Origin of the sequence: Galbibacter orientalis DSM 19592 (genome assembly GCF_000260115.1) — a bacterium.
Classification (GTDB): Bacteria; Bacteroidota; Bacteroidia; order Flavobacteriales; family Flavobacteriaceae; genus Galbibacter; species Galbibacter orientalis.
In genome coordinates, this window is sequence record NZ_JH651379.1 from 860,543 (window position 1) to 918,213 (window position 57,671).

Annotated in this window: 40 protein-coding genes (2 of these 40 running past the window's edge); 21 read left to right on the forward strand and 19 right to left on the reverse strand. The window is 31.8% G+C overall.

Annotation, left to right across the window (positions count from 1 at the left end):
• On the reverse strand, nucleotides 1-273 hold the beginning of the coding sequence (locus tag JOOMADRAFT_RS03930; protein ID WP_008611470.1) for an ArnT family glycosyltransferase. It extends 1,410 nt beyond the left edge of the window; the window shows 273 of its 1,683 coding nt (coding positions 1-273); it begins with the start codon at nucleotides 271-273; the stop codon falls past the left edge of the window.
• A gap of 229 nt (nucleotides 274-502) precedes the next feature.
• On the opposite strand from JOOMADRAFT_RS03930, the gene JOOMADRAFT_RS03935 reads away from it, so the two are divergent.
• From JOOMADRAFT_RS03935 to JOOMADRAFT_RS03945, 3 genes are all read left to right on the forward strand, one after another.
• Nucleotides 503-1,234, forward strand: coding sequence for a polyprenol monophosphomannose synthase (locus tag JOOMADRAFT_RS03935; RefSeq protein WP_008611471.1), 732 nt, complete (start codon nucleotides 503-505; stop codon nucleotides 1,232-1,234).
• Nucleotides 1,235-1,416: 182 nt separating this feature from the next.
• Nucleotides 1,417-2,754: a dihydroorotase gene (locus tag JOOMADRAFT_RS03940; protein WP_008611472.1), complete on the forward strand. Its 1,338-nt coding sequence runs from the start codon at nucleotides 1,417-1,419 to the stop codon at nucleotides 2,752-2,754.
• Between the two features lie 9 nt (nucleotides 2,755-2,763).
• Nucleotides 2,764-3,180 (forward strand): DUF4296 domain-containing protein, encoded by a 417-nt coding sequence (locus JOOMADRAFT_RS03945; protein ID WP_008611473.1) that lies wholly within the window; start codon nucleotides 2,764-2,766, stop codon nucleotides 3,178-3,180.
• Nucleotides 3,181-3,182: 2 nt separating this feature from the next.
• Here the strand turns inward: JOOMADRAFT_RS03945 and JOOMADRAFT_RS03950 are convergent, their stop codons facing one another.
• The 4 genes from JOOMADRAFT_RS03950 to JOOMADRAFT_RS03965 all read right to left on the reverse strand — a co-directional run bounded on the left by JOOMADRAFT_RS03950 (nucleotide 3,183) and on the right by JOOMADRAFT_RS03965 (nucleotide 7,740).
• Nucleotides 3,183-4,178: an NAD-dependent epimerase/dehydratase family protein gene (locus JOOMADRAFT_RS03950; protein WP_008611474.1), complete on the reverse strand. Its 996-nt coding sequence runs from the start codon at nucleotides 4,176-4,178 to the stop codon at nucleotides 3,183-3,185.
• A 925-nt stretch (nucleotides 4,179-5,103) separates the two neighbouring features.
• Nucleotides 5,104-5,535, reverse strand: coding sequence for a LexA family protein (locus JOOMADRAFT_RS03955; protein WP_008611475.1), 432 nt, complete (start codon nucleotides 5,533-5,535; stop codon nucleotides 5,104-5,106).
• A gap of 232 nt (nucleotides 5,536-5,767) precedes the next feature.
• Entirely contained in the window at nucleotides 5,768-7,030 is a 1,263-nt protein-coding gene (locus tag JOOMADRAFT_RS03960) for a Y-family DNA polymerase (protein WP_008611476.1), read from the reverse strand.
• A 206-nt stretch (nucleotides 7,031-7,236) separates the two neighbouring features.
• Nucleotides 7,237-7,740 carry a DUF456 domain-containing protein gene (locus JOOMADRAFT_RS03965; protein ID WP_008611477.1) on the reverse strand — a complete coding sequence of 168 codons (504 nt, stop codon included), beginning with the start codon at nucleotides 7,738-7,740 and terminating at the stop codon, nucleotides 7,237-7,239.
• Between the two features lie 383 nt (nucleotides 7,741-8,123).
• Here JOOMADRAFT_RS03965 and JOOMADRAFT_RS03970 point away from each other — a divergent pair, with 383 nt between their 5' ends.
• From JOOMADRAFT_RS03970 to JOOMADRAFT_RS04005, 8 genes are all read left to right on the forward strand, one after another.
• The gene (locus JOOMADRAFT_RS03970; RefSeq protein WP_008611478.1) at nucleotides 8,124-8,486 is read left to right on the forward strand and encodes a BlaI/MecI/CopY family transcriptional regulator; all 363 of its coding nucleotides are present in this window, start codon (nucleotides 8,124-8,126) and stop codon (nucleotides 8,484-8,486) included.
• 2 nt (nucleotides 8,487-8,488) lie between these two features.
• Nucleotides 8,489-9,886, forward strand: a complete 1,398-nt coding sequence (locus tag JOOMADRAFT_RS03975) for a M56 family metallopeptidase (RefSeq protein WP_008611479.1) — start codon at nucleotides 8,489-8,491, stop codon at nucleotides 9,884-9,886.
• Between the two features lie 2 nt (nucleotides 9,887-9,888).
• The gene (locus tag JOOMADRAFT_RS03980) at nucleotides 9,889-10,224 is read left to right on the forward strand and encodes a tetratricopeptide repeat protein (RefSeq protein WP_008611480.1); all 336 of its coding nucleotides are present in this window, start codon (nucleotides 9,889-9,891) and stop codon (nucleotides 10,222-10,224) included.
• Between the two features lie 58 nt (nucleotides 10,225-10,282).
• Nucleotides 10,283-11,161, forward strand: a complete 879-nt coding sequence (locus JOOMADRAFT_RS03985) for an IS982 family transposase (RefSeq protein ID WP_008610872.1) — start codon at nucleotides 10,283-10,285, stop codon at nucleotides 11,159-11,161.
• A 56-nt stretch (nucleotides 11,162-11,217) separates the two neighbouring features.
• On the forward strand, nucleotides 11,218-12,000 hold the full coding sequence (locus JOOMADRAFT_RS03990; RefSeq protein ID WP_008611481.1) for a tetratricopeptide repeat protein: 783 nt from the start codon (nucleotides 11,218-11,220) through the stop codon (nucleotides 11,998-12,000).
• A gap of 410 nt (nucleotides 12,001-12,410) precedes the next feature.
• On the forward strand, nucleotides 12,411-12,887 hold the full coding sequence (locus tag JOOMADRAFT_RS03995; protein ID WP_008611482.1) for an energy transducer TonB: 477 nt from the start codon (nucleotides 12,411-12,413) through the stop codon (nucleotides 12,885-12,887).
• Between the two features lie 82 nt (nucleotides 12,888-12,969).
• Nucleotides 12,970-13,527, forward strand: a complete 558-nt coding sequence (ruvC, locus tag JOOMADRAFT_RS04000) for a crossover junction endodeoxyribonuclease RuvC (RefSeq protein WP_008611483.1) — start codon at nucleotides 12,970-12,972, stop codon at nucleotides 13,525-13,527.
• A gap of 2 nt (nucleotides 13,528-13,529) precedes the next feature.
• Entirely contained in the window at nucleotides 13,530-13,883 is a 354-nt protein-coding gene (locus JOOMADRAFT_RS04005) for a hypothetical protein (protein WP_008611484.1), read from the forward strand.
• 726 nt (nucleotides 13,884-14,609) lie between these two features.
• On the opposite strand, the gene JOOMADRAFT_RS04010 is transcribed toward JOOMADRAFT_RS04005, so the two are convergent.
• The 4 genes from JOOMADRAFT_RS04010 to JOOMADRAFT_RS04025 form a co-directional block, all read right to left on the reverse strand.
• On the reverse strand, nucleotides 14,610-15,581 hold the full coding sequence (locus tag JOOMADRAFT_RS04010; RefSeq protein WP_040879520.1) for a Fic family protein: 972 nt from the start codon (nucleotides 15,579-15,581) through the stop codon (nucleotides 14,610-14,612).
• A gap of 644 nt (nucleotides 15,582-16,225) precedes the next feature.
• The gene (locus JOOMADRAFT_RS04015; RefSeq protein ID WP_008611486.1) at nucleotides 16,226-17,131 is read right to left on the reverse strand and encodes a cation diffusion facilitator family transporter; all 906 of its coding nucleotides are present in this window, start codon (nucleotides 17,129-17,131) and stop codon (nucleotides 16,226-16,228) included.
• Nucleotide 17,132: 1 nt separating this feature from the next.
• Entirely contained in the window at nucleotides 17,133-17,567 is a 435-nt protein-coding gene (gene rpiB / locus JOOMADRAFT_RS04020; protein WP_008611487.1) for a ribose 5-phosphate isomerase B, read from the reverse strand.
• Nucleotides 17,568-18,418: 851 nt separating this feature from the next.
• Entirely contained in the window at nucleotides 18,419-18,661 is a 243-nt protein-coding gene (locus JOOMADRAFT_RS04025) for a hypothetical protein (protein WP_008611489.1), read from the reverse strand.
• A gap of 354 nt (nucleotides 18,662-19,015) precedes the next feature.
• Between JOOMADRAFT_RS04025 and rnr the strand changes: the two genes are divergently transcribed.
• The 4 genes from rnr to JOOMADRAFT_RS04045 all read left to right on the forward strand — a co-directional run bounded on the left by rnr (nucleotide 19,016) and on the right by JOOMADRAFT_RS04045 (nucleotide 23,621).
• The gene (rnr, locus tag JOOMADRAFT_RS04030; protein ID WP_008611490.1) at nucleotides 19,016-21,205 is read left to right on the forward strand and encodes a ribonuclease R; all 2,190 of its coding nucleotides are present in this window, start codon (nucleotides 19,016-19,018) and stop codon (nucleotides 21,203-21,205) included.
• A gap of 490 nt (nucleotides 21,206-21,695) precedes the next feature.
• Nucleotides 21,696-22,370: a head GIN domain-containing protein gene (locus tag JOOMADRAFT_RS04035; protein WP_008611492.1), complete on the forward strand. Its 675-nt coding sequence runs from the start codon at nucleotides 21,696-21,698 to the stop codon at nucleotides 22,368-22,370.
• Between the two features lie 170 nt (nucleotides 22,371-22,540).
• A complete protein-coding gene (locus tag JOOMADRAFT_RS04040) occupies nucleotides 22,541-23,224 on the forward strand; it encodes a LysE family translocator (RefSeq protein ID WP_008611493.1) in 684 nt (227 codons plus the stop codon).
• A 1-nt stretch (nucleotide 23,225) separates the two neighbouring features.
• Complete coding sequence (locus JOOMADRAFT_RS04045; RefSeq protein WP_008611494.1) at nucleotides 23,226-23,621, forward strand: hypothetical protein; 396 nt, start codon at nucleotides 23,226-23,228, stop codon at nucleotides 23,619-23,621.
• Between the two features lie 116 nt (nucleotides 23,622-23,737).
• Here JOOMADRAFT_RS04045 and JOOMADRAFT_RS04050 read toward each other — a convergent pair whose 3' ends face one another.
• From JOOMADRAFT_RS04050 to JOOMADRAFT_RS04075, 6 genes are all read right to left on the reverse strand, one after another.
• On the reverse strand, nucleotides 23,738-25,216 hold the full coding sequence (locus JOOMADRAFT_RS04050; protein WP_008611495.1) for an AsmA family protein: 1,479 nt from the start codon (nucleotides 25,214-25,216) through the stop codon (nucleotides 23,738-23,740).
• A 98-nt stretch (nucleotides 25,217-25,314) separates the two neighbouring features.
• Entirely contained in the window at nucleotides 25,315-25,827 is a 513-nt protein-coding gene (locus JOOMADRAFT_RS04055) for an OmpH family outer membrane protein (RefSeq protein WP_008611496.1), read from the reverse strand.
• Nucleotides 25,828-26,058: 231 nt separating this feature from the next.
• Nucleotides 26,059-26,895 (reverse strand): class I SAM-dependent methyltransferase, encoded by an 837-nt coding sequence (locus JOOMADRAFT_RS04060; protein WP_245547648.1) that lies wholly within the window; start codon nucleotides 26,893-26,895, stop codon nucleotides 26,059-26,061.
• Nucleotides 26,896-27,029: 134 nt separating this feature from the next.
• Nucleotides 27,030-28,901, reverse strand: a complete 1,872-nt coding sequence (gene mnmG / locus JOOMADRAFT_RS04065; protein WP_008611498.1) for a tRNA uridine-5-carboxymethylaminomethyl(34) synthesis enzyme MnmG — start codon at nucleotides 28,899-28,901, stop codon at nucleotides 27,030-27,032.
• A gap of 161 nt (nucleotides 28,902-29,062) precedes the next feature.
• On the reverse strand, nucleotides 29,063-29,473 hold the full coding sequence (gene ybeY, locus JOOMADRAFT_RS04070; protein ID WP_008611499.1) for an rRNA maturation RNase YbeY: 411 nt from the start codon (nucleotides 29,471-29,473) through the stop codon (nucleotides 29,063-29,065).
• Complete coding sequence (locus JOOMADRAFT_RS04075; RefSeq protein WP_008611500.1) at nucleotides 29,466-32,801, reverse strand: DUF4175 family protein; 3,336 nt, start codon at nucleotides 32,799-32,801, stop codon at nucleotides 29,466-29,468. The genes ybeY and JOOMADRAFT_RS04075 overlap by 8 nt, the downstream gene beginning before the upstream one ends.
• A 370-nt stretch (nucleotides 32,802-33,171) precedes the next feature.
• On the opposite strand from JOOMADRAFT_RS04075, the gene JOOMADRAFT_RS04080 reads away from it, so the two are divergent.
• From JOOMADRAFT_RS04080 to JOOMADRAFT_RS04090, 3 genes are all read left to right on the forward strand, one after another.
• Nucleotides 33,172-34,044 (forward strand): DUF808 domain-containing protein, encoded by an 873-nt coding sequence (locus JOOMADRAFT_RS04080; RefSeq protein WP_008611501.1) that lies wholly within the window; start codon nucleotides 33,172-33,174, stop codon nucleotides 34,042-34,044.
• Between the two features lie 173 nt (nucleotides 34,045-34,217).
• On the forward strand, nucleotides 34,218-35,747 hold the full coding sequence (gene gltX, locus JOOMADRAFT_RS04085) for a glutamate--tRNA ligase (RefSeq protein ID WP_040879522.1): 1,530 nt from the start codon (nucleotides 34,218-34,220) through the stop codon (nucleotides 35,745-35,747).
• 171 nt (nucleotides 35,748-35,918) lie between these two features.
• On the forward strand, nucleotides 35,919-36,851 hold the full coding sequence (locus JOOMADRAFT_RS04090; protein WP_008611503.1) for an SPFH domain-containing protein: 933 nt from the start codon (nucleotides 35,919-35,921) through the stop codon (nucleotides 36,849-36,851).
• A 315-nt stretch (nucleotides 36,852-37,166) separates the two neighbouring features.
• Here JOOMADRAFT_RS04090 and JOOMADRAFT_RS04100 read toward each other — a convergent pair whose 3' ends face one another.
• From JOOMADRAFT_RS04100 to JOOMADRAFT_RS04115, 4 genes are all read right to left on the reverse strand, one after another.
• Complete coding sequence (locus JOOMADRAFT_RS04100; RefSeq protein WP_008611505.1) at nucleotides 37,167-37,370, reverse strand: DUF6327 family protein; 204 nt, start codon at nucleotides 37,368-37,370, stop codon at nucleotides 37,167-37,169.
• A 67-nt stretch (nucleotides 37,371-37,437) separates the two neighbouring features.
• Nucleotides 37,438-37,791 carry a phage holin family protein gene (locus JOOMADRAFT_RS04105; protein WP_008611506.1) on the reverse strand — a complete coding sequence of 118 codons (354 nt, stop codon included), beginning with the start codon at nucleotides 37,789-37,791 and terminating at the stop codon, nucleotides 37,438-37,440.
• A gap of 9 nt (nucleotides 37,792-37,800) precedes the next feature.
• Nucleotides 37,801-38,178, reverse strand: coding sequence for a YtxH domain-containing protein (locus JOOMADRAFT_RS04110; RefSeq protein ID WP_008611507.1), 378 nt, complete (start codon nucleotides 38,176-38,178; stop codon nucleotides 37,801-37,803).
• A 179-nt stretch (nucleotides 38,179-38,357) separates the two neighbouring features.
• Nucleotides 38,358-40,040, reverse strand: coding sequence for a glutamine--tRNA ligase/YqeY domain fusion protein (locus JOOMADRAFT_RS04115; protein ID WP_008611508.1), 1,683 nt, complete (start codon nucleotides 40,038-40,040; stop codon nucleotides 38,358-38,360).
• A 457-nt stretch (nucleotides 40,041-40,497) separates the two neighbouring features.
• Between JOOMADRAFT_RS04115 and JOOMADRAFT_RS04120 the strand changes: the two genes are divergently transcribed.
• From JOOMADRAFT_RS04120 to JOOMADRAFT_RS04130, 3 genes are all read left to right on the forward strand, one after another.
• Entirely contained in the window at nucleotides 40,498-42,687 is a 2,190-nt protein-coding gene (locus tag JOOMADRAFT_RS04120; RefSeq protein ID WP_008611511.1) for a T9SS type B sorting domain-containing protein, read from the forward strand.
• Nucleotides 42,688-42,690: 3 nt separating this feature from the next.
• Nucleotides 42,691-44,799 (forward strand): PorP/SprF family type IX secretion system membrane protein, encoded by a 2,109-nt coding sequence (locus JOOMADRAFT_RS04125; RefSeq protein WP_008611512.1) that lies wholly within the window; start codon nucleotides 42,691-42,693, stop codon nucleotides 44,797-44,799.
• A 62-nt stretch (nucleotides 44,800-44,861) separates the two neighbouring features.
• A protein-coding gene (locus JOOMADRAFT_RS04130; protein WP_008611513.1) for a T9SS type B sorting domain-containing protein crosses the window boundary here: on the forward strand, nucleotides 44,862-57,671 show its 5' portion. It continues 1,023 nt past the right edge of the window; only the first 12,810 of its 13,833 coding nucleotides appear in the window; its start codon is at nucleotides 44,862-44,864; its stop codon lies beyond the right edge, outside the window.

The following is a 57,671-nucleotide window of genomic DNA, read 5'->3' on the forward strand; positions in this document are numbered from 1 at the left end:
AAGTTTCCATAATAAAAAAACATTTGCAGCATATAAAAAAGGAGATGCTAGTCTAACTCCCAATTCTCCATCAAAAATATTAATACCTAAATTCACCAAAAAGGCAACCATTGGTGGGTGGTCAAAATACCCCCAACTTAGATTTTGGGCAAAATACCAATAGTAAGCTTCATCAAAAATTAATCCTGTAAAAGCACTTTGAATAAGGTTTACAACCGTTACTATTATTAAAAATGAAAGGATTATTTTGTTAGAAAGGTTTTTATCAATCATAATTATTTTCTAAATATTGGTAAAAGTACTCAATAATTGAAGTGCAAAATTCCTTAAAATCGGTTTAAAAAACTAAAAGATATTACAAATATTTTTTAATCAACTCCCATTATGAGTATCTATAAAGTATAAATTGAACAAAATTTAGCAGATTTTAGCTTAAAACGATGTGAAATTAAACCATCAATGATAGATTAAATGTTATTTTTGTGGCTTCAAGAAAAATAGCATGCAGTCAGATAGCTTAGTAATTATCCCTACATATAACGAAATTGAAAATGTAGAAGCCATAATTCAAGCTGTTTTTGAACTTAAAAAAGCTTTTCATGTGCTTATTGTGGATGATAATTCTCCCGATGGTACTGCTCAAAAAGTAACTTCTCTGCAGGAAAAATTTCCGCAGCAATTACATTTAGAAGTACGAAAAGAAAAGTCGGGTTTAGGAACAGCCTACATTCATGGTTTTAAATGGGCATTAAAACACCATTACGAATACATTTTTGAAATGGATGCCGATTTTTCTCACAATCCAAGAGACCTCATCCGTATTTATAATGCTTGTGTAAGCGAAAATGCTAGTGTTGCCATTGGTTCACGCTATGTAAACGGTGTAAATGTTGTGAATTGGCCATTACGAAGAATCCTACTTTCTTATGGAGCGTCGGTATATGTAAAAATAATTACTGGAATGAAAGTGCACGATCCTACAGCTGGATTTATGTGTTATAAAAGAGAAGTTATTGAAACCATTAATTTAGATGCCATTAAATTTATTGGATATGCCTTTCAAATAGAAATGAAATTTAAAGCGCATCTTCATAAATTTAAAATTATTGAAGTTCCAATTATTTTTAAAGATAGAGAGCTTGGAAAATCTAAAATGAGTGGTAAAATTATAAATGAAGCAGTTTTTGGTGTGCTCTCCCTAAAATGGAATAGCTTATTTAGAAAAACTGTCTAAATAAAACTTTGTATTGAAATTAGAATCAGAAGAAATGAAACCCTCATAGAGGGATTTATTATAGACAAAACAAACGCCTCCACAAAAAGGGGTGAATAAAATAAAGGCTTTTAAGAAGTAGCGATTTTTTTCTTAATTACATAATAGTCTTAAAATCAATTGTTTAACCTAAATTTATTCGTGTGAAGAAAACTATTATAAAAAACGCCACTATTGTAAACGAATTTCAACTATTTGAAGGGGATGTGCTAATTGAAGGGGAGTTTATAAAAAAAATAGGGAAAAACCTTTCTGCTGAAAATGCAACGATTATAGATGCTGAAGGAAAACTTTTAATGCCTGGAATTATAGACGACCAAGTTCATTTTAGAGAACCAGGACTTACCCATAAAGGAACTATTGCTACAGAAAGTAGAGCTGCTATTGCTGGTGGGGTAACTACTTTTGTGGAGCAGCCAAATACCAATCCGCAAACGGTTACTATTGAAAAACTAGAAGAGAAAATGGAGATTGGAAAGCAAACTTCTTTTGCTAATTATTCTTTTATGTTTGGCGGTACTAACGATAATTTAGAAGAATTAAAAAGGCTTGATAAAAATGCCTGTGCGGGTGTAAAGCTCTTTTTAGGATCTTCTACTGGGAATATGTTAGTAGATAATGAGGAGGTTATTGAAAAGATTTTTTCGAATACCGAACTTGTAATTTCTGCACATTGTGAAGATGAAACTACTATAAAAAACAATTTAGAAAAATATAAAGCGGAGTTTGGTGATGCTATTCCGATAAAATACCATCCTATAATTAGAAGTGAAGAAGCTTGTTATTTATCATCTTCAAGAGCTATAGAATTAGCTAAAAAAACGAATGCTCGCCTACATGTATTCCATGTATCTACTGCAAAAGAAACCAATCTTTTTAGAAATGACATTCCGTTAGAAGAAAAAAGAATTACTGCAGAAGTTTGTACGCATCACCTTTGGTTTTCGGATGCCGATTATGATGAAAAAGGGACCTTTATAAAATGGAATCCTGCCGTAAAAACTGCCGCAGATAGAGACGGACTTTGGGAGGCTTTACTAGACGATCGTATAGATGTTTTAGCAACCGACCATGCCCCACATACATTAGCAGAAAAACAAAATATTTATACCAATGCTCCTTCTGGTGGTCCGCTGGTACAACACACCTTATCGGCACTTTTAGAAAAGGTAAAAGAAGGAAAAATCTCTTTAGAAAAATTGGTACAAAAAATGTGTCATAATCCTGCAATTCTTTTCAATATTGAAAAAAGAGGCTATATTAAAGAAGGTTATTTTGCAGATTTAGTATTGGTTGATAGAAATAGTAGTTGGACGGTTACTAAAAACAACATTCTTTACAAATGTGGTTGGTCTCCTTTTGAAGGAACTTCTTTTAGCGCACAAGTAACACATACATTTGTAAACGGAAATTTAGCATACCAAAACGGAAAAATATCTGAAGAAAGAAATGTAAAAAGACTTACTTTTAACAGAGATTAAATTAAAGAAATGAAGCAAGTAGGGTTATTTTTATTACTTTTTATTGCATTTTTAGGATGTAAGGAACCTATTGTGGATAAGCCAGAAAAGCTTATCGATAAAGATGTTATGATTGATATTTATTATGACATTTCCATTCTTAATGCCTCAAAAGCTACTGCTGCCAATAAATTAGAAGAATACAATTTTGATCCTGAGGAATATATTTATAGAAAGTACAATGTAGATAGCGCACAACTATCTCAAAATAGTATTTACTATACTTCCAATCCTAATGTGCAGTTAGAAATGTTTACAGAGGTTGAAAAAAGACTTCAGAAGTTGAAAGATTCTATTGATAGCAAATTAAAGAAAACTCAAAATATAAAAGTTAAAAAAGCTGAAGAGAAAGCTGTAGAAACTCCTACTAAAGCTCCTGAAAAATAATTCTAATATGCGTTTTTAGCTACTATTCTTTTTATAGTTTCCTCTAAAGGGATAAACTTTACATGAAGTTTATCCTGAATTTTAGCATTGCTATACATAGTTTTGGTTATTAAAGAATGAGCTGCGTTTTTTGTTAATTTTCTTTTTCGCCACGGAAACAATGCTAATAGCCAATCTAAGCGCCATAACAGGCTTAATTGCCATTTTGTAAGGGCTCGGCTAGGTTGCTTCTTATTTAATGCTTCAGCAATTGTATGAAGCGTTTTTTTATAACTCATATTTGCCCCAATAACAATAAAACGTTCATTTACAATATTAGCTTGCATTCCTTGTACTAAAGCTTCCACCACGTTTTTAACATCTACAAAAGCTGTACTTCCTGGTGGGTAATGAGATAATCCGTTTTCTATCATTTTAAAAAAAGCAAGGCTTGGAGCTTCTTTAAAACCTTCGCCTAAAACAACTCCTGGATTTAAAATAATAACAGGTAATCCTTCTTGTGTACCTCTCCAAACCTCCATTTCCGCACCAAACTTGGTAATTGCATACACATTATTCTCTGCTTCTGGATTCCAATAGGTAGTTTCGTCAATAGTATCCAAGGTAACCTTGTCTCCTAATGTTGCAATAGAGCTTAGATAACACAATTTTTTAACCGCATTGGCAATACATAAGTTAACAATATTAGCTGTGCCTTCAATATTAGTTTTTCGTAACTGGCGGTATTCTGAGGGGTCAAAAGAAATAAGTCCTGCGCAATGATATACATGTGTTACATTTTCAAAAGCTATTTCTAGCGCAGGAATATCGGTAATATCGGCAGGAATCCATTCTATTTTATCATATTGAATAGCTTTTCCTTCTGAAGAAAAGAAATCTTTTACAAAGCTAAGTTTAGCTTCATTTCTATAAATAGCCCTTATCTTTTCTTCTGAATGAGATAGCTTTAAAAGCAAATGTGCACCTATGAGTCCTGTTCCCCCAGTTACTAATATCATGCGACTAAAATACAACTCTTGTTTGATAAGTAAAGTAGATAAAGAGAAATTGTGAATAAAAGAAGTAGGCTTTAGGCTTTAGGCTTTAGGCTTTAGGCTTTAGGCTTTAGGCTTTAGGCTTTAGGCAAAAAAAAGTTTTTCTGAAATATCACAACAATATAACTCAATAACTTATTAACTTTTTGACTCAAAGATGCAAAGTGGCAAAGGTTCAAAGTTGTAAATGCCTCAATTTGAGGATTTGAAGATTTGGAAATGAAATGAAGACGGAAGACAGAAGTCGGGAGTTGGGAGTCTTGTATTCAGTAGGATTTAGGAAGTTTTTTTCTTTGTAACAACGTAACTTTTTACTTCGGGCTTCGGACTCCTGACTTTTTCAATCCTTCAATCTTTAAATTTTTCAATAAAAAAAGTGTTCAGTATGCAGTTTTTTCATTGTAACATCGTAACTCCATAACAGCGTAACTTTTACTTCAGGCTTCCGACTTCTCTCTTTTTCAATCAAGAGTCAGGAGTCAAGAAAAATCTATATTCTCTTCTCTTTATTCTTGTTTCCTTATAACAGCGTAACTTTTTAACTCAAAGATGCAAAGTGGCAGAGGGACAGAGTTATAAATTTGCTAATTTGGAAATGAGGAAATGAAATGAAGACGGGAGTGTTCAGTTGACAGTTACAGTATGCAGTTTTTTCATTGTAACATCGTAACTCCATAACAGCGTAACTTTTTGACTCAAAGATGCAAAGTCGCAAAGGTTCAAAGTTGTAAATGCCTCAATTTGAGGATTTGGAAATGAAAAAAAGTCAGAAGACAGAAGTCGGGAGACAGAATGCAGAAGGAAAAAACTTTCCTAAAACATCGTAACAACATAACAACATAACAGCGTAACTTTTTACTTTTTTACTTTACAAACTTTCAACTATAAACTATAAACTTTTAATTACATAAGTAACAATACCCCAGATGATAAGTTCGTCGTTTTCTTCGACTTTTATAGGTTTGTAACGCTTATTTTCGGGCATTAAGAAGAGTTCTCCTTTTTCAATTTTAAGTCGCTTTACCGTAAATTCCCCTTCAATAAAACACACTGCTATTTTTCCATTTACTGGTTCTATGCTTTTATCTATTATTAATAAATCGCCATCGTCTAAACCAGCACCTGTCATAGATTGTCCGCTAACACGTGCATAAAAAGTAGCTTCTTTATTTTTTATTAAAGCCTTATTGAGATCTATTGTTGTTTCTTTAAAATCTTCTGCAGGAGATGGAAATCCTGCTGAAATTCCGCCTTCCACTACTTGTAATTCTAAAGAAGCATCGGCATCGGGTTTAAAAAAAATCAATTTATCGTCTTTCATGTGCTTATTTTTGGTTGTATGGAATCTACAAATAATCATTCCATTGTGTGTCTAAAAATCAACTACCTCGGGGCAAGCCCACGAGGTATTCAAAGGAAACAAATTTAACTCATTTCGACGCAGAGCCCTTCGGTAAACTCAGCACAGGCTCTGGGGAATTAGACCCTCTATGAGGGATTAAACATGGATATTTATCTGTCTATAATATTACCATCAAAGGTTTTGTGAAATTTCAACGCACCTTTATAATATCGTCTAGATTTGTAGTATAGCGAGGAGAAAGGTGTTCTTGTTTCATTTTCCATGTTCGCTTTAAATCCTGATTTGCAATACGTATTTTTAAATTTCCATATTTATTATTAATTCCATCAATAGTTTTCATCAATTCATGATGTTTTGGATTTTCCTCTAAAAACAAATCTAATTGTCGGGCATTTGTTGGTACCAAACCAGAAACTACCACGCCTGCTTTTTTGTATTTTATTCCTTTTTCATACATACTTTCTACTGCTTGCGTTGCATATTTTACAAGTGTAAGTGTAGAATCTGTAGGATAGGGCAAGGTTATTAATAAACCTGGGCGGTGTTGTTGTTCTTCTTTTTTATGACGATCGCTTCTTAAAAAAACATATATAAAATTACAGCTGCTATGTTGTTTTCTAAGCTTTTCGGCACAACTTCCGGCAAAGGTAGAAATACGTTCTTTTAAATTATCCAGATCCGAAAAAGTATATTCAAAGCTTCTTGTGGTTGCAATTGCTTTTTTGGGTGCAGTAACATCATTTTCGAGTGCTAGAGTAGGCTCTCCTTGTAAATCTTTCTTTAAACGAAGTCCAACAACCCCCAAATTACTCCGTACCCAAGTATCGTCTAAAAGTGTAAAATCTAAAGCGGTTTTAACCCCTCTAACTTCCAATCGGCGTGTATTACCACGGCCAATTCCCCAAACATCTTCAATTTTTGTCCAACGGAGCGCTTTAATTCGTTTCTCTTCCGTATCTATTACATAGACCCCATTAGTACGTTCTTTGTATTTTTTTGCAATTTTATTAGCAACTTTAGTAAGTGCCTTTGTTGGAGCAATACCAATGCTAATTGGCATCCCTGTCCATTTAAAAATACGCTCTTTAATAGCATTTCCTTCCAAAGAGAAATCAATTTTAGCATACATTTCAAACTTTAAAAAAGCCTCATCAATACTGTAGTGCTCCACCAGTGGGGTGAATTGTTTTAAAATATTCATCACCCTAGAACTCATATCGCCATATAAGGGATAATTAGACGAAAAAACATGGATGTGATGTTTCTTAAAAAAATCTTTGTATTTAAAAGCGGGTGCACCCATTGGTACGCCAATTTTTTTAGCTTCATCGCTACGCGAAATAACACAACCATCATTATTAGAAAGTATTACAATAGGCTTGTGGTTAAGCTGAGGCTGAAAAACCCGCTCACAAGAAGCATAAAAGTTATTACAATCTACAAGTGCGTACATACTGCAAAGTTAGGGAATATCCGTTTGCTTAATACGTATAAATTAGGCTTAAAATAACATTAATTATAAGAAGTAAAAAGGGAAAAAATAACTACCTCGAGGTAAGCCTAAGAGGTATTCAAAGCAAACAAATTAAACCCATTTCGATGCAGAGCCCTTTGGTAAACTCAGCACAGGATCTGGGGAATAAAACCCTTAATGAGAGATTAAAACAACAAACTTCTAAACTCCCATACTTTGGCTATATAAATTCCTAAAAAAACTATAGCCACTACAAACTTTAAAAAGGTTCCAGTTAAAAAACCGAGGAAAGAGCCAAAAGCAGCTTTGAGAGCGGTTTTATTATCAGCTTTATTAAGTAGCTCTCCAACAAAAGCACCTACAAAAGGCCAAATTACAATACCAAATAATCCTAAAATTGGGAAAATAATAGAAACAATTAACCCAACTGTTGTCCCTATCATTCCGTATTTACTACCGCCAAAACGCTTGGTACCAGCAACAGGAATAATATAATCTGCTATTACAACTCCTATAGCTACTGCTAAAGTAATTCCCAAAAGCCACCAATTGTTAGGAATGGCTTTGGTTAAATAGAGTAATAAAAGTCCTACCCAACTAATAGGCGCCCCAGGAAGTACTGGTAAAAAACTACCTAAAATACCTATAATTACAAATAAGAATCCGATTACAACAAGTAAAATGTCCATTTATCTTTTTATTTATCTGACTAATATACGGAGTATTTGTTACGCATTAAGAGCCTTTTTTATATAAAAATCATTACTATCCAAGTAAAATACAAGGCCGCTTTGCTATAAGAAAAAAGTACAAAGACTAAATCTTAACTATCATAAAATATGCAGTTTAAAGAAACAATATTACTAAAATCCTCTTTTTTATTCATTTTTATTAATAACATGGGTCTATTTAAAAAACCTCATTTAAAGCTTTATATAAGTGGAGTCTAATAAATTCCGTTAACTATTATTGGTCAACAATTTATAAAAATCAGATTTTTTAACTAAAAAAATAGTTTAAACTAAATATTTAGTTATATTTGTAATCACAATTCAACTAAAAACTTAGTTTAATGAAGCAACTTACAAAAGCAGAAGAAGAAGTAATGCACATATTATGGCAACTAGAGCGTGCCAATGTAGCAGCCATTATAAAAGAATTACCAGAACCAAAACCAGCTTATAATACAGTTTCTACCATTGTAAGAATTTTGGAAAGTAAAGGTTTTGTAGATCATGAACAGGAAGGGAAAGGCTATATTTATTTTCCGCTGACTAAGAAATCGGAGTACAGCAATCAATCTATTAACAAATTGGTAGATGGATACTTTCAAGGTTCTTTTAAGAGTATGGTATCCTTTTTTGTAAAGAAAAACGACATCAGCTTAAAAGAAATGGAGGCTATTTTAAAAGAAATGGAAAACGAAAAAGAATAATTATGACTTACATTATCCAAACCATTGCTTTTCAATTATTGTTTTTAGTTATTTATGATTTCTTCCTAAAAAAAGAAACCTTTTTTAACTGGAACAGAGCATATTTGCTGTTAACACCCCTATTATCGGTTATTCTACCGTTTGTAGAATTGGAAAGTTTTAAAACTACCGTACCTCAAAATTATATGTTTTTACTTCCCGAAATAGTATTAACTGCTAAGGATAATTCTGTTAATGTAGTTGAAACATCATTAATTCCGACATTGAGCATTTTGGAGTGGATTTTTATTATTGGAAGTGTAATTAGTTTACTATGGTTTTTATATAAACTACTTCAAATTCAGCATTTAAAAAAAGAAGGAAAAACACGCTATTTTGAAGGCTACAACCGCATAGAAGTTGCTAAAGAAGATGCTGCCTTTTCGTTCTTTAAAGATATTTTTATTGGAAAATCGCTCTTACAAAAAGAACACAAACATATAATTGAGCATGAGTTGGTACATATAAAAGAAAAACATTCGTTAGATCTTATCTTTTTTGAAATCTTACGAATTGTATTCTGGTTTAATCCGCTTATTTATATCTACCAAGCCCGAATTACCGAATTGCACGAGTTCATCGCCGATGCAAAAACCGTTAAAAACAACAAAAAGGAGCATTACCAACTGTTATTAGAAGAAGTTTTTAAAACAGACAGAATCTCCTTCATCAATCATTTTTTTAATCAATCATTAATCAAAAAACGAATCGTTATGTTACAAAAATCGAAATCTAAAAAAGTATGGCAACTCAAGTATTTAGTGCTTATTCCTATGGTTTTAAGTATGCTTTTTTATACTTCTTGTGAAAAAGAAGAAAGTATAATTACAGAAAAACAAATGTCTATTGAAGAGCAAGTAAGAGAGCTAGAAGCTGCTTTAGAAAGCTCCGATGAAGAATTATCTCCAGAATTAAGAAAACAAATATTTTCTTTAGCTGTAAAGACTTCCAATAAAAAATATAATACCGACAAGAAGTTTGATGCTAGTAAAATAGACCAAGGAGAAGACATTCCTTTTACAGTAATTCCAGTAAAACCAATGTTTAAAGATTGCGAAGGACTTGCTCAAGAACTCCAATTTGAATGTTTTAAAGAAAAAATAGACAACCACGTTAGAGCTACCTTTAAATATCCATTGGAGGCTCAAAACAATGGAATCCAAGGACGGGTGTATATTAATTTCAGAATTAATATTGATGGTTCGGTTACTATTTTAAATTCAAGAGCTCCAGCAGCTTCTTTAGATTTAGAAGCGAGAAGAATTATAGAAGCTTTGCCAACTTTTCTCCCGGGAAAAGACCAAAACGGAAATTTACATCCAGTAACTTTTGCATATCCTATTGTGTTTAAATTAAGCTAAATATGCAAAAAGCTATTGTTTACATTTTTTTAATTAGTTTGATGAAAGTCGGGGCGCAAGTTCCGACTTTAACCACTGCAGAAAACGAGTTTAAAAAAGGAAATTATACAAAAGCCATCAACTTATATTCCGAAATTCATACTGCAAAATCGCAATTACAAATTGCTAGAGCCTATAATGCACTAGGAAATTATGATAAAGCCGAAAAGCAATATCTAGAGGCTATAAAACTAGATACTACTTTATTTGTTGCTCAAAATGAATTAGGAAAGTTATATTTTAAAAATTCAGATTTTAAAAAGGCTAGAATGATTTATTATAACCCGTTGTGCATTTAGAAAAAGTTGTGCAAACTGCTAAAATGCAGTAAATTGTAGTAACCACACTATAATTTATATGCACAACTTTCAAGCAAATTACGACAAAATCCTCAAGGTTTTAAAAGAATTGGATTGTAAAATGGATTATTTACATCAAATCCGTAAACCTAAATTAAGAGATAAAGAGCTTATAGCTATTGATTTAACATCAGAATATATGAGTGTTGATAGTGAATGCCAGCTTTTTCGAATGTTACCTGCTGGTCTATCCAGCAAAATAGAGCGCAGTGTCTACAATAGAAGAAAGCGTAAGTTGTTTTCTTTTAGAGAATCACTTCGCAAGGCATTAGTGAGAAAGTTGAATAAATCTGAGCATTGTTATATTGTTGACAGTATGCCGTTAGAGGTCTGTAAATTATCAAGAAGCGCTAGAAGTAAGATATGTAAAGAACAAAACTACAGTCTGCCCGAAAAAGGATATTGTGCAAGTCAATCAAGCCATTATTATGGATATAAATTACATGCTGTCTGTTCTGCTCAGGGTGTTATCGAAAGTATGGATATTAGTCCAGCCTCTGTGCACGATATTAATTATTTAAAGGATATAAAGCATCAATTAAGTGATTGCATATTACTTGGTGATAAAGGGTATTTGTCGGCTGAATATCAATTGAATTTATTTGAATATCATAATATTAGACTTGAAACCCCTATGAGAACAAACCAGCATAACTATAGGGAGCAGCCGTACGTTTTTAAGAAATCCAGAAAGCGTATTGAAACATTGTTTTCTCAACTTTGCGACCAATTTATGATTCGAAGGAATTATGCTAAATCTTTTGAGGGATTCAAAAACAGAATATTATCTAAGATTACGGCTATGACGGTCATTCAATATATAAACATATTTGAATTCAACAGAAATATCAATAACCTAAAAATCAATATTGCCTAAATGCACAACGGGTTTATTATAGGTTATTTGCTACCGATGCCCCAAATCCTTTTTATATGTATCAACTTGGATTAATAGAGGATGCAGAAGGAAATCCTTTTCAAGCTATTGGTTTATATAAAAGGAGTTATAATTTGGATAGCACTAGTATTAAAAATATCTACCAAATAGGGAAGCATCATTTAATACAAAGGCAGTTAGATTCGGTACATAAATATGCCGATATCGGGTTAAAAATGGCTCCAAATTCTATAGATTTAAACAATTTAAAAGCCTTAGCTTATTTTAATAATGGCGAAAAAGAACCTGCTATTCCATATTTTGAAAAGCTTATTGAATTAAAACAACACAAAACATATATCTATAAAAATTTAGCCGAATGCTACCAATTTGTATGGAAATACGACGAAGCCTTTGAGTGTTACAAAAAAATAGTTGAAATAGATAATGGCGATCCAGAAGGATATCGTGGCTTAGGGAAGCTCTATTGGCGGGAGAAACAATATGATAGTGCTAAAACTAATTATAAAACAGCTATTGAAATTCAAAAAGTAAATTTTAATACTGAATATACAGCCTTGGCACAAATTGCTTTAGATGAAAAGGATATCAAACTCGCAATAGATTATTATAAAAAAGCATATGCTCAAGATGATACAAATTATTTTGCGCTGTATCATGTCTGTTTTTATTCTGATAAATATTATGAAGATTCTAATTACAGACTTCAATTATTTGAAGATTTTATCTATAAGTTTCCAAACATAAAAATCTATAGCGACTATGCTAAAAAACGGATTTCAGAATTAAAAGAAGAGATTCATCTTGCTGCCAATTAAGTAAAGTAAATTCATTTTAATAATTAATCCACTCAAAAATCAACTAGCTCGAGGCAAGCCTATGAGGTATTATTTAATCCTTTTCGACGTAGAACCCTTCAAGATACTCAGGACAAGCTCTAGGTAATAAAACCTTCAATGAGAGATTTAAAGGTAGTACTGTTTTTATAGTAGCCTGAAGATTTTTTACCACAGAATTACGGATATGTGGTTTTCATCCTCTGAAGAATTTCTTGAGAACGTAAAAATAGATTTGTGAATTTGTAGCTTAGATTTATAAAAAATAAAAGGACCTGAAATAAATTGTTAGGCTCTAAATTCAATCTAAGACCAATAAAAATTTCAGCTAAAACTTCATTTATTACTATTTACCCTAAAAAAATTGTAATTTTCGACTTTAAAGTATTTTCATGCAGAAGTTTGGGGTAATTCTTTTTTGCTTATTAATGGTTTCTTGTGAGCTTTTTACTTCAGAAAAAAAAGCTAAAGAAGAAATTATAAAAAGAGAACGGCAGAGTATAAATTGGAACGATGTTGACCAATATCCGCTGTTTGAAAATTGTGATGAAACTGCCCATAGAAATGAGCAGCGACAATGCTTTCAAGAAACTTTTACCCAACACTTTTTAGCTACATTAAGTGCAAGCCATTTGGTAACTCATAAAAATTTAAACGATACTATTAATGTGCAATTACTTATTGGAAAAGAGGGTAATGTTAGTATTCTTCAGATTAAAAAAAATAAAAAAGTAGCTAAAGAAATTCCAGAAATAGATACATTAATTGCCAGTAGTGTAGAAACTTTGCCACGCGTATATCCAGCACTTAAAAGAAACATTCCTGTAAATATAAAAATACAGCTTCCTATTATTTTAAAAGTAGAATAATATGATGTGTTTTGGTTAGCTTTGTTTTCTAACTTAAAAAAGTATCTTAGCTTATATATACTATAACTTTTAACTAAAAAATTTGTCTAAAAAAGAGCGCATTATATTAGGAATAGATCCAGGAACTACCATTATGGGATTCGGACTCATAAAATGTGTGGGACCTAAAATGGAATTGATACAATTGGATGAATTAATCTTAAAAAAATACACCGATCATTATTTAAAACTTCAGAAAATTTTTGAACATACTATTGGTATCATAGAAGCACATCACCCAGATGAAATTGCTATTGAAGCTCCTTTTTTTGGTAAAAATGTCCAATCAATGTTAAAATTAGGAAGGGCACAGGGTGTAGCAATGGCAGCCGGATTATCAAGACAAATAGCAATTACCGAATATTCCCCAAAAAAAATAAAAATGGCAATTACTGGTAGTGGAAATGCTAGTAAAGAACAAGTTGCTAAAATGCTTCAAAGCCTACTAAACTTGAAAACATTACCAAAAAATTTAGATGCCACCGATGGATTAGCAGCAGCTGTTTGTCATTTTTACAACAGCGGAAAAGTAACTTCTACAAAAAGTTATTCTGGATGGGATGCATTTGTAAAACAAAATGAAGCACGTATAAAAAAGTAGAAATGAAATTTGATTTTTTAAATAGCACCCAACTTTTACAAACAGCATCCGATGAAAAGCTGTATAAAAAACTAATTATTCAGTTAAATAAGGATTTAAAATTAGCTAATTTAGAAGAAGAATATAATAGTACTATTTCTCCTGAAAAATTAAAAAGAGATCTCCACGAACTAATTTTTTTATTGATTAACGACCGTTTTGCCGATTATTTAAACTTTCTATATATTATTGATGTTTCGGAAAATGAAGTAAAATTGCTAGACGGAAGTGATGTTGTTAAACTATCTGAAAATGTAACATTTTTAGTGCTCAAACGAGAATGGCAAAAGGTTTGGTTTAAGAATAAGTATAGCTAAATTTTAAAAAAAATAATCAACTCCCTCAAGGTAAACCTAAGAGGTATTGAAATAAAAATAATTTAATCCATTCCACGTAGAACCCTTGCTATTAATAAAAAGAGGATTTTTGAAATATTATTTATTTAAACTACTTATTTTGAGGTAGTTAAAATTTAGTCTTTGTTCTTATAGTGAAGCGGTCTTGTGTTTTTACTCGGACATTAATGATATCAAACCTGAAAATCTTGATTCTTGGTTCTTAATATCCAGCTAGCGAAAGCATCACGCTCGTACCGAATATAAAAACTATTTGCCACTAATTCACGAATGATTTATTCTGTGTGTTTTAATAGAAAGCTTTTTAAAGGAAGGGATAAGTTGTTGAATTGTTAAGCTGATAAACTGTTTATAATGCTAGAAAATTCTTAATATCAAATTATTGTTATGTTATAAACATTAACGTAATTTATTGAATTACAATTATATAAAGATATAAATGGGGTTTTCAAAATAGAACCCTTGCTATTAATAAAAACAGGATTTTAGAAAGGCTATTTCTTTAAACTACTTATTTTGTGGTAGTTAAAATTTAGTCTTTTTTCTTATAGCGAAGCGGTCTTATATTTTTACTCGGACATTAATGATATCAAACCTGAAAATCTTGATTCTTAATATCCAGCTAGCGAAAGCATCACGCTCGTACCGAATATAAAAACTTCCATTTTATGACCAATCCTCACTATCTTAGGGTACGATGCTGTTCCCTGTTATTTTATATTTGGTTTTATTTTTTTCTCCAATTTTTTTAAATAGATTTAACTCCAATCCTTTTTTTAAATCTCTACTTGCTGTTGAAGAAGAAATATCTTTAAAAATATTCATATAATCTTTTCTTGAAAACTCTTTTTTATTTAGTGATATAAAATATTCGAGTCGGTCACTCTCGGTCAACGTTCGATTATTAAAATCCAATAACTTATTAATTGACAGATTAATTACTGTTAGCATATACTCGATAAATTTAGTTGATTTTCCTGATTTATCACTTTGATTTAATGCTTTGTAATATTTATCTTGATTATTGCTAATCATAGATTCAAAAGGCAAAAACTCAAAGATTGGATATTTCTCCATTAAAATTAAAGTTTGCCATAATCTTCCCATTCTGCCGTTTCCATCTAAAAATGGATGAATAAATTCCATTTCATAGTGAAAAACACAGCTTTTAATTAATTCGATTTCTTGTGAATTTTTTAAGTATTTGAAAAGGTCTTTCATTAAAAATGATACGTTTTCAAAAGGTGGTGCTAAATGTTCGACTTTTGAATCTTTTATAATTCCAACACCTTGTTTTCTGTATTTTCCAGCATCTTCAATTAGGTTTTTCATTAAATTTTGATGCGCTTTTAAAAATGATTTTTCGTTGTTAGGATTATATTGGTTTAATTTTTCATAAATTTCTATTGCATTTAAAACTTCAAGTATGTCTTTTTTGGGTCCAATAACTCTTTTCTTTTCAAGAAGTGCTGTTATCTGCTCTTCTGTTAAACTATTTCCTTCTATTTTTAATGAAGAGTGAATAGTTTTTATCTTGTTCTTTTTTCTTAATTTAGGAGAAGGTCTATTTAGATAAGTTGCATTTATTTCTCCTATTTTTTCTGAAATAGAGGTTATTAATCTTAAAATTTCTGGAGTTATTTCGTAAGGAGGATTCATTTTAATACTATCATTTGATAGTATCAAAGATACAATCATTTATCCATGAATATTAATTCAAAACAGAATTTTTTAATAGGATAAATATAATGATAAACGTTCCTAAATAAGGAATAAGTTGTTGAATTGAAAAACTGATAAACTGTTTATAATACTTGAAAATTCTTAATATCAAATCTAAAATCTTGATTCTTGGTTCTTAATATCGCAGCTAGCGAAAGCATCACGCTCGTACCGAATATAAAATCTATTTGCCACTAATTCACGAATGATTTATTCTGTGTGTTTTAATAGAAAGCTTTTTAAAGGAAGAGGTAAGTTGTTGAATTGAAAAACTACTTACAATACTAGAAAATTCTTAATATCAAATTATTGCTGTGTTATAAAATTTAACGTAATTTATTGAATTACAATTATATAAATATTCAAATAAGGTTTTCAAAATAGAAGCCTTGCTATTAATAAAAATAAATAAAAACAGGATTTTAGAAAGGCTATTTCATCAAACTACTTATTTTGTGATAGTTAATATTTAGTCTTTTTTTTATAGTAAAGCGGTCTTGTATTTTTACTCGTACATTAATGATATCAAACCCTAAAATCTTGATTTTTAATACTTAGTACTAAATACTATTTTAAAAAAATCAATCTTGAACTATATAATCTTTAGGATCTTCTTTATTGTATTCTGGTTGAATATTTACATGGTTTATTCCAAATTTATCATGTAAAATAACTTCTATTTTTTCTAAAACTATATTAAATTCGGTTAAAGTAACATCTTCTTTAAAATCTAAATGAGCTTCTAAATGTAGTTCATCATCATTTAAACACCATACATGAATATGGTGTAATTTATTTACTTTAGCTACTTTATGAACTTCTTTTACAATTTCTTTAATATCAATATTTTCAGGAGTAAACAGCATAAGCATTTTTGTAGATGTTTTTAATAAATCAAAACCTACAAAAACCAAGTATACGGCAATTAAAAATGTAAGAACACTATCAACCCAAAACAACTGGAAATACTTCATTACCAAGCCTCCAATAAGTACTGCAACACTTGCTAACATATCTGTTAATAAGTGTATATAAGCAGATTTCATATTAATATTTCTAGCGGCATCTTTTTTTAATAATAACACACTTAAACCATTTGCCAAAATTCCAAAAGCAGAAAGCCATATAACCAATTCCGATTGTATAGTTTGAGGATCAAAAAAACGCTTTACAGCTTCTATTATTAATAAAACCGCAATTATAATTAAAGTAGAAGCATTTACAAAAGCGGCAATTATCTCTGCTCTTTTATATCCAAAAGTTCGGTTTGTAGATGCTTCTTTTCCTGTAAGCTTATTTGCTATATAACTAATTACTAAAGAAATAACATCGGTTAAATTATGAAGCGCATCAGAAAGTAATGCTAAACTTCCAGATACCAAACCTCCAACCACTTGAGATGCAGTAATTAATATATTTAAAACAATAGAAAATAAAAGATTTCTACCCTTTAAAGGCGTATGAGAATGATTATGATGTGTGTGCATGTTAACAATGAAGCGCTATTTTATCAATGCGATTTTGATGTCTTCCACCTTCAAATTCTGTATTTAAAAAGGTATCTACCATTTCTAAAACTTGTGGAATAGCCGTAAAACGTGCTGGAATACACAGTATGTTAGCATTGTTATGAGCTCTTATTAAAGCTACTATTTCTTTAGTCCAACATAAACCAGCTCTTACATTTGCATATTTATTGGCAGTCATTGCAACTCCATTTCCGCTACCACAAATAAGAATTCCAAAATCTACCGCTTTAGTATCTACCGCTTTTGCTACTGGATTTGCAAAATCTGGATAATCTACACTTGACGCTTCATCGGTTCCAAAATTTTCAACTTCAATATTTCGTTCTTTTAAAAAAGCTGCAACTGCAAATTTATAATCGGTTCCTGCGTGGTCATTTCCTATAGCTATTTTCATATATTTCTTTTATTTCATTTTAATGGTTATATGGAACATCCCAATAGTAATTCTTCTGTGTATCTAAAAATTTGACATGGATGTTTCATCTTTAAAATTGTTCATAACAAAGGTAGTAAATAGTGAATTACCTATATAGCAGGGCTTAAAGTATTGTTTATAAAATTTAAAAGTATTTTTATAAGTGTTTCTAAGGTATCTTATAAAGATACACTTCATAATTTTTATAATTATAAACACCATTGTTTATTTAATTTTACAAAAACTTAATTATCAGATAATTAACAAACCCCTCATTTTGTTGATATTTATATGATGAAATCTATTAAATAAATTTGCATTTGTAATAAGCAACTTCAATTTGTAAAATTAATTCAATTACGCAAGTGTAAAGTTTTCTTTTTAATCTACATTTCATTAACCACTTTTCAACAGTTATTAACATAAATAGATAACCTACTTATTAAAAATTTTATGTTAGTTGAGTTGTTGACAACTGTGAACTAAATTTTAAAATTAATTCTTTTTCAATCCTTTAGAAAAAAATAAGTTGTTAATAGCTTTTTATAAGTCGGTATAAATAAAGACAACAAACAAACTTCAAAAAAGTTTTGCTACATATAAACACACTATAATAACCACCATTTTTATTTTAAATTTTAAAAAAGAAAAAGATATATATGTTTATATAGTTAATAACTAAAACTAATTTTAGATTTTAATTTTTTTGGAATGATATTACTCCTAAGATATAGTCAGAAAATAAAACTACATTTGTAGAATCTTACCAAACAGAATTTTTATATAAAGAGTGGTTTAGTTTTAATACTTGAAGTTGATTGTTTAGAAATTTAAACAATCTTTAAATGATTTCCTGGATTATCAAATTGTTGAATTAATTCTTTTACGTAGTCAACATAATCTACATGCACACGAAGTTTAATACCTCCCAAAGCATTAGAATAAAAAGGAGAAATACCAATCATAGTTTCGTTCTCAAAAAAAAATGGAATTTCTTCTTCTGTAAGTATAAACTTAAGAATTAGATACTCATGCGGATAAGTATACGTAGCAACCAAAACAAAATTTTTCATTCTGTGCGGATTAATTCACTTAAAAATAAGGAAAATTTCCTTTTAAAAATAAGAAGTTTATCTTTATAAAACTTTATTGGTAGTAGTTGTATCTATGGAACGTGCAGTTTCTAAATGTTCTTTTTTATCTAAAGAATAATTTATATAGCTAGCAAACGACAAAATTCCTGCCAAGAAGACAAGAATAAAAAAGAGTATTATTTTATATAATTTTTTCAATGTATAAAAGTGATGTCTATTTAATAGACGATGCAAAAGTATTATTGTTACACAATATTTAATAAAACTTTAACTTTTAAAATTAATTAGATTGCTTCTATAATAATTAGTATTTTACTAGAAGAATAAAAATATATGACGAAAAGAAAAAAAAGAGCCCAAAAGCACAAAAAAAATGAGCTTACAAAAGGCATTTTTACTGTATTAGAGAGTAATAGAGAAAAGAGTTTTAATTATAAGCAAATTGCTGCTAAATTAGATATAACAGATACCAACGGTAGAAATTTAATTATAAAAAGATTGGGTCAATTAAAAGATAAACAACGAATAGAGGAGGTGGAGAGAGGAAAATATAAGGCAATTCCGTCGCAAAATTATTACGAAGGAATTGTAGATATGACAGGCAGAAATAATGCGTATGTAATATGTGAAGATTTAGATTCTGACGTTTTTGTTCCTTTTAATTTATTAAATAAAGCATTACACGGAGATTTAGTAGAAGTGTATGTTTTTCCGAGACGTAGAAAAGGAAAGAAAATAGAAGGGGAGATTACCAAAATTTTAGAACGTAAGAAAACTACTTTTGTAGGAATTGTTCAATTACAGAAAAACTTTGCGTTTGTAAATCCTACAGATTTTAAAATGTACAGTGATATTTTTGTTCCTAAAAATAAAATTGGGGATGCAGAGCATGGAGATAAAGTAATTGTAGAAATTATAGATTGGCCAAAGGATGCCGATTCTCCGAACGGTAAAATTGTACAAGTTCTAGGTAAACCAGGGGAACATGATACAGAGATTCATGCTATTTTAGCTGAATATGGTTTACCTTATAATTTTCCTGAAGAAGTAGAACACTATGCTAATAAATTAGATACTTCTATTACAAAAGAGGAAATTGCAAAGCGTAGAGATATGCGAGATGTTCCTACATTTACTATAGATCCAAAGGATGCAAAAGATTTTGATGATGCACTTTCCTTTCAAGTTTTAGAAGATGGTAATTTTGAAGTAGGTATTCACATTGCAGATGTTTCCCATTATATAGATTTGGATTCTGTTTTAGAAGAAGAAGCATACAATCGTGCTACATCGGTTTATTTAGTGGATAGAGTAGTGCCTATGCTACCAGAAATTCTGTCCAATAATGCTTGTTCCTTACGTCCTAATGAAGAAAAACTAACTTTTTCTGCGGTTTTTAAAATGAATAAAGATGCGCAGGTTTTAGATAAATGGTTTGGTAGAACTGTTACCTATTCTGATAGACGTTTTGCATATGAAGAAGCACAAGCCATGATTGAAAATCAGAATAATAGTGTTCCTGCTGATGTTTCTTTAACTGGCGAAAGCTACGAAGTTGAAAACCATATTGCAGAGGCTATTATTACATTAGATGAAATGGCAAAATTGATGCGCGGTAGACGCTTATCTGCAGGTGCTATTTCTTTTGATAAAGTAGAAGTTAAATTTGAACTCAATGATAAAAGTGAACCTATTGGTGTTTATTTTAAAACTACCAAAGATGCTAACAAACTTATTGAGGAATTTATGTTGTTAGCTAATAGAAAAGTAGCAGAATTTATAGGCAAGCAAAAGAAAACTTTTGTTTATAGAGTACACGATGAGCCAGATGACGAAAAATTAATGCTTTTACAAGGCGTTATTTCTAAGTTTGGATATAGTATAGATATGAAAAGTAAAAAAGCTGTAACAAGCTCTTTAAATGCTTTATTGGAAGAAGTTCAAGGTACTAAAGAACAAAATCTTGTAGATACGCTTACTATTCGTACTATGAGTAAAGCTGTTTATACTACAGATAACATAGGGCATTACGGACTTGCTTTTGACTATTATACACATTTTACATCGCCAATTCGTAGGTATCCAGATGTTATGGTGCATCGTTTATTACAACATTATCTTGATGGAGGTGCTTCTGTAGATGCCGAAAAGTATGAAGCTAAATGTAAACATTCATCGCAAATGGAATATTTGGCTACCAGTGCTGAGCGTGATTCTATAAAATATATGCAGATTAAATTTATGGAAGGACGTTATGACGAAGAGTTTATAGGTGTTATCTCTGGGGTTACAGAATGGGGAATTTATGTGGAACTTGTTGATAATAAATGTGAAGGTATGATTAGAACTAGAGATATTAAAGACGATTATTATGTTTTTGATGAAAAGCAATATGCGCTCGTTGGAGAATCTACTAAGAATATGTATCAGCTTGGAGACGAAGTGTTTGTAAAACTAAAAAGTACAGATTTAGTAAAACGTCATTTAGATTTTGAACTTACCGGAAAGAAAATTAATGGTTAATAGTTTGTAAAGTATAAAGTTTTAATGTGGAAAGTGTATAGTATTTAAAGTTAATAATCTAGATTTTAGAGAATAGAATAAAGAACATAGAATCAAGACTTTCGCTGATAGAAAAAGGAATAAAGAGAAAAGACCGCCGCAGGATACTTTTGGTTGCATCTTTGAGTTTAAATTTATAAAGTAAAAAGTTAAAGGAGATAGTGTCGAGATAAGAAAATTATTTTTTAACTTCAACTATCAACTATCAACTATCAACTATCAACTATCAACTATCAACTATCAACTATCAACTATCAACTGCATATAACTTACAGCATACTTTGCTAATCTTAACATTTTTTATCATTTTAAATTTCATATTCCACTTAATTGTAGATTATCTTTATCAAAGCTTTTATATACCTTTAATACGTTTAAAGTGTAATTGAAAGAATGATTAATGTAGATTTTTAAAATCGAAAAATAAAAACCACTAAGTGGTAAATGGATTATGAAAAATATAATTGTAGTAAGTATTTTATTTTTAACTTCTTTGGCATTTGGACAGGATAATATTACCAAAGAATTAGGAGAATTTCATGAAGTTAAAGCATACGATGGTTTATCTGTAAAAATTGTAAAAGGAGATAAAACAAAAGCAGTAATTTCTGGTAAGAGTCCCTCTGATGTTGTTTTTGTTAATAAAGGAGGAAAATTAAAAGTTAGGATGAATATCAATGAAGTTTTTAATGGGTATACCACTTTTGTTGTTTTATATACCAATGACATAATTGATGTTTTAGATGCCAATGAAAACGCTATGATTTCTGTAAAAGAAACAATTGAGCAGGTAGATCTTGAACTTAGAGCACAGGAGGGTGCTAAAATTGAAGCCGATTTAAAAGTAGACAGATTGGATTCTAAAGCAATTACAGCTGGAGTTATTACTATAACTGGAACTTCCAAAAATCAAGAAGTTAGTGTAAACACTGGTGGTAGGTTTGAAGGTGGAGATTTAGTATCAGAACAAACAGAAGTAGATGTCAAAGCTGGGGGAGTAGCAGATGTTAATGCCACAGAATTTGTAGATGCTAAAGTAAAAGTTGGAGGAACAATTAATGTTTATGGAAGTCCAAGAGTACTTCAAAAGCAAACTTTTGTTGGAGGTACTATAAACGAATTATAATAAAATTTTAATTTTAAAATATTTAAAATCATCATAATTGGTATTAAGTTATGATGATTTTTTATTTTTGATATTTCTAGATCAATCTAAAACACCTGTATAGTTTTCTTTTTTCTCTTAAAGAGATTTAATTTATTTCAGTTTTTCTGAATTTTTATAAAATTATTTCAATGATTGAAGACGTTTTTAAAGCAATACCACTCGGAATTCTTTTGGCATTTACCATAGGTCCCGTGTTTTTTGTATTGTTAGAAACGAGTGCAATTAAAGGTTTTAGAGCTGCTTTTAGTTTTGATTTAGGGGTTGTTTTAGGAGATATTGCTTTTATTCTAATAGCTTATTTTAGTACAAATAAGATTCTTCATAAAATTAAAGACGATCCTTCTTTGTTTATATTTGGTGGTATTTTGCTTATTACTTATGGAGTAATTTCCTTTATAAAATGTAAAAGCGATTATAAAAAGGATATAAGAAATGCCATTAATCAAGTAGTGGTAAAGCGCAATTATATGCGACTTTTCTTTAAAGGATTTTTATTGAATTTTATAAATGTTGGAGTGTTAGGTTTCTGGTTAGGCATTATTATTATTTTTGGACCTAAATTAGAAATGAACGATGATAGAATTTTTATCTTTATAACTACTATTTTAATTACCTATCTTTTTATTGATTGTATTAAAATTTTACTTGCAAAGCAATTACGGAATAAGCTTACACCTAAGCGAATTTTTAAAATTAAACGTATAATTAGCTTGATTCTTGTTCTTTTTGGCTTTGTACTAGTCCTACAAGGCTTTTTCCCTAATGAAAAGCAGAAGATAGAGAATGTTATCCAAGATATTAGAAAACTTTAATATGAATGCTTATTTTAATTTATTGCCTCAATTAAGTTTATTGCTCTTTATTGCTATTACTTTTTTATTTAGTTTTTATGATAAAATTTCTGATTGGAGCGGTACTATTTCTTTTTTAAAACAGCATTTTAAAGGCACTTTTGTTAAATCTATTGTACCATTAACTCTTTTTTTAATTACTATTTTAGAACTTTTAGCTGGGATTTTTTCTATAATAGGAATTTATAATGTTCTTTCAGGAGATAAATATTTTGCAATCTTAAGTTGTATAATTTCTTTATTGGTATTATTTATTTTTTTAATTGGCCAGCGAATAGCCAAAGACTTTGATGGCGCTATGAAAATTACAGTTTATATTATTCCTGTAGTTTTTTGTTTTTATTTGCTTGTAAATTAAGATTGTTGGTCTATAAAAGTAAATTGATTTAAAAATAGTTACGAATAATGTTTTTTTTCTTTTTTCTTATTGCAAAGAGGTCTTATATATTTACTCGTAGATTACTATTAAATTTATTACAATACAGTTTGTAATGTTCCTTCACGTACACATAACCAGAAATAATTAAAAAACGATTTTTGCTTATCTCTTTCTACTTTTATTTCTACTTTTTTATTATCATTTTTATCATTCTTCATAAAAAGATTAGCAACGTTTGTAAAGAATTTATTAACTACATTTTTGTTTTTCTTTTTAATAGTTATTTTAAAATCATCATATTTTAATTCAAAGGATCCATTTGCAACATTTTCATTTGCATTTACATTAAAAACAATGCTTTTTATTTCCCCGCTTGTTTCTACATTCATGTTTGGCTCCACAAAATCATTTATCTGATGTGCACTTAAATTTTTCATATTTCCATGTAGTGTAAAGAAGTCAGCTTTGTTATTAATATCAAAATTCCATAACAATTTAAAATCTGCATTATCCATAAATTTGGAATTTATTTCGATTTTTGTTTCACCATTTCCTTCCATGGAATTTATATTTTCAATGGTACTATTCACTTCTGTAAATACTATATTTCCAGGCTCCTCGTAATTTTTTACTCTTTCAGCATATTTTATCCTACTGTTTATAATTTCTAAATGCTCAATATTTAGTTTAAATGGTAAATTTCTAAGTGCTTTACTATATAAAGGTTTGTATTTTGTAGGTTCTGGGAGTAATTTATTCTTATATATTTCTATATTCCCTTTAAAAATTTTTAAATTATTAGCCTCATATAAAGCACTATCTCTATATGTATTATGTTGGTATTTATCTATTAAGATGGAATCAATATCTAGGTTAATCCAGTCTGTTTGTACTGTTACATGCTTTTGTAGTTCCTTTTTTGAATATAGCGTCTTTATACCTACGTTGCTAGCTTTTATATACTGTTTATTTGCCTTTATTTTGTCTATCTTGAAATTTAAATGATTGTTTATTGGTAGTTCTATATTCTCTGCAGTTAATAGGATTTTTTCATATTTAAAAACTTGTTTAAGATTATGGTTTGTATTTATAATCACTTCATTTAAAATTACGCCTATATTTTCCACTTTTATAGGTTCTTTTTCTACTGCTGTGTTATAACTTAGATTGGTATTTTTTACTTCAATTTCTTTAATCTTTATTTTGAAGTTCTTCTGTTCATTATTTTTTTTAGCTGAATTTTTCTTTCTCAAATACCCGTCACCATTTTCAACATATATTTTTTCTATTTCAAAATTATTTTTGCTGAAAAGATTATTAATCGATATTCCAGAAATTTCTACTTTTTTAATAGATGCTGAATCTTTCGATTTTGAATGAATTATAACATTTTTTAAAGTTACAGTTCTTGTTAAGATGTTAGTATTCACATCTGTTATTTCAAATGAATAATCAGAATTGTTTTGAGCTATTTTCTTTTCAATAAAATTTGTAATCAATAAATTGGCTACTATAATGAGGGTTGCCAATACAGCAACAACTAGGAAGATTATTTTTATATACTTCTTTTTCAAGAATTTAATTTTAATGATAGCTCAATTGAATATACAAAAAAAGACGCTTCTAAGAAGCGTCTTAACTTTTTGTTGTGCCAAATATTGTTTTACTACAATTATTCTGACTTATAATCGTCGTTGATAGCTTTTAAAACATCATTGGTAATATCTTTAGATTCTTCTCCGTATAATACACTTCCTGCATCATTAGAACCTAAAACAAAGGTGTATCCTTTTTCTTTACTATAGTCTTTTACAAAAGATCTTACTTTTTTGATTAAGCTATCAATTTCTTGCTGACTCTCTTGGGAAAGTTTTTGCTCTTCCATTTGAAGTTGCTGTCCCATAGTTTGTCTTTTTTGCATAAGTGCATTGTATTTTTCCTGGGCAACACTTTGAGCTAATTTCTCTGCTTCTGTTTGGAAAGCTTGAACTTCTGCTTGAAAAACTTTACCTATACTATCTGCTCTTTTATCAAAAGATTCAATTTTGGTTTTGTATTTAGCTTCGATGTCAATTTTCTCCTGATACTCATTTATCAATTTTGTATTATCTACAAAAGCTATTTTATTTTGTTGACATGATATTGTTGCTAAAGCAACAACTGCGATTAAAATAATTTTTTTCATTTTTTGGTCTAAAAATTTGTTCCGAACAAAAATAGGAAAGTAAATGGATTTTCCCCTTTTTTCTGTTCTGATATTAATAAATAGTAATTTCTTATATTTTTTGTTTTATAATAGTTTTATCTTATTAAAAATAGGTTCTTATAAGTCGTTTTAAGCCATAATTATATTATTTCAATGTAATTATATTACTTAGTATTCTAAACAGGCATGAAAACGCTTAAAATAATTTTTTTACTGTTTTTTGGCTATATATATAAGAGAAGAATATTCACCAGTGGATTTTGCATTCAAATTTGATTTTAAACCAATTCTAAGCGCTTTTATAAAATTTGTATTGCCTGTTTTTATTTTTTCTGAAAGCATACTTACATAAAAAGAATCAAAAATTAAAGGTAGGATTTTTACTACAAATAAATTATTCTCTTTTAATATTGTTTTCATTGAATGTTTATTAAAATGCCATATATGTCTTGGTACATCATAAGCAGCCCATGCCTCTTTATAATGTTCCGCATCATAAGATTTATAGTTTGGAACTGCAATTATAGCAATTCCATTTTCATTTAGCATTTCATATATTTTTTTTAATTGTATTTCCAAATCATGTACATGTTCTAATACATGCCACATGGAAATAATATCAAATTTTTTTACTGGTAATTCATCTATTTTTTCAACTACTTTATTGCCTTTTTTTAATGATAATTCTCTTGCATTTTTATTAGGTTCTGTACCATAGCAATCAAAATATTTATTGCAATAAAAAATTAAATCACCTGTTCCGCTTCCAATATCTAATAATGTTTTAGCTGTTGGATTGTATTTTTTGAATAATTTATTTTTCCTTTTTAATGAGTATGATTTTATTATTTGATATAGTTTATCAATAAAAGTTTTTGTAGAATCTGTATGTGAAATATAATTTTCACTTTGGTAATAATTTCCAATTTTATCTTCAGAAGGAGTAGGGGATGTTTTTAATAGTCCTTCAATTTTAGTTGCTATAATTTCAAATTCTTCATTTGAAACTAAGCTATCTTTTGCTCTTAAATGAATTTTATTTTCCAAGGAATTGCTCATATAAATTAAACATGTGCAAGATACTATTTATTGATTTAGAGTAATAATTAAGGTATAAATATTAATCAAATAAAAAGGGTTCCACGTGGAACCCTTTTGTAAATATATATTCAGATTTAAAATTATCTCCCCATATAAACTAACATCACACTTATGTCGCTTGGAGAAACTCCACTTATTCTTGATGCTTGAGATAAAGTTCTTGGCTTAATTTTCTTTAGCTTTTCTTTAGCCTCAAATGATAAAGATTTTAGCTTACTATAATCAAAATTTTCTGGAATTTTTATGTCTTCAAGTCTATTTAATTTACTTGCATTATTTTTTTCCTTTTCAATATAACCTGAGTATTTAACTTGTATTTCGGTTTGATCTAACACTTCTTGATCTAAATTGTTTTCTTTAATATAAGTGTCAACATCTTCAACCTTTCTCATCAAATCTAAAGTAACATTTGGTCTCGCAAATATCTTAAACATTTTATCAGATTGCTTCATCGGGGAAGATGCTACTTCTTCCAGAATAGGATTTATTACTTCTGGTTTTACACTCGTTTCTTTAAAGAAATTTACAAAACCTTCAGATAATTTTTCCTTTTCTTCCATACGTCTCAGTTGCTTTTCAGAAGCTAAACCTATTTCAAAACTTCTAGGAGTTAAACGTAAATCTGCATTATCCTGTCTTAATAAAGTTCTGTATTCTGCTCTAGAAGTAAACATTCTGTATGGCTCTTCAGTACCCTTTGTTATTAAATCATCTATTAAAACTCCAATATAAGCCTCATCTCTATTTAGTATAAATGGGTCTCTTTCTTGTACTTTTAAACTTGCATTTATTCCTGCCATTAATCCTTGAGAAGCTGCTTCTTCATATCCAGTAGTTCCATTTATTTGTCCTGCAAAATATAAACCTTCAACCAATTTGGTTTCTAAAGTATGTTTCAATTGCGTAGGAGGGAAGTAATCGTATTCTATCGCATAGCCGGGCCTAAAAAACTTTACATTTTCAAATCCAGCAACAGATCTCAATGCTTTAAATTGTACATCCTCTGGTAGGGAAGTTGAAAATCCGTTTATATAATATTCAACCGTATCCCAACCTTCTGGCTCTACAAAAAGTTGATGCCTGTCTTTATCTGCAAAACGATTTATTTTATCTTCTATTGATGGACAATAACGTGGTCCAATACTTTTAATTCTTCCGTTAAACATTGGAGATCTATCAAAACCTTCTCTTAATAAATCATGAACTTCATTACTCGTATAAGACATATGACAATCTCGTTGATGTGTCAAAGGTTTTGTCTCATCAGAATAAGAAAATTTTTCAGGTTTTTCATCACCAGGTTGTACCGTCATTTTACTAAAATCTAACGATCTTCCATCTACTCTAGGTGGTGTTCCTGTTTTCATTCTTCCAGCTTCAAAACCGCAATTAATTAAATCTTCTGTAATTCCAGTTGCTGCTCTTTCACCTGCACGTCCTCCTCCAAATTGTTTTTCACCAATATGAATTAATCCATTTAAAAAAGTACCATTAGTTAGCACAACAGATTTACATTTAACTTCAATTCCTAGAGAAGTTCGTACGCCTTTAATTTTTCCGTTTTCTATAATTAAACCAGCAACCATTTCCTGATAGAAATCTAAATTTTTGGTTCTTTCCAGCATTAATCTCCATTCTTCTGCAAAACGCATTCTATCACTTTGAACTCTTGGAGACCACATTGCTGGGCCTTTAGATTTATTGAGCATTTTAAATTGTATGGCAGTTTTATCACTTACAATTCCAGAATAACCTCCCATTGCATCTATCTCTCTAACTATTTGTCCTTTTGCAATTCCTCCCATAGCTGGGTTGCAAGACATTTGTGCAATGTTTTGTAAATTCATTGTAATAAGTAGGGTAGAAGAACCCATATTTGCCGCAGAAGCTGCTGCTTCAGAACCTGCATGTCCACCACCTACAACTATAACATCATATTCTTTATCAAACATAAAAATGAATTTCTAAATTAATCCCACGTATGGGGTTGGTTTATTGACGCTTCCGTCTAAATTGTTATTTTGAATTCCTCTTTATTTGCTAAGAGGTTTTTATTCGTTCCACGTGAAACAGCTTTGTTAGCCCCCGCTATTTCAGTGTTTGTTCTTGTAGTCTATTTAAATAATGCTATTTTTTCCTCTTCTTTTGTACGCATTATTTTTGTATCTTCTTCGGTTTTGTCTTTATATCCACAGTAATGAAGAATACCATGTGCCATAACCCTTTTTAATTCTGTGTCAAAACTTACGCTATATTCGTCGGCATTTTCTTTAACCCTTTCAACAGAAATAAAAATATCTCCAGCTATTGTATGTGCATCCGAATAATCAAAACTGATAATATCTGTCAGCGTATCGTGATTCAAATAGTCAACATTAATTTTATGCAAGTATTCATCATCACAAAATATATAGTTTATTTCACCTAACTCTTTGTCTTCAGATTTGATAGTTTTAAGTATCCAATCCTCAAAACTTTTCTCGTTTTCAATCTTAAATTCGGTCTCGTAATTAAAACTAATCATCCTTTCTAAAATAAGCGTTTACTTTTTGCTTGTAATTTTGCCGCAAAGGTAAGGCTTGTCTATTTAATATTTCAACTTCATTAAAATATTGTTGTATTTCAGGTAAATTATTTGTAGAAGAATTTTCAAATTCCTTAGTATTTGTATTACTTTCCCTTTCTTCTTTTTGTCCTTGTTTTAATGTAGCATCTTCCAACTTTAATAATTGATGCTGTAATTGTAACATTTTTTGTTGAGTAGCTTCATTAAAACCTTTTTCTAACAAATTGTTTTCTATCTGCTCCATTTCGTTTGCTAATTTTTTAGCATGTTGTTTCTCACCAGCACCGTTTATATTTTCTAGTTGTTTTTCTAATTCATTTCTTAATTCTTGTTGCTGCTTATAAATTTCAAAAACTTCTCCAGACATCTTTTCATTTTCTAAACCTTCTCCTTTTTTTGTTCCTTTTTTATCTCCATTTTGTTCTTCTCCTTCATTTCCCTCAGAAGGTTTTTGTCCTTCTTTTCCCTTTTCCAAGCCTTGCTGCATTTGTTTATTTAATTCTTCTTGCGACTGAATAATATCTGGTAGTTGAAAACTTTTACCACTACCTCCAGATTGACCAGAAGCCATACTTTGTTGCATATTATTCAAAACATCACTTAAAAAATCTGCTAATTCGTTTGTTGCAGTTAAGGTATATTGCTGATGAGAAATTCCTTGATAATATTGATTTTCGGCAAATTGTTCTAATGTTCTATCAATGTTATAATAGATGCTCTCAATGTTTTCATTTATTTTTTCTGATATTTTTGGTTGCCTCAAAGACAGGGCAAATAAACTATCATCTACATGTTCAAAGAGGGTACGTAATTCATTTTGCTTTCTTAAATATACCGATAGGTTTGAATTTTGTTCATTGTAGTTTTGAATACGTTCCATAATCTCTTCCTGATCAAACGAAAACACTAATAGATTATCTAAAATTTGACGTAATGATTCCATATCTTCAATCATTCCTTCCTCATTCCCAGCTTGCATCATACTTCCCATTTGTTTTGCCAGTTCCTCAATTTTCTTGGCTGCCTTTTGTTGTTTTTGCTTAGCTTGATTTTCAGATTTATTGTCTTCAGAATTATCAGTAGATTTTTCTTCTAATTTTTCTGTTGCTTCTTTTTGTGCAGCTTTAATTTCTTCCTCTTTTTTTGTATCTGTTCCAAGCTCCATGGGTTTCTCAAGCTTTTCATTTTGCTCTTTTAAATCCTTTATTTCTTCCTGAATATTTTCAAAATCAGTATTTAATTGTTCTTGTTTATCAACACTATTTTCTTCTTCTGTTTCATTAGATAAATCACGTTGTTTCTTAGCAAGATCTTCTAAATCTTTTTTAATTTTCTCAGCTTTAGCAGTAGTATAATACCTTTTGGTTAGTTCTAATAACTGTTCTAAATTTCTGCTATCTTTTTTCTGCTGCTTAGCCATTTGTTCCAATCGCTTAGACAACTCTTCTTTATTAATTTTATCAGAAATTTCCTTCAATTGTTCCATCAGCTTTTCATTTTTTTCCATCTCTTTTTGCTGTCGCTCTAAGCGTTCTTGCAACAATTTATTCAGTTCAGATTTTTCTTTATTTCCCTTTTGAAATTCTTCTAAATTTTGTTGTAGCTCCTCATGGTATCTCTTCATCATTTGATCTTGCTGCTGTTGTCTTTCTAAATAATTAGCTATTTTCTTTTTATCATTATAGTTCAGTTGGTTTTTTTGTTTATTTGTTTCGCTAATTTTATCTAATTGTTTTTCTTGAGATTCTATTTGGTTTAAAGAATTCTCCATTTCCTGGATATTCTCTTGTTGCTTTTTTAACTGTTGGTTTTTTAATTCTGAATTTGTAAGCTTTCGATATCCATAAACATTACTTTTAGCAGTCTTTCCACCATTAATTGCGTCATTATCTATTACTTCAAAATAAAACTTGTAGGTAGTTCCGGCATTTAAATTTAAATTTTCTGGAAATATGTATGCAAATCTGTCGTAACTTCCATTTTTAGTAGGTATTGCTAGCTTATTTATACTATCTGTTCCTTGTGGATAATAGACTAGATTTAATTTTTGTAAGCCATAATCATCTGAAATCTGACCTATATAAATTCTTCTTTCATTATGTAAACTATCTACTTTTTCTTCTACTTTAATCTCTGGGTATTGATCTTTTATAACAGAAATTGAATAGCCTAAGTTTTCATAATTCTTTAAATTTTTATTACTGGTAGAAATGGTATAATTAAGATTTGAATATATATTTTTAGATAATTCAAACTGATTTTCATTTTTGTTGAAATTAAGAACAGTGTCTTTAAGTTGTAGCGAAACTGCATCTGTTTTGGTAGTTTTAAGCAGCCATTTTATAGCTGTTCCTTCGGGAATTACTGCATTTCCAGTGCTTTTTAAGATTTCAGATTTTTTTCCTGTATACTTTGGATATTCTAATAGCATTTCAAAAGAAACTAATGATGGCGTTGAAATTACCTTTAAACTATATTGTTGAGATGAAACATTGTTTGCCGTAAGATTAAATTTAATGTCTTTTTTAGGTTGAGTAAATTCATACTCAAATGTTCCTATTGTTTTTTGTTGCATAAAAAATAAATTTCCATCAACGTTAATCTGTACATTCTCAGGGACATATTTTCCTGCAGTATTTACTTTTAATGTATAACTCTGTCCTTCAATAGCTTGTAAAGAATCGTTTAAAATAAAAAACTGAAAAGGAGCTGGAGGTGTATATGCCGTTTTATAATCTATAACTCTTTTATAACTCTCTGTAAACAAGTTGCTTTTTCCAATAATTATAACAATCAGTATAAAAAATATTGGAGCTAATGCATACCATACATATTTTAAATTTGCTTTATAGTTTATTGCAGTTTGAAAGGGAATGGGAGTAAGAGTTCCACTTTTCTGTTCAATACTAGCAAGGAGTAAATCAGATTTTTCCGCATTTTCCGAAAGTTGTAAAACATTTAAAAGCTTGTCGTTAACCTCTGGAAAATGATTTCCAATAATTGAAGAAGCTGTTTTATAATCTATCCCTTTTCTAATTTTGAAAAGATATAATAACGGACTCACAATAAATTTTAGAAATAATATGGTTTCTATAGTTATAAAAAGCCAAAATAAAATAAGACGGCCAGCAGTACCAAACCAAATAAAATATTCTAATAAAACCGTTAATATAAAATATAATAATCCAATTCCAATAAACAAAAAAGTCCCTTTTATCAGTTCATTCACATAATATTTACGTAAAAAACCTTCTAATTTTTGTTTTATGTTCTCTAGTGCATTCATTCGTTACAATTGGGATATTCAAGTATTTTTTATGTTAGTCGAAATTAACAAAAGCAACTTCTAATATTTTAATGTAAATTATGAATTTTAAACGAGTTAGAAAATAGGGTTATTTTAACTGATTTTAATTTTTCTTTGAAGCTGTTGCTATAGATTTTCAATACTTTTTAAATCAGTTTTGACTTTTTTGTTTCGTTTTTGTGTCAAGACAAAAATGAAATTAGGTTTAAGTAATTGAAAAGAAAATAGTTAATCCTATTCTATATTTAGATTTATATCGAACTCACGTTTTTATATTAAATCGCTGTACATGTTTGGTTTTCATATAAATATTCTGCTATTTTTATACAGAATTTTAATTATACAAAATATGGCTTCAGGGATTTTTGCAATTCTAGACGATATTGCTACGCTTATGGATGATGTAGCTGCAATGAGCAAAGTAGCTGCAAAAAAAACAGCTGGAATTTTAGGAGACGATTTAGCTGTTAATGCCGAAAAAGCCTCTGGTTTTGCTTCATCTAGAGAGATTCCTGTATTATGGGCAATTTCTAAAGGATCTTTAATTAATAAATTGATTATTCTCCCGGTTGCTTTTCTTTTAAGTGCTTTTTTACCATGGGCTATTAATATCATTTTAATAATAGGAGGGATATACTTAGCCTTTGAGGGTGCCGAAAAAATATATCATTTTTTTGTACCACACCATAATTCTAAAGCTGAAGAATTAAAAGAAGTGCAAACAAAAGAAGAAATTTTAGCAATCGAAAAAGAACGTATTAAATCGGCCATTATAACCGATTTTATTCTTTCTGTGGAAATTGTAATTATAGCGCTCGGAACCGTTGTTGGTCAAGAAATATGGAATCAAATTATTGTAGTTAGTATTATTGCGCTTATTGCAACTGTAGGGGTTTACGGAATTGTAGCGCTCATTGTAAGAATGGATGAAGCAGGCTATAAACTAATTGCTAAAAGTAAAAGTGAGAAAAGTTTTTTGCATAAAATTGGTCAGTTATTAGTAAATGCCTTACCTAAAGTTATTCAGGCTTTGAGTGTTATTGGAACTATTGCTTTGTTGTTGGTTGCGGGAGGAATTTTTAATCATATTGAATTTATGCATCATCTATTTCCATGGATGCCAAGTATGTTAAAAGATTTTCTTGCTGGTTTGGTTGTAGGGTTTATTGCATTTTTTGTGTTTCAAGTTGTTCTTAAAATTTATCATAGAATTGCTAAATAAGCTGGCTATATTTATTTTATAAACTTCTTTTAAGTAGCGTGTAATCAATTCATTTTTTGATTACACATAAAATTTATACCAAAATTGTTCTTTTAGCTATTTTCCTTTTTAACTTCCTATCCATAACTTCGTAACTCAATTCAAATAAAGTATCTTTGCCAAAAATTTAAATGATGAGTACAAAAGTACGTGTGCGTTTTGCGCCTAGTCCAACAGGTCCACTACATATTGGTGGAGTTAGAACTGCTTTATTTAACTATTTATTTGCAAAAAAACATGGAGGAGATTTTCTTTTACGTATTGAAGATACCGACCAAAATAGATATGTAGAAGGTGCTGAAGAATATATCGTAGCTGCTTTAAAATGGTTGAATATTCCTTATGATCAAGGACCCAGTTCTTCCGAAGAAATACAAAAAAAATACGGTCCTTTTCGTCAAAGTGAACGTAAGGATTTATACAAAAACTATGCTGATACATTAATTAATAATGGTTGGGCATATTATGCTTTTGATACAGCCGAGGAATTAGATGAGCACCGCAAAGACCATGAAGAAAAAGGGAAAACCTTTATTTATAATTGGCACAATCGTTTAAAATTAAAAAATTCTTTATCGCTTTCTACTGAAGAAGTTCAGAAAAAGATAAATGCTGGAGAAGATTATGTTATTCGTTTTAAATCTCCTCAAGATGAAAAACTTCATTTAAAAGATATTATCCGCGGAGCTATTGAAATTGACACTAATATTTTAGATGATAAGGTGTTGTTTAAAAGCGATGGAATGCCAACCTATCATTTAGCAAATATTGTAGACGACCATTTAATGGAAATTACCCATGTTATTCGTGGTGAAGAATGGCTTCCTTCAATGGCATTACATGTGCTGCTTTATCGTGCTTTTGAATGGCAAGCTCCTGAATTTGCACATTTACCACTTATTTTAAAACCAACAGGAAAAGGAAAATTAAGTAAACGGGATGGAGATAAATTAGGATTCCCTGTTTTTCCTTTAGAATGGAAAGATCCTACAACAGGAGATGTTTCACGTGGATACAAAGAAGATGGATATTTTAATGATGCAGTGATTAATTTCTTAGCGTTTTTAGGATGGAATCCAGGGACTGAACAAGAGATTTTTAATTTAGATGAATTAATAAATGCCTTCGAATTAGAAAAAGTACATAAAGCTGGAGCTCGTTTTGATCCTGATAAAACCAAATGGTATAATCATCAATATCTTCAACAAAAAGAAGATAAGGAATTGGCTGCACGTTATATGCCAATGCTGGTAGCTCAAGCAATTAATGCGGAAGTGGATTATGTAGAAAAAGTAGTTTCACTTATAAAAGAACGTGCTAGTTTTGTTTCTGAATTTTGGGAATTGAGCAGTTTTTTCTTTACTGCTCCATCTACTTATGACGCTAAAGCTAGTAAAAAGCAATGGAAAGAAAATACTAATGAGTATATAAATGAACTTGTTCCTGTGATTAATGAAATAGGCGAATTTTCTTCTAAAAATATAGAAGCAGTAGTAAAACAATGGATTTCCGACAAAGAACTTGGCTTCGGACAAGTAATGCCACCCTTGCGTTTAGCCTTGGTTGGAGAAATGAAAGGACCTCATGTTTTTGATATTATAGAACTTATTGGAAAAGAAGAAACCGTAAACCGACTCCAAAAAGCTGTTGAAGTTTTAGGATAATTACTTCTTTTTTAACCATACTAAACCCCGAAGTTGTTATACAACTTCGGGGTTTGTTTTTTCATTAATGTGTATCCTTTATTAGATATCAATTATTTTCTAATATTTTATTTACAATTCTTTAATTATTCGTAATTTACCAACGTCAATCATTTACAAATATTTATAATTATGATTTTTCTAATACCTATTTTTTTCTTCGGAATTATTATTCTTTTTAGTTCCTTTTTCGTTGTAAAACAACAAACAGCCGTAACCATTGAGCGTTTTGGTAAATTCCATAGCATTCGAAACTCCGGACTTCATTTAAAAATTCCATTAGTAGATAAAATTGCTGGGCGTTTAAGTTTAAAAATTCAGCAGTTAGATGTTATTGTAGAAACCAAAACTTTGGATGATGTTTTTGTTAAGCTAAAAATATCAGTTCAGTTTTTAGTGCTGAAAAATAAAATTTATGAAGCGTTTTATCAATTAGAATATCCGCACGAACAAATAACATCTTATGTTTTTGATGTAGTACGCGCAGAAGTTCCTAAGATGAAATTAGATGATGTTTTTGTTAAGAAAGACGATATTGCTATTGCTGTAAAAGAAGAATTACAAGATGCAATGCTAGATTATGGTTATGACATTATTAAAACGCTTGTAACGGACATTGATCCTGATGCGCAAGTAAAAGCAGCTATGAACCGAATTAATGCGTCAGAGCGCGAGAAAATTGCTGCTCAGTTTGAAGGAGATGCCGCTAGAATACTTATTGTTGAAAAGGCGAAGGCTGAGGCTGAAAGCAAAAGGCTACAAGGACAAGGTATTGCAGATCAACGAAGAGAAATAGCACGTGGTCTTGAAGAGTCTGTTGAAGTTTTAAATAAAGTTGGAATTAACTCTCAAGAAGCTTCTGCTTTAATTGTGGTTACTCAACATTATGACACGCTTCAATCTATAGGTGAAGAAACTAATAGTAATTTAATTTTACTTCCAAATTCTCCACAAGCGGGGAGTGATATGCTAAACAATATGGTAGCCTCGTTTACTGCAAGTAATCAAATTGGAGAAGCTATGAAACGCCAGCGAGAGGAGCAAGATGGAAAGAATAATAAGTAGACTAAAGCATGATGTTCAATAAAATAATTTACATTTTTTTAAGCATTTTAGCTATTGGAAATATTGCTTACAGTTTTTTTGGTGAAATGGAATCGCCTACTTTTATTGGTCAAGAAATTAATATTTGGTTATACAGACTTATATGGGTTGGGTTTGCAGTCTTGTTTACAACAAATTTTTTTCAGCTTAAAAACAGGAAGAATTAAAGCAGAGTTTACAAGAGTCTATTAAAATATAAAAAGCGTTGTTGAAATTCAATTCCAACAACGCTTTTTTCTTCCATTCACTACATTTTCTATGCTTGGAAGTTATTTTTTAGCCAAATATTTTTTTTACAACTTTTAAGGCTAGGGCTCTTTTTAAGATAAATCCTGCAGTTCTACCAACTACATTTAGAAATCCAAGGTCTTCTTTTAAGCCTTCAAAATTCAGCTTTATCTCTTCCTTGGAAATATCTTTTTGTAACCGTAATACTTTTAGGTCTTTATCTATTTCTTCAAATGAAGTATAAACTTTCATATGTTTACTTTTATTGTTTTAATGCCTCATAGCTAGGTCTAATTCTTCAAGGCTCATTTATATAATATTAATCGCCATCAAAAAAATCTTTCGAAGCTTTTACCAATACTTTTCTCTCGATTGTTTTTCTGAAGCCATAATAAATTATGAGGGCAATTATAATATAGAATGCTCCAAGAATTAAAAATCCGAGCCCTAAATTATCTAACCAAGCTCCTATAAATAAGGCTATTGCAAATGTTAGTAATAACATAGCTCCAAAAAGAACAGCTCCAATGATTATAAACATAATCATTGAAGTAGTTCCTTTAGTTATCTTTTTAAAAGCGCTAAGTCTGTAGTAATCGTAATTATGCTCAATATATTCTTGAGCACTTTTATGAAGATTTTCAGCGTTTTCAGAAATATTGTTTAAAGACATATATGGAGTCTATTTAGTTGCTTTTGCTACTTTCGATTCAATTTTATTTACAATCCCGTCTTTTTGAAGTTTAGCATTTTTTTCTCTTAATTCTTCTAATTTAGCTTCTAAAGCTACTAAAATATCATCGGCTTTGTAACTCATAGAAGATAAAGTGTCTTCAAGTTTAGATTCAAAATCTACTCTAGCTTTATCCGCTTTAGTGCTTAATTGAGACGTTGTTTTTTTTAATTGCTTTTCTAACTCTTTCTGAGTTTTTTTAGCATTTTTCTGAATTTTTTTTCTAGTAACATCTCCTTTTTCTGGAGCATATAAAATACCTATTCCTGCTCCAATTGCTGCTCCTGTTAATAATGCTAATAATGTATTTCCTGTGTTGCTTGACATAGTTTTATTTTTTTTGAATTAATATATGTTGTGTGTTAATTGATAGTACCTAAGATACATAAAATGAGAGAATTTTACGAATAAAACGTCGTAATTAGCCTATTATTAACACTCTATGTTAAAGAAATAAAAAAAGCACTTTGTGAAAAGTGCTTTTAAATATAGAATTTATTATTCTTTTATGATTTATCAATCTTGGCCCAACTGTCTCGAAGTCCTACAGTTTTATTAAAAACTAATTTTTCGTTGGTAGAATCTGGGTCAACATTAAAATACCCAATGCGTTGGAATTGAAAATGGTCGCCTATTTTGGCTTCTTCCACACTTGGTTCTACATATCCTTTTATAACTCTTAAAGAGTCTGGGTTTACAAACTCTAAGAAATCTTTTCCTTCATGTCTGTCTGGTTCTGCTTCTGTAAACAAACGGTCGTATTCTCTAACTTCTACTTCTTTAGCATCTTTAATAGAAACCCAGTGTAGCGTACCTTTTACTTTACGCTTACTTTCTTCGGTGCCACTACCACTTTTACTTAGTGGGTCGTAAGTACAATGAACTTCAATTATATTACCATCTTCATCCTTAATTGCTTTTTCAGCTTTAATGATGTAGGCATTTTTTAATCGAACTTCCCCTCCTAATTTCAAGCGGAAGAATTTTCTGTTAGCTTCTTCTCTAAAATCTTCCTTTTCTATATATATTTCTCTTGAAAAAGGTACTTTTCTGTAGGTAAGAACTTCATCCTCAGGATTATTTTCAGAGTCTACATACTCATCGGTATTTTCAGGATAATTGGTTATAACTACTTTTAAAGGGTCTAAAACTGCCATTATTCGTGGCGCTTTTTTATTTAGATCTTCACGAGCGTGGAATTCTAATAAAGAAACATCAATTAAGTTTTCTCTTTTTGCAATTCCAATTGTTTTGACAAAATTCTTAATAGATTCAGGAGTATAACCTCTTCTTCTAAGGCCAGAAATTGTTGGCATTCTTGGATCATCCCATCCATTTACAATACCTTCTTCTACCAATCTAAGCAGTTTACGCTTGCTTACTATAGTGTGACTCAAATTTCGTCTCGCAAATTCGCGTTGTTTAGGCTGCACTTGGTTAGGATTGCTAACTTGCTCTAAAAACCAATTGTACAATTCTCGGTGCATAGCAAATTCTAGTGTACAAAATGAATGAGAAACTTGTTCAATATAATCACTCTCACCATGTGTCCAATCGTACATTGGGTAAATACACCAATCGGTATTAGTTCTGTGGTGAGCCTTATGAAGAATACGATACATTATAGGGTCTCGCATAAGCATATTAGAAGAACTCATATCTATTTTAGCACGTAATACGTGGGTTCCAGATTCAAATTCTCCATTTTTCATGCGTTGAAAAAGGTCAAGATTTTCTTCTACTGAACGATTTCTGTATGGACTATCTGTTCCAGGGGTAGTAGGAGTTCCTTTTTGAGCTGCAATTTCTTCTGAAGTCTGACTGTCAACATAGGCTTTTCCGTTTTTGATAAACTCTACAGCCCAATCAAATAGTTGTTGGAAATAATCTGACGCATAGCGCACTTCACTCCATTTATAACCTAGCCATTCTACATCTCGCTTAATGGCATCCACATATTCTTGCTCTTCTTTAGCTGGATTTGTATCGTCAAATCTAAGATTTACAGGAGCATCGTATTTTTCGCCAAGTCCAAAATTTAAACAAATAGAACTTGCATGACCAATATGCAAATAACCGTTTGGTTCTGGAGGAAAACGAAAACGTAGTTTTTCCTTATCGAAGCCTTCTTTTAAATCGTCTTCAATAATATGTTCGATAAAATTTAATGATTTTTCTTCTTCTGCCATTTTATAAAAACTTATGCCCGCAAAATTACGTAAATTTTAGAGTGAATTAGAATGTTATTCTCTATTTAAATGTTTGAACTTCGTTCTAAATGATAATTTTTCGGTTAAAGAATCATTTTCTTCTATCAAGAAGATAGTTTTTGTGTGGAAAATCATTTCTTTTTTTCGATTTTCACCTCCTTCATTTTTGAGTTATTAACAAATTTGAGCTTAATTTTCCTTCAAACCCTAAAAGTATCAAAATGTGTAAAAAACACCGTGTTTATTGTTTTTATGCCATAAACCGATTAGTATGTTTTGATCTGAAATTGTGAATAACTTTATGAAAAGCATCGTTGGCATATAAAAAACCTCATTTCACCACAAAAGCAAAAAAGTGTTGAAAAAATCTTATAACTTTGGTTTTCTATTATAGAAAGTTGTTACTTTGTGATTGCCCAAATTAAAACATGAACGAATGAATAGAACTTTACCCAAAAAATCTATTCGTCTTTGTCTACTTTCGCTCCTTCTAGGGGCTTCTAGTATGCAAGCACAAGATTTAAAAAAGCCTGTTTTAGGTTTTTCAGATGCGTGTGCTTCCAAAGGCTTCAATAGTTTTTCCGCACAATTTAAGTGGGATCCTACGCCTATCGTAGCATCCAACAATGAGTTTATTCTAGAGCTTTCCAATGCCAACGGCAGTTTTTCTTCCCCAACTACACTAGCAACCTTAACAGATAAAAATACAGTATTCGACTTTACTATTGAATTTGAAATGCCCGAGACTGTGCGTGGCGAAAATTACAAAGTACGTGTTCGTAGCACGAATCCAGCTAAAACAAGTCCTTCAAGCGATCCTTTTGGTGCTTATTACCTTACAGTTCAAGAACCTCTAGTGGTTAATAATTTTGAAGAAGCTTCCGTCTGTGAAGCTACCACCGTTTATTTAGAGGTGGATAATTATCCTAACCAAGAAGCATACAATTGGTACAAAGACATGGCCCTGATTCCTGGAGAAAACGGCCCTTCAATTGAAGTTTCTGAGCCAGGAATTTATTTTGCTGAAATAGATTATGGGAGCTATTGTTCTACTTCTACCGCTTCAAATTTAGTTGAAGTTTATATTGAAAATTCTCTCGGAGTAGAATTAATAGGAGCCAAAAAAGTATCGCTTTGCGAAGATCAAACCTATACACTAACAACAGATTTAGCCGATGAAACCATGACGTATGCTTGGTATAAAGATGGCGAATTATTGGTTAGAAATAATAGTAATACGCTGGAAGTTAAGGGTAATGACCCTGGTTTTGCAGGCGATTATTATGTGCAAATTGAAAGACCGGGTGGATGTAACGAAAAAACATCTACTGTACAGATAGAAGCAGGCGGTTTTGAATTATCACTTGAAAGTCCGAATGGAACTTTATTGCTTCCTCAACAATCTATAAAATTAACAGCAAATACTACTGCTGTATCGCCGAGTTTTGAATGGTATAGAAATGGAACTTTATTAGCCAATGAGACTTCTAAGGAGTTAGTAGTTTCTGTAGCTGGAGATTATTACGTTAAAGTTACTCAAAGCAATGGTTGTACTGCCAGTAGAATTACAAATGCAATTTCTGTTACAGAACCATCTGCCTATACGGCTTCCATCAATGCTGCTAATTATTCAGATTGTAGTAATAGTTCTGCTGTTTTAAATCTGGATAAAATTGAAACTACAAATTCAGACGGAACTCCCTATTTACTTCCTCAATCGGCTTTAACAAATGCTAAATACCAATGGGTATATAATCAAAAAGACTTGGCAGGAGAAACGTCAGAAAGTATAACTATTGCTAAGGCTTCCTTGAATGGAGCGTATGCTTTAAAGGTTTCCTTAGAAGGAGGGAAAGAAATTATATCCAATGTATTTAATGTAAAATTAGGATTGTCTGAAACGCCAGTGCTTTCTGGAACAGGAACAGTTACTTGTGAAAATGGCAATATGATTGAAATAACATCTTCAGTAAAAAATAGCGAATACCAATACAAATGGTTTAGAAATAATGTTGAACTTACAGAAACTAAACCAACATTTACTACAAACCTTTCAGGAACTTATAAAATGGAAGTATCCGCTTACGGATGTTCTGTAGCTTCAAATGAATTTGTGATAAACGATTTTGATACTTCTGTAGTAACATTGGATGCTTCTGGAACAATTGCAATTCCAGAGGGAGATTCTAAAGTAGTTACAGCCTCTGGAGGAGATTCTTACCAATGGTTTAATACTAAAAATGAATTGATAAGTAATGGACCTTCTGTAAGTCTATCTGAAGAAGGAGAATACATTGTTTTAGTTGCGGTAGGAGATTGCCAGGTTTCTAAAACCATAAAAGTTACCCATGTATTGAGTTATGTGGTGCCAAATGTTATAACACCAAACGGAGATGGCTTTAATGATCTTTGGATTATTCCAAATTCGTATGCGTATCAAAAAGATATTACCATTAATATCTATGAGCAGTCTGGTGCAACAATATATTCAACAAACGATTATCAAAACAATTGGCCAGAGTCATCCAGTATAACATATTCTGGGAGTAGACCTCCAATTTATTATTACAGAATTACTAAGGGAAAAGAAACGTTAAAGCAAGGAACTATAACAGTTATTAAATAAAAAATGAAGCTCAGGTTATTATACATCCTACTTATATTAAGCACCTGCCTTTTTGCGCAGGAGGATGCACCTGTGGCTTCTATTGACATTCCTGCTCAAAACTCATTAAAGTTTAATCGTTTTTTAATCAATCCTACTTTTTCAACGGTTAACGAAGATTATTCTTATTTCAATCTTTATCATAGAAATCAATGGGTAAACTTTGAAGATAATTATCAAACGTATTTAGGAAGTTATTCTGGAAGAATAAGTGATCGTTCAGGATTAGGATTAAGCGTTTATCACCAACGTTTTGGAACCATCTCCAATTTTGGTGTTATGGCGAATTACGCATATGGAATCCGACTATCAGAAAAAAGTAACCTTACTTTTGGTTTCAACTTGTCTTATTACAATAGCGGTGTTGATAAAAGCAATATTAATCCGTCGCAACCAGACGACCCAACTATTGCAGATTTACAAGATGGCTCTTTGCTTTCTTTTCAGCCAGGGATAAATCTTTCTATTGGAAGCTTTGATGTTGGTATTTATGCCGAGAATGCATTTGATTATAACTTAAGAACCAATGAGTCTTTAACCGATTTTAACGATAAAACTTTTACAGGCCATTTAATGTATACCAATCGGTTTAAAAATGGTGTTGGTATTATGGAAGATGCCAAACTATCTGCATTAACAAGAGTTAGAAGAGTAGGTGAAGAAGATTTAAATCTATCAGGAAGTTTAATATTAGACTTACCAAAATTAGGATGGATACAAACAGGTTATGATGACTATTATGGAATTGCAGCTGGGTTAGGATTTAATATTACCAAAAGACTGTCGTTAGGCTATACAATGGAAAAAGGGGTAAGCGGACAAGTATCTAATTTTGGGCTAACCCACGAAATAAACTTTGCGTATTCTTTCCAACCAACCTTAAGCGAGAATAGGGTTTTTGAAGATTTAGAAGAAGATGAAGAACTACTTTTAGTAGAAAATGAAACCCCACAAGATACAATTACCGATAAAGATGCAGAGATTGCTAGACTACGTAAGTTAGTTGCTGAAAATAACATGATTATTGATGAAATGATGTTTAAGCAAGACTCTATGGAAGAAGCACGAAAAAATGATGTAAATAAGCGCTTTGCATATATTATTAAATATGTAAATGACAATAAAGGAAAAGGGAATGAGCAAGAAGTAAAAGCACGTGCCGTTGCCATGATGAAAGAAATTGATGAAGAAGCTTATGAGAAAGCTCAAATAAAATACACTAATGATTATAACAATATAGGAACGTCAAATAAACGATCTTACGCTAAGAACACACAATCTAAAGAGAGTGAGGTTTCCTCAAAACCTGTTGGTAGTGCTAACGTAAGCTCTGATAAAAGGATAACTGCATCAGCAACAACAACAAACCTAGCCAATGTAGATGATGGAGCTTACGTTGTTGCCAACGTATTTAAAAAGGACGAATACCTTAATAAATTTTTAGAGGAGTTAAAAAGTAAAGGAATTGATGCTGATTACTTTGAAAAGAACGGTTTAAAATATGTTTATATAGAAAGATATGCTACTGTAAAAGAAGCGCAACAGGCACAACAAGATAATTTTAATGGAACTTATTCTGATGCGGTTTGGGTTTTAAATATTGACAACAATAAAAACGCAATCCCATCATCTAATACAGATAAAGCCTATGCTTCCAACAGCCGGAATAAAGCTGATAAAGTTCGAAAGTACAATTCAGAAATAAACACTGAAATTGATTATTTAGAAAATGGATTGAGTCAATGTACCGATAGGTATGTTACTAGAATTTTTCAGTCGGATGAGTTAGGTTATTCTGATGAGATGGTAGTAGAAAAACCATCCAAAGTTAAACCACGAAGCAAAGGATATTATATTATAGCGAATGTATTTTCAGAAGAAAAAAATGCAAGGAACTATGTTGATAAATTAAAACAAGAAGGTTACGATGCCAATATTTTTATTAACCCTAAGAATAATTATAAATATGTGTACTTAAATAAATATGATAATTGGCAGAACGCCATGAAATCATACCGAGCCAGTATTAATTATAAAAATGATATTTGGATCATGCCTATGAAAAGTACATAGCATATTATATAAAAACATACATAAAATAAATTAATAGTAACAAGTCCCCAAAGCTTAACACTATGAAAAAAAACTACTTTACGCTAAATACGTACATTCTGTTCGCATGCATATTCTTTGCATGTGTTTCCTCTTTATCAGCACAGGTTAAAAATGATTTTGATGTTCGATATCAAGACAATATAAGAGGCGATATTACTTTTATTGGAAATAATATAGTTAACCGTAAAACAACAGGTAATTGGTGGGAGCCAAGTAAGAGTCCAAACGATTCTTATGATGAATCGTCAAGTAATGATGGTTTTAATATGCATTATATTGATGTAGATAATGATGGTTCTACATTTAGTTCGAGTAGTGCAGAGCTTTCCATTCCTGATCCTGAATGTAGTCGTGTTATTTATGCGGGTTTATATTGGTCAGCTGTATATAAATATAATGAAGGTGGAGTTGCTAATAGTGGTAGGGAAAATGATTGGAATAGTGTAAAATTAAAAACGCCAGGAAATAATTATACTCAATTAGTTGCTGATGAAGTGTTATTTAATGGATTCGGGGATTCTGATTTTGGTAATTATAGTCCTTATGCGTGCTATAAAGATATTACTACTCTAATTCAATCTACTTCAAATCCAACAGGGGAATATACTGTAGCAAATATAAGAGCAAGCTCAGGATACGGTACATCTAATTCTTCCGATGGACTAACTGGGGGTATATCTGGTGGTTGGTCTCTTGTTATTATTTATGAAAACCCTACTTTAAAAGGGAAAAAAATTACAACCTTTGATGGATATGCAGGTATTAAATCTGGAGAGTCGTTAGATATTCCAGTAAAAGGTTTTAGAACATTACCAGAACCATTTCCAGTTAATGCAAAAATGGGAGTAATGGCAATGGAAGGTGATAGAGGAATATCTGGAGATCAATTAAGAATAAAAGCGGATAGTAAGACTACTTATACTAACCTTTATAATAATGCTAATCCATCTTCAAATTTTTTTAATGGAAGTATTTCATTAGAGAGTGATGGAGACGCAGGAGTAATAAATCCAAACAGAACACCTAATAGTATTAATACATTAGGTTGGGATGTTGACCTAATGGAAATTAGTAATTCTAACTGGTCTGTTATACCAAATGACGAAACTGGAGTAACTCTAAGAGCAATATCTACACAAGATAAATATGATATATTCTTCACTTCTTTTGATGTAGAAATTATAGAGCCAGACATGCAATTGGCAAAAAGAGTTTTTGATACTGATGGAAATGATATACAAGGGCAAGAAGTAGCTTTAGGACAAGAAATTCAATATTCACTAAGTTTTGATAATATTGGAAATGATGACGGGACCAATTTTACTATTAAAGACATTCTTCCGGTTAATGTTGATTTTATAAGTGCTGAATTGCCACCTGCAATCGATGAAATGGGGCAATTAAAACAAATTACATACACATATGATATTACAACGAACGAATTAATATTTACCATTCCCGATATTTATGTGGAAGTTCCACGAGATGATTATACCATTAAGATAAATGTTCGGGTGCAAGAGGATTGTGATAAATTACGGGATGCATGTTCCAATATAATTCAAAATCAAGCGTATGCAACATACCAAGGTGTATTAAATGATAATGAAATATCAGACGATCCTAGTGTATCGGGTTTTGATACTTGTAATTTTGGAATACCTGGATCTACAAATTTTCTACCAAACTTAGATGAGTGTAATTTCGAAAGAGAAATTGCTATTTGTGGAGATTCTATTAAATTAATTGCTGGAGCAAATTATGATACGTATCAATGGTTTTTTCAGAATCCAGACGGAACTTACAGAGCATTAACAGGAGTTATTGATGGAGCTTTAGGACAAACGTATACGGCTACTAATTATGGAACTTATAAGGTTGAAAAGAAAATAACCGAACCATGTAAGGATTATGATGAAATTATAACTGTTGTTCCGAGAAGTAATGATTTAACAAGTCCGTTTGCTTCTGTGGCCGATCAAGTAGTTACATGTCCGAATGATGGGACTTTATTGCCAAAATTTTTCTTATGTGGAACTAATGATGACCGAATTCTTAATGTAAGTTTTCCGGATGCAGTGGCTTTAGTTTGGCAAAAGTTAGATGATAATTGCTCCGCAGCCTCTATTGAAGACGATTGCCCTTCAAAGGATAATTCGTGTACTTGGAATGATGTTGGAACAGGGGATCAATACGAACTTTCAGGTCCAGGAGAATATCGTTTAGAAGTTCGTTATCAAAACAATTGCTTTAACCGTTTTTACTTTAAAGCTTACGAAAATTCGGTAGACCCTACTATTACAAAAGAGGATATTATTTGTGACACAAAAGGTAGAATAGATATTTCGGGTATAGGTAAAGGTTATGAATATGCTATAGCGTTATCATCTAATGTTTTTGATCCAAACACGGCTACATGGCAAGATGAAACTTCTTTTGAAGTAGAAATTGCAGGTACTTACAATGTATACATTCGTCAGGCAAATATTGATTTAGAAGAGGGAGACAGAGAGCCATGTTTGTTCAAATTTGAAAATGTAGTTATTGCTAAAAGAAATTTTACTGTAAATGTTTCGGAAAATAATCCCTTTTGTAGTGATGCTAAAGGATCGTTTGATATTAACGTTGATGGTGCAAGAGCATGGTACACCTACGTGATAAAAGATGAGGCAGGAGCTGTTGTTGATGATGAAAATCAATCGGACGATAATTTTCATCAATTTGCAGAGCTTGATCCTGGGACTTATTCTATCGAAGTTACAACAGAAGATGGCTGTACTTTTTCTGAACCTTATACAATTATAGCTCCAGAGAATATGGAGCTTAACGCTGTTGTTTCTCAAAATGTTAGTTGTAGAGAAGGAAATATTCAAGTTCATTCTAATGGAGGGCAAAACCCACATAAATATGCCATATGGAGTTACATACCAGCATCAGGAGCAACATCACCAGAAATCAGTTATTCAAATATTGATGAAATACCTGCTGAAGCAATACAATCTGAACAGATATTTGATGTTTATATTGGAGAGCAGGGAACCTATAGTTATGTCGTTTTTGATAAAAATAATTGCTATGCTTTTTCTAATGAAGTAACTATTATCGTAGAGCCTGATATAGAGTTTTCTGTCGACCATACAGACGAAACATGTATAGGATCTGAAGACGGGACAATCACTGTTGGTATAGACAATGCTCATAATTATAATATTTCATACAGTATTGATGGTGTTGATTTTGATGGAACTAATACGTTTTCAAACCTAGAAACAGGAACTTATACGGTAACTGTAAGGGGAATGAAAGAAGGAGTTTCATGCGATTTTACAAAAGAGGTTACAATTGAACCAGGGGTTCAAATTTCAGCTGATGCAAATCTAACAAACGATTATACTTGTTTAGAAAATGGACAAATTACTTTTGGTAATGCAACTGGTGGTTCAGGAATTTTTGAGTATTCTATTGATGGTGTAAATTGGCAGGACAGTCCTGTTTTTAATAATCTAACAGCTGGAACTTTTACTCCTAGCTATAGAGATAAGAATAATCCAGATTGTGTTCAAGAAACTAATGAAATTACAGTAGATCCTTTAACTCCTCCTACAGATATTAGTTTTAATACAACTGTTCCTCAATGTCCGGCACAAACGTCTAATGTTACACTTTCTGTTGTTGGTGGAGCGGGTTTAATTAATTATGAAATTATTGCACCTGCATCTTCTGTTACTGTTAATGGAACCAATAATATATTTAATGGTTTAGCAGCAGGTAATACATATACCTTTAAAGTAACAGACGAAAAAGGCTGTACTTATAATGAAAACCTAACTATTCCTCTATCAACTCCAATAGGAGTAGTAGGGCAGTTAATTAGTAATGTAAGTTGTGTTAATGGATCAGATGGAGAAATAAGATATACTGTAAGCGGATTCATTACTAATTATAATTATACCGTTGTAGATGCATCAAATACAGAAGTACAATCTTCGGCTACACCACAAACAAATTCAATAATAGATATTACTGGATTAGAAGCAGGAGTTTATACAATTACTGTAACAGACCCTCAAACAGATTGTACAGATACCGATACTGTTACCATAGAAGAACCAACTTCACAATTAGTATTGGGCACTCCAGATATAACACACGAAAGCTGTTCTCCAACAGGAACGAACCTTGGCGCTATAACGATAAGCGCTTCTGGTGGATGGGGGAGTTTTACGTACGAATTGTATGGTGGTGCAGGAAATTTAATTACAAGCAACGGAACAGGATCATTTTCAAATTTGTCTGCTGGGGATTACATCATTCAGGTAATCGATGCAAACGAATGTGATATTGATTCAACAACAATTACCATCGATTCGGCAATTGCTCCTGACCTAAATCTTTCGCCCAACAATGTATGTTATGATGCTACAGAAGGGTTAACTATTACAGCCAGCATAACACCAGGAACAGGTTCTGGGATTTTAAGTTATACATTAAATGGAGGGAGAACCAATACAACAGGAAGCTTTGATAAGTTAGGTCCCGGAACTTATACAGTTACAGTAACTGATGAAAAGAATTGTACCGATACAGAAACCATTACGGTTAATCCGGAGTTGGATGTAATAGCTTCAGCAAATCCGATTTCAGCTTGTGGGACATCAACAGATGTAACCATTACAGCAACGGGAGGTGATGGAAATTATGTATATGCTATTGTTCCTGATGGCAACACACCAAATTCTTTTTCAACAACCAACCCCGTAAATATTACCACAGCTGGAGATTACGATGTATATGTAAGAGATCATGCCGGAGGAACTGGATATTGTGAAGCCAAATACGATATTACCATTACTGCCGACCCTGAGCTTAAGGTAACAGCTTCAAATACAAAAATTTTATGTAATGGAACAACATCTACGTTAACCATAACTGCAGGAGGAGGTTCTGGAAATTATACTGGATATTCTATTGATAAAGGCTCAACGTTTCAACCATCAAATGTATTTAATAATCTTATCTCTGGAAACTATAATATTGTTGTAAAGGATTCCCAAGGATGTGAAGTAGAATTATTTTATACGATAAACCAGCCGCAAGAGTTAACAGCTTCAGCAAATGTGGCAGCTTTAGTAGAATGCAATCCGAGTGTTGGTGCCGATGTTAGAATTACCAATGCACAAGGAGGAACAATTCCATATGAATATAGTTTTGATGGTGGATCAAGTTATGGAGCATCTGCGACTCAAAATTTAATGCCGGGAACATACGAATTATATGTAAAAGATGCTAGCGGATGTATTTTTGGACCTATGCCAATTACGGTAGAAGAAGGACCAGAAGAGCCTGAATTAGATGCCCTAGTTGATTATAATTGCGATGGTACAGGAAGCATAACTGTTAACGCTTCACCTTCAACGTATGATTATACTTATCAGTTGAATGGAGGAACTGAACAAGTATCTAACGAATTTGAAGGGGTAGCTCCTGGAACTCATGATATAACGGTTAATTATATTAGTAATTTACCTGCTACTCCAATACCAGAAAAATGTCCTTTAAGTAAAGATATTAAGGTTATTGTTGAAGACGGTCACAAGTTTACAGCAGAAGTTATAGGTACAACTAATGTAAGCTGTAATGCAGATAACAATAGTGAAGTTACCATTTCAGTTACCAATTTCGGTGCTAGTGGATATGAATATAGCTTGGATGACTTTGCCACTATTTTAGGAACATCAACCAGTGCTACAGAAACAATTTCTGTAGGATTAGAAGCAGGAACATATACATTATCTGTTCGGGATATTGATAATCAAAGTGCTACCCCTTCTCTTGCGTGTAGTAAAGATTTACTTTTTATCATTACAGAACCAGATCCAGTAGTGGTTACTGCACAAATAACTTCAGAAATAACATGTAATGTAGCAACAGCAACCATAACTGCAACAACAGCTACTGGAGGAACACCTGGATATACTTATCAGTTGGAAGACATTTCTGGAATCCCTATTGCAGGATATGAGTTTGCTACTAATGGGACGAATAGAGTTTTTAGCAATTTACCAATAGGAGATTATATAGTAAGAGCTAAGGATAGTAAGGATTGTGATGATACTTCAGAAACTTTATCAGTATCAGCACCCGACTCCGTAACCTTTACGGCTACTCCTACCGCCTGTGTTAGTGGTGTTTATACTCCACAGATTGAGGTGGAAATAACAGGAGGAAATAATGATTACCTAGTGAGCTTAAGTGATGGTTCAGGTGTTTTTTACAAACCAAATGTTGACGATGACTCTCATATTTTTTATAATCTAGACCCGGGAACTTACGAAGTTACTGTAAAAGATGGTTATGGCTGTTCAGCTAACGTGAAAACCGTTATAGTAAGAGATGATCTGGATGCAGATGTTGATGTAACCCATATAGCTTGTGTTGATGGAAAAATTGAGGTTACAGCATCCGGAGGTGATGGAAATTATGAGTACAGTTTTGACGGCGGAAACTCTTATGGGACTTCAAACACATATGCAGTTACTTCCGGAAATGGAGGTTCTTATGATGTAGCGGTAAAAGATGGTTCGGGGGCTTGTGTGTATGAAGAAACAGTTCAGGTAAATGAACTTACTCCGATAAGTATAACTGTTACTCCTACACAACCAAAATGCCACGATGAAAAGGGGGCTATTCAGATAGATATTTTCGATGGAGTAGGGCCTTATGTTATCGTAATTAATGATGGAACATTCGATGTTATTAAAGAAAAATTTACAGGAACTTCTACCACATTTTATAATTTATCAGCAGCAAATTATACAGTTACTGTAACAGATAATTATGGTTGCTTTGATGATAAAACGCTTATAATCACAAATCCGGATGAATTAACAGCTGATATTAATCCATTTATAACAGACTGTGGAAGTACTCCTGACGATTTTGGATTTGCCATAGAAAATTTGCCAGCCTATTACACATCTGGAGGATTTACAATTGAATATACTGATGGAATTGGATCTTGGCAGACTTCAAATGAATTTAATACATACAATCCTGGAGATGTGGTTAATCCAAAAGTAAGGGTTACAAATACTAATACAGGAAATATATGTTCTTTAGACATGGGAAGATACATTATTCCATATCCTTTAGATGATTTAAATATTGAAGTATACCCAATTATTGTTAACTGTAATGAAATGATTGTTACAGTAGAAGGAACTGAGGGAGACCCTGGATATGAATATACATATACAAATGATCCGTCAAATTTTGACCCAAATAATCCAAGTGTAAATTGGACTTCTCAAACTCCTTTTGGAGGACCGCACGTATATGAATATTATAACCTCATTCCTGGACGTACATATGTATTTTATGTAAGAGATGATTCTGGATGTATTCGTCAAAGCTCTGTAAATGTTAATGACTTGGTAAACTTACCTATGGACATTGAAGTTGAATATGAAGCTTCTTGTTCAGGGGCAAATGATGGTCAGATATCGTTTACTCTTACAGATGATGATGGTACGGTGGAACCGTATATTCGATATGAACTTTATGAATTAGGAAATCTAACACCGATTTATTCATCAACTCCGACAAATGTTCCATTTAATTCACCAGAAACATATAGTATCCCTATTTCCCTGCCTCCAGGTGAATATTATGTGCAAGTAACACAGCACGATGGAACAACAGATGCATGTGTTGCAGCAACTGAAAATATTCTTATTGAAGAGCTGGATCCAATTTCTGGGACACCTGCTAAAATAAGAAATATTACTTGTGAAACACCGGGACTTATTCAAGTTTCTGATATTACAGGTGGTGGCGAAGAATATACCTATACTTTGACTAGTACTGATTTTGATATTGACGGAGATGGTATTTATGACCCTGCAATTGATTTTATCACTACCACCGACAACCCTATGGAGGTTTCTATAGATGATATCTTAGACCCAACCGTAAATTCTATAGTTGTTGATGTTAATGTAGAAGATCAATACGAATGTGGTCAATATTTGGGTCAGGTTACTTTAAACATCTCTCAAGCACCGGAAATAGATGCAGTTATTACCGACAATTGTGACGGTAATGCAAGCATTACAGTAAATGTAGATGCTACAACAGGACTTGCGCCTTATTATTATTCTATGGATGGCGGAGCAACCTACGGTCTTGCTGGGGAAAACGAATTTACAGGTCTAACCACAGGGACTTACGAAATCATGGTATTAGACAGCAATGGTTGTACAGTTGCTGCTAATGCCGATGTGGAGATTTATGAACCATTGGCATTTGCTGAACTGGAAGTAAGAGAAGCTTTGGATTGTCAGTCGGGTGATGAAGATGCCAAAATCTTTTTTGAAGTAGAAGGCGGCTCTTCAGTAGATGCATCTACCAATATATTGTATTCTATTAGCGGTCCGGCAGGATTTACGAATCCGGTTACCGAAGTACCTATCCCGTCAACTGCTACGCCACCAAACTCAAGATTGTTTACAGGAGCAAATGTGCCAGGAACTTATACCATCACCCTTAAGGATGCACAAACAGGTTGTATTATCTCACGAAAGGTTGAAGTACCGGAAAAATTAGTACCAGAGGTTTCTGGCACACCGATTACAACTGATGTTACTTGTTACAATGATGCAGATGGGACTATTACCGTTACTGCTAAAGACAATGCTACAGGACCATATACTTTTGAAATTATCGCAAGGAACGGAACTCCATTTTCGATGGCACCAACAGCTTCCAATGGTTATCAAGCTACCTTTACAGGATTGGCAGGAGCTATAGGAGCAGGAATTACTTATACTATAGAAATTACTGCTAACTCTAATAATGCATGTACATCACTACCTATCGATGCAACTATTTATCAACCGGAAAATTTAACCGGATTAACATTAAATGTTACTGAGTTTGCTTGTACAACAGGCAACGCAGTAAATTTAGCAAGCGTAACTGCCAGTGGAGCTACCGGAGGAACCGGAACTTATGTTTATGAGTTTATATACAATAACGGAACGCCGGGAGATACAAGTGATGATATTACACGAAAAGATGCTACAACAACATTCAATGTCTCCAATCACGCTGGAGGAAATGTGGTAGTTAATGTGTATGATGAAAAGGGTTGTTTTATTTCTGATAATATTGACATTAAACCGTATAATAAATTAGAGCAAATTGTAACGATACCGACCAACCCAACATGTAACGGAGGTGATGGTGCTATTCAAGTGGATGCTACGCTTGCATCAGGTGCTATTGGTTCAGATATATTGGAGTATCGCATTTTTGATGAAACAGGAACGGAAATTACTAGTGAATTCTTCCGAGGAAATACTGATACATATACATTTAACAACTTAGATATAGGATCCTACGAGATTCGCGTATCCAATTATGATACAGGCTGTGAATTGATAACTACAGAGGAGTTGACTGATCCAAATACTTTTGACATTGATTTGGATATTACCTCTAGTGTAGTTTGTTTAGGTTCTCAAACCGGAGAAATTTCAGTTGAGTTAATTGATGCGAATGGAACACCGTCTTATTCTGGACCTTTTACATGGAGAATAGACAATACAAATGGTACACCGGTTGATAATAGTGATGATACCTTTGCGAAAAATGGAAATAGTACGGATAACGGACCAATAACGATTGATCAGTTTGAAGCAGGAACATATATTATTTATGTAACACAAGATAATAACCCGCAGTGTACTCAAGAGAAAGTATTTACTATCGCGACACCATCGGCAAACCTAACTGCTACGGCAAGTGTAACAGCGCAAACGTGTAGTTTAAATGATGGCATCATAGAAATCACTAATGTATCTGGTGGTTGGGGTGGCTATAAATATTATGTAGACACAACGCCAATCGCAGATGAAAATGATATTACTAATTATTTTGATAGCCCTCGTTTTCAAGGCTTGGCTACAGGTACATATGAAATATGGGTAATCGATCAAAAAGGTTGTTCAGTTCAATTACCTTCCGAAGAAATTATTAATCCAACACCAATTACTGGAGATATTAATGCTTCAACTCAAAATTGTGAAGGATTGAGTGGAGAAATTACAGTAGATAATGTTACTGGAGGTTCAGGAGGACTTTATACATTCCAATTGATTAAAGATGGAGTTGATTTTGGGGCTCCTCAAACAGGAATGACAACAGTTTTTACAGGCTTAGGTGCTGGAGATTATGAAGTTAGAATTTCTGATAACTGGGATTGTTCTGTGGTTTTATTAACTCCAATTACTTTATATGAAGAAATAGCACTAAATTATACTATAGATAGTAGTATATCATGTGATGCCTCTAATAATAATCTTGGAGGACAAGTTACAATCGATGCAATTGGAGGAAATGGTTTATACACATTTGAAGTTGAATATCCTAATGGAACTACAGCAAACAACGGAAGTATAGCTACCTTTACAGGTCTAGATCAAGTTGGAACCTATATATTTACAGTTACAGATGGTGTGGGTTGTGATGAACAAATAGATTTAGAGCTTGAAGCACCTATAATTCCGGAATTAATAATATCTAAGAAAACAAATGTTTCTTGTGAAGGATTAAGTGATGGAACTATTAAAGCAACTGTAAACTCTTCTACATCTGTAAACCCTCCTTATACATATGTATTAACGGGTCCAATTACGGCTACGAATACAAGTGGATTATTTACAGGATTGCCAGCTGGAAACTATACAATTACGGTAAGTTCAGTTTTAGGATGCTTTGATGAAGAGATTGTAGAAATTACTGAGCCATCCGCTTTAGATTTTATGGCCGTGGTTACTACAGAATTTTCATGTAACCCAGATAATACTATTGCAGTAGGGCAAATTACAGTCAATGTAGACCCTATTACAGGAACGGCACCTTATTTATATAGTATAGATGGGACAAATTATCAAAACAGTAATGTTTTTGATGTAGTTGATACTGGAAACGATGAAACCTATACATTATATGTTAAAGATGCAAATGGGTGTTTTGATACTTACCCAGTAACAATAAATACACTTCCTAAAATTACAGCGGTAGGAGTTACACCAGTAAGAGCCATTACATGTGCTAATACTGAAGAAGTTGCCGTTACAATAGTTGGAGGTTCTGGAGATTTTTCAGTTGAATTACTACCTGTAGGGCCGACAAAACAATTAATTGGACAAACAATAAACTTTGATTTGCCAACACCAGGAGATTATGTCTTCCAAGTAACAGATAATGTAACAGGATGCTTCTTTATTACAGCTCCATATACAGTAAATCCTTATAATACTATCAAAGCTACGGCTAATGCGAGTTCATCGGTAAGCTGTATTGGTTCTGCAACAGGAGAAATTACTATTAACGTAAGCGATTATATTGGAGATTATACTTATGAAGTGTTTGCTAGTAATGGAACATCTATTGGAGTGACAGGATCAGGGATAGCTTCAACGCCAATAGCTATAAGTGGAATTCCAGCAGGGAATTATTATGTTGAAGTTATTGCTCTAGATTCTCCTTACTGTCCAGCTACATCTAATACAGTAAATATAAAGTCCCCTACAAAAGGACTAGATCTAAACGCTGTGGTTACAGAAGATTTGAGTTGTATTACAAATCAAGCTGAGATTGTTGCTACTGCAACCGGAGGATGGGGAAGCTATCAATATGCCTTAGTTATACAGGGAGCTACTCCTTCAACTGGAGATTATAGCGTAAATAATATTTTCACGAATGTTTCAGCAGGAATTTATGAAGTATACGTAAAAGATGCTGAAGGTTGTGAAGAGGTAGAAACAGTTACGCTAACGCAACCTATTCCTATTAATGCAACAGCTACTGCAACTTCTATTGATGTGCTTTGTGAGGGAGATAAAACAGGAAGTATAACGGTTACAGGAGTTACTGGTGGTAGACCTGATTTTGATGCTACGGTTGAGTATTTGTATATCTTAAATAGACTTGACCAGAGTGGAGGAGTTATTTCTAGCTCTGCACCACAATTGTCAAATGTATTTAATAATCTGGGAGCAGGAGATTATAGTGTAACAGTTACCGATAATCACGATTGTGATTTTGTCACTCTTCCAGTTTCAGTTACAGAACCAACGGAGGTATTTGCTTCATTACGTTTAGTAGCAGGTAATACGTGTACAACAGGAGCTACGTTAGAATTAACTGTAACAGGTGGCACAGGTTCGGGTTATGAATACAGTACCTCAGCAAATAGTGGTTGGATGAGTATGAGTGGCAATAGCATTCAAATTGATGTCCCAGAACCCATTACAACAACAGAAATGCATCAATATTATGTAAGAGATTCTAATGGTTGTATTTCAAATATTTCAAATAGTGTAACAATATCTCCAATACGTCCTCTAGAAATTACACCTACTGTAGTTGCAGATGTAAGTTGTTATGACGAAGCAACAGGCTATATTAAAGTTGATGTAACCGGTGGTTTAGGAGATTATTTATATACGTTGTTCGATGTTTCAGGAAATGTAGTGGTAAGACCACAGCAATCAGGAAATACATTCTCAGATTTACCTGCTGGGGTTTATTTTGTTGAGGTTGAAAGTGGCGATTGTATAGCGCAAGAGCGTATTCAGATTGAAGAAGGGGAGGAACTAACCTCTAAAGAACCTGTAATTTTCAATCCTATATGTTCAGACGATTTAGGTAGCATAGAATTAGAGCTTCAAGGAGGTTCTGGAGTATATCAATATGCAATATCTCCAAATCTAGATCAATTCCAAAACAAAAATGTTTTTGAAGACTTAGAGCCAGGAACGTAT

Bases quoted from the DNA above. Each gene is read 5' to 3' on its own strand.
- JOOMADRAFT_RS03935 (WP_008611471.1), top strand. From the start codon at position 503: ATGCAGTCAGATAGCTTAGTAATTATCCCTACATATAACGAAATTGAA.
- JOOMADRAFT_RS03945 (WP_008611473.1), top strand. From the start codon at position 2,764: ATGAAGCAAGTAGGGTTATTTTTATTACTTTTTATTGCATTTTTAGGA.
- JOOMADRAFT_RS03950 (WP_008611474.1), bottom strand. From the start codon at position 4,178: ATGATATTAGTAACTGGGGGAACAGGACTCATAGGTGCACATTTGCTT.
- JOOMADRAFT_RS03955 (WP_008611475.1), bottom strand. From the start codon at position 5,535: ATGAAAGACGATAAATTGATTTTTTTTAAACCCGATGCCGATGCTTCT.
- JOOMADRAFT_RS03960 (WP_008611476.1), bottom strand. From the start codon at position 7,030: ATGTACGCACTTGTAGATTGTAATAACTTTTATGCTTCTTGTGAGCGG.
- JOOMADRAFT_RS03965 (WP_008611477.1), bottom strand. From the start codon at position 7,740: ATGGACATTTTACTTGTTGTAATCGGATTCTTATTTGTAATTATAGGT.
- JOOMADRAFT_RS03970 (WP_008611478.1), top strand. From the start codon at position 8,124: ATGAAGCAACTTACAAAAGCAGAAGAAGAAGTAATGCACATATTATGG.
- JOOMADRAFT_RS03975 (WP_008611479.1), top strand. From the start codon at position 8,489: ATGACTTACATTATCCAAACCATTGCTTTTCAATTATTGTTTTTAGTT.
- JOOMADRAFT_RS03980 (WP_008611480.1), top strand. From the start codon at position 9,889: ATGCAAAAAGCTATTGTTTACATTTTTTTAATTAGTTTGATGAAAGTC.
- JOOMADRAFT_RS03985 (WP_008610872.1), top strand. From the start codon at position 10,283: ATGCACAACTTTCAAGCAAATTACGACAAAATCCTCAAGGTTTTAAAA.
- JOOMADRAFT_RS03990 (WP_008611481.1), top strand. From the start codon at position 11,218: ATGTATCAACTTGGATTAATAGAGGATGCAGAAGGAAATCCTTTTCAA.
- JOOMADRAFT_RS03995 (WP_008611482.1), top strand. From the start codon at position 12,411: ATGCAGAAGTTTGGGGTAATTCTTTTTTGCTTATTAATGGTTTCTTGT.
- JOOMADRAFT_RS04005 (WP_008611484.1), top strand. From the start codon at position 13,530: ATGAAATTTGATTTTTTAAATAGCACCCAACTTTTACAAACAGCATCC.
- JOOMADRAFT_RS04010 (WP_040879520.1), bottom strand. From the start codon at position 15,581: ATGAATCCTCCTTACGAAATAACTCCAGAAATTTTAAGATTAATAACC.
- JOOMADRAFT_RS04015 (WP_008611486.1), bottom strand. From the start codon at position 17,131: ATGCACACACATCATAATCATTCTCATACGCCTTTAAAGGGTAGAAAT.
- rpiB (WP_008611487.1), bottom strand. From the start codon at position 17,567: ATGAAAATAGCTATAGGAAATGACCACGCAGGAACCGATTATAAATTT.
- JOOMADRAFT_RS04025 (WP_008611489.1), bottom strand. From the start codon at position 18,661: ATGAAAAATTTTGTTTTGGTTGCTACGTATACTTATCCGCATGAGTAT.
- rnr (WP_008611490.1), top strand. From the start codon at position 19,016: ATGACGAAAAGAAAAAAAAGAGCCCAAAAGCACAAAAAAAATGAGCTT.
- JOOMADRAFT_RS04035 (WP_008611492.1), top strand. From the start codon at position 21,696: ATGAAAAATATAATTGTAGTAAGTATTTTATTTTTAACTTCTTTGGCA.
- JOOMADRAFT_RS04040 (WP_008611493.1), top strand. From the start codon at position 22,541: ATGATTGAAGACGTTTTTAAAGCAATACCACTCGGAATTCTTTTGGCA.
- JOOMADRAFT_RS04045 (WP_008611494.1), top strand. From the start codon at position 23,226: ATGAATGCTTATTTTAATTTATTGCCTCAATTAAGTTTATTGCTCTTT.
- JOOMADRAFT_RS04055 (WP_008611496.1), bottom strand. From the start codon at position 25,827: ATGAAAAAAATTATTTTAATCGCAGTTGTTGCTTTAGCAACAATATCA.
- mnmG (WP_008611498.1), bottom strand. From the start codon at position 28,901: ATGTTTGATAAAGAATATGATGTTATAGTTGTAGGTGGTGGACATGCA.
- ybeY (WP_008611499.1), bottom strand. From the start codon at position 29,473: ATGATTAGTTTTAATTACGAGACCGAATTTAAGATTGAAAACGAGAAA.
- JOOMADRAFT_RS04075 (WP_008611500.1), bottom strand. From the start codon at position 32,801: ATGAATGCACTAGAGAACATAAAACAAAAATTAGAAGGTTTTTTACGT.
- JOOMADRAFT_RS04080 (WP_008611501.1), top strand. From the start codon at position 33,172: ATGGCTTCAGGGATTTTTGCAATTCTAGACGATATTGCTACGCTTATG.
- gltX (WP_040879522.1), top strand. From the start codon at position 34,218: ATGAGTACAAAAGTACGTGTGCGTTTTGCGCCTAGTCCAACAGGTCCA.
- JOOMADRAFT_RS04090 (WP_008611503.1), top strand. From the start codon at position 35,919: ATGATTTTTCTAATACCTATTTTTTTCTTCGGAATTATTATTCTTTTT.
- JOOMADRAFT_RS04100 (WP_008611505.1), bottom strand. From the start codon at position 37,370: ATGAAAGTTTATACTTCATTTGAAGAAATAGATAAAGACCTAAAAGTA.
- JOOMADRAFT_RS04105 (WP_008611506.1), bottom strand. From the start codon at position 37,791: ATGTCTTTAAACAATATTTCTGAAAACGCTGAAAATCTTCATAAAAGT.
- JOOMADRAFT_RS04110 (WP_008611507.1), bottom strand. From the start codon at position 38,178: ATGTCAAGCAACACAGGAAATACATTATTAGCATTATTAACAGGAGCA.
- JOOMADRAFT_RS04115 (WP_008611508.1), bottom strand. From the start codon at position 40,040: ATGGCAGAAGAAGAAAAATCATTAAATTTTATCGAACATATTATTGAA.
- JOOMADRAFT_RS04120 (WP_008611511.1), top strand. From the start codon at position 40,498: ATGAATAGAACTTTACCCAAAAAATCTATTCGTCTTTGTCTACTTTCG.
- JOOMADRAFT_RS04125 (WP_008611512.1), top strand. From the start codon at position 42,691: ATGAAGCTCAGGTTATTATACATCCTACTTATATTAAGCACCTGCCTT.